Raw genomic sequence first — 57,671 nt, forward strand, 5'->3', positions numbered from 1 at the left:
CGGGTTCGTGAAGAACTTCCCGCTCGGGCTGGCGCTGGCAGTCGTGCTGTTCGTTGAGCTGTTCGTCGGCCTGATCGTGCGCGGTGCCGGTTCTGTGGCGCTGGGCAAGGCCGATGGATCGGCTGCGCAAGCCGCTGACATGTCGAACATTCAGGCCATCGGCGCGCTGCTCTACACCCGTTACCTGTTCCTGTTCGAAGCGGCGGGCCTTATCCTGCTGGTGGCCATGATCGGCGCGATTGTGTTGACGCACCGTGAGCGCAGCGGGACACGCGGCCAGAACGTCTCGAAGCAGAATGCGCGTCGTCCGGAAGAGGCGACGATCAATCTCCAGCCTGAGATCGGCAAGGGGGTCCAGATCTGATGATCGGCATCGAACATTACCTCGTCGTCAGCTCGATCCTGTTCGTGCTCGGCGTGCTCGGCATCTTCCTCAACCGGAAGAACGTGATCATCATCCTGATGGCGATCGAACTGATCCTGCTTTCGGTGAACCTCAACCTCGTCGCGTTCAGCGCATTCCTGCACGACCTTGTCGGCCAGGTCTTCGCGATGTTCGTGCTTACGGTGGCTGCGGGCGAAGCCGCGATCGGGCTTGCCATCCTCGTCATCTACTTCCGTGGCCGCGGCACGATTGCCGTCGACGATGTCAACCGGATGAAGGGCTAAGCACATGTCTTCCATCCTGATCATCGTATTCCTGCCGCTTCTGGCAGCGATCATCGCGGGCCTCGGCAACAAGAAGCTGGGCGCGGTTCCGGCCAAGGTCGTGACCACCGGCGCGCTGTTCATCTCGTGCGCGCTGTCATGGCCGATCTTCCTCTCGTTCCTTGGCGGGACTGCCGAGGCGAGCGTGACGCCGGTGCTGCACTGGGTATCGTCGGGTGACCTCGACTTCTCGTGGGCGCTGCGGGTCGACACGCTGACCGCGGTCATGCTGGTGGTCATCACCAGCGTCTCGGCGCTCGTCCACCTGTACTCATGGGGGTACATGAGCGAGGAGCCGGATCAGCCGCGCTTCTTCGCGTACCTCTCGCTGTTCACCTTCGCCATGCTCATGCTGGTGACGGCGGACAACCTCGTGCAGATGTTCTTCGGCTGGGAAGGCGTTGGCCTTGCCTCGTACCTGCTGATCGGCTTCTGGTTCCGCAAGCCCTCGGCCAATGCTGCCGCGATGAAGGCCTTCGTGGTCAACCGCGTGGGCGACCTTGGCTTCATGATGGGCATCTTCGGGACGTTCCTGGTGTTCGGCACCGTGTCGATCCCGGCGATCCTCGAAGCCGCGCCCGGCATGGCTGGATCGACCATCGGGTTCCTTGGGGCTCGCTTCGACACGATGACCGTGCTCTGCCTGCTGCTGTTCATCGGTGCGATGGGCAAGTCCGCGCAGCTCGGCCTGCACACCTGGCTGCCTGACGCGATGGAAGGCCCGACCCCGGTGTCGGCGCTGATCCATGCGGCGACGATGGTGACCGCGGGCGTGTTCATGGTCTGCCGTCTTTCGCCGATGTTCGAAGTCAGTCCGACGGCGCTGTCGTTCGTGACCTTCATCGGCGCGATGACCTGCATCTTTGCCGCGACCGTCGGCACCACGCAGACCGACATCAAGCGCGTGATCGCCTATTCGACCTGTTCGCAGCTGGGGTACATGTTCTTTGCGGCGGGCGTCTCGGCCTATGGCGCGGCGATGTTCCACCTGTTCACGCACGCCTTCTTCAAGGCGCTGCTGTTCCTCGGTGCAGGCTCGGTGATCCACGCGATGCATCATGAGCAGGACATGCGGTACTATGGTGGCCTGCGGAAGCAGATCCCGCTGACGTACTGGGCGATGATGATGGGCACGCTGGCGATTACCGGCGTCGGCATTGTCGATGTGTTCGGCTTTGCGGGCTTCTACTCGAAGGACGCGATCCTCGAGGCGGCCTATGCCAAGGGCACCGAGCTGGGGCACTTTGCCTTCTTCATCGGCATCTTCGCGGCGCTGCTGACCAGCTTCTATTCTTGGCGTCTGGTATTCCTGACGTTCTTCGGCAAGCCACGCTGGGAGCAGTCGGAGCATATCCAGCACGCAGTTCATGATGCACACGGGCATGACGATCATGCGCATGGCCACGATGACCACGCGCATGCCCATCACCATGACGAGCACAGCGACGGTACGGCGGGCTACCACCCGCACGAAAGCCCGCTGAACATGCTCGTTCCGCTCGGTGTGCTGTCGCTCGGCGCGGTGTTTGCGGGCTTCGTGTTCCATCACGCCTTCATCAGCGAGGGTACGGGCGAGTTCTGGAAGGGTTCGCTGGTGTTCGCCGAACACACGCTCCATGCGATGCATGCTGTGCCGACGTGGGTGAAGTGGGCGCCGTTCGCGGTGATGGCCACCGGCCTGTTCATTGCCTGGTATGCCTATATCAAGAACACGAAGTTCCCTGCGGCCTTCGTCGACCAGTTCGGGTTCCTCTACAAGTTCCTGCTCAACAAGTGGTACTTCGACGAACTCTACCACGCCATCTTCGTGGTTCCCGCGATGTGGCTGGGCCGGGTGTTCTGGAAGGTTGTCGACCAGGGCGTGATCGACCGTTTCGGCCCGAACGGTGCCGCATGGGTCGTGGCCCAAGGCAGCCGCGCCGCCGCCAAGCTCCAGTCGGGGTATCTCTATAGCTATGCGCTGGTCATGCTCGTCGGCCTTGTCGGCGCGATCAGCTGGGTGATCGCACAATGATGGGTTTTCCGATCCTCTCGCTGATGCTGCTGGTGCCGCTGGTGGCGGCGGTGGCTTGCCTCGTCGTGCCGCGCGAACAGGCGCGCTCCGTCGCGCTCGTCGCCACGCTGATCGACTTCGTCCTCGGCGTGGTCCTCTGGGCAAATTACGACATCGGCGGCGCGCAGTGGCAGTTCACGGAAAGCGCAGCGCTGTTTGCGGGCTTCTCGTGGAAGCTCGGCATCGATGGCATCGCGCTGCTGCTGATCGCGCTGACGGTGTTCCTGATGCCGATCTGCATCGGCGCCAGCTGGACCTCGATCGACAAGCGCCAAGGCGAATACTACGCGGCATTCCTGCTGATGGAAACGCTGATGATCGGCGTCTTCGCGGCGCAGGACCTGTTCCTGTTCTACATCATGTTCGAGGCAGGCCTGATCCCGATGTACCTGATCATCGGCGTGTGGGGCGGGGCTGAGCGCATCTACGCCAGCTACAAGTTCTTCCTCTACACGCTGCTCGGCTCGGTGCTGATGCTGATCGCGATGTTCTGGATGGTTAACGAGGCCGGCACGACCGATATCCCGACGCTGATGGCCTACAACTTCCCAGTGCAGGCGCAGACCTGGCTGTGGCTGGCCTTCTTCGCGAGCTTTGCGGTGAAGATGCCGATGTGGCCGGTCCACACCTGGCTGCCCGACGCGCACGTGCAGGCTCCCACCGGCGGTTCGGTGATCCTGGCAGGCGTGCTGCTGAAGATGGGCGGCTACGGCTTCATCCGTTTCTCGCTGCCGATGTTCCCGGAAGCCTCGGCGCAGTTTGCGCCGCTGATCTTCGGCATGTCGATGGCTGCGGTAGTGATCACATCGCTTATCGCGCTGGTGCAGCATGACATGAAGAAGCTGATCGCCTATTCGTCGGTCGCGCACATGGCGATCGTGACGATCGGCCTGTTCGCGTTCAACCGTCAGGGCCTTGAAGGCTCGATGCTGATCATGCTCAGCCATGGTCTGGTTGCGGGCGCGTTGTTCCTCAGCGTTGGCGTCATCTACGACCGCCTGCACACGCGTGAGATCGCGCGCTACGGCGGGCTGTCGATCAACATGCCGTACTACGCGCTGTTCCTGCTGCTGTTCACGATGGCCTCGATCGGCCTTCCGGGGACGAGCGGGTTCGTCGGCGAGTTTCTCTCGCTGATCGGCGTGTACCAGATCTCGAGCTGGGTGGCGCTGATCTGCACGACGGGGATTATCCTTGGTGCGGCCTACATGCTCTACCTCTACCGCCGCATTGCCTATGGCGAGCAGAAGAATGCCGATGCCGCCGCGATGCTCGATCTCGACAAGCGCGAGTGGGCGATGATGGTGCCGCTGGCAGCTGTGGTGCTGTGGATGGGCGTGTACCCCGAGAGCTTCATTGCGCCGATGCGCAAGGACATTGCCGCGCTCGATGCGCGCCTGGCGCAGGCCAAGCCCAAGGGCGATGCCCAACCTACTGCTGGAAAGCCGATGGCTGCTGCCCACACTGAACACTCTGCCGCGCACGGGGAGGCACACTGATGGACTTCGCCCGTTCGCTGGCGCTTACCGCGCCTGAAATCCTGATCTCGATCTCGGGTCTGGTCCTGTTGCTCGTTGCCGCCTGGGGTGGCGACAAGGCTTCGCGCCTGATCTCGATAGCCTCGGTTGGCGTGCTGACCGCTTGCGCTTTCCTGACCGCGCCCGCGCTGTGGGGGCAACTCATGGGCGCTGATGTCTCGGCCTTCGGTGGTCAGCATCGCGCCGATGCCTTTGCCGCCTTTGCCAAGCTGCTGATCTATGCTTCGGCCGGTGTCACGCTGATCGTTTCGCAGTCGTTCTTCGACAAGGTGCGGGCGATGCGCGCGGAGTTTCCGCTGCTGGTGCTGTTCGCTTCGCTCGGGATGGGCATGATGGTCTCCGCTGGAGACCTGCTGGCGCTTTATGTCGGCCTCGAGATGAGCAGCCTTGCCTCCTACGTGATGGCATCGATGCTGCGCACGGACGAGCGTTCGGCGGAATCGGGCCTCAAGTACTTCGTGCTGGGTTCGCTCGCGTCGGGCATCCTGCTGTTCGGCATGAGCCTGACATATGGCTTTACCGGGACGACCAGCTATGCCGGGATCAATGCCGCGCTGGCAGGCGGGCTTTCGACCGGTGCTACATTCGGTGTGATCTTCATGCTGGCGGGTCTTGCCTTCAAGATCAGCGCCGCGCCGTTCCACATGTGGACGCCAGACGTCTATGAAGGCGCGCCGACGCCGGTGACGACGTTCTTTGCTACGGCTTCGAAGGTTTCCGCGCTCGGCCTGCTGATGCGAGTCAGCTTCGAAGCATTCGGCAGCCAGCCGCACGCGTGGCAGCAGGTGGTGATCTTTGCATCGCTGCTTTCGATCGTGATCGGTGCGCTGGGCGCGATCGGGCAGAACAACATCAAGCGCCTGATGGCCTATTCGTCGATCAACAACGTCGGCTTCATCCTGATCGGCCTTGCCACGGCGACCCGTGCAGGCGCGTCGGCGATGCTCGTGTATCTCGCGGTCTACGTGGCGATGTCGGTGGCAGGTTTCGTCGCCGTGCTTCTGCTGCGCGACGAAAACGGCGAGCAGGTCGAGGCTATCTCGGACCTTGCCGGTCTTTCGAAGACGCGTCCGTGGATTGCCCTGGCCATGGCATCGGTGATGTTCAGCCTTGCGGGCATTCCGCCGCTGTTCGGCTTCTGGGGCAAGTTCGTGGTGTTCCAGGCCGCGGTGCAGGCCGACATGATCGTGCTCGCCGCCATCGGTATTGCCGCTTCCGTGATTGGTGCGTTTTACTACCTCAAGGTCGTCAAGGTCATGTACTTCGACGAGGCAGTGGACAAGGTGAAGGGCGCTGGCGAAACCTCGCACACCGTGCTGTTGGTGCTGTCGACGCTGGCGATCTCGCCGCTCGGTTACCTTGGCACCAAGTGCCTTGGCACGCTGGCCGATTACGCCACGGCCGCGCTGTTCCCGGTCGGCTGAGCACTTGATCGAAACGGTTGCCGAAATCCCCTCGACCAATGGCGCGCTACTTGCGCGCCTTGGCGGGGGAGAGGCCTTGCGCGAGGGTGACTGGCTGGTAGCCGACCGGCAGAGCGCCGGGCGCGGACGGGCCGGGCGGGTGTGGTCTGACGGCTACGGCAATTTCATGGGATCGACCGTCGTGCTGTTGCGCGGCTCCGATCCGCTCCCGCAGACGCTGGCGCTCGTCGCCGGTCTTGCCGTCCATGAGACGGTCAGCTCAATTGCGCCGGGGCTGGCTGATCTGCGGCTGAAGTGGCCAAACGATGTACTGGTTGGTGAAGCCAAGCTGGCGGGTATTCTGCTTGAGCGGCATGGCGATGCGGTCGTCGTCGGCATCGGCGTCAATCTGGCGCAGGCGCCCGTGGTCCTGGATCGGGCTACGGCATCGCTTTTGATGCTGGGCTGTGCCATTACCCGGGACGCCTTCGCCGCTGACCTTTCCGCGCGGTTCCGCGATGCGGTGGATCGCTGGCACTTTGGCGAATGGCCACTGCTGCGCCAGCAATGGATCGCGCGGGCCTTGCCCACTGGGACGCTTGTATCGGTCAAGGATAGCGAGCACGGCGTTATTGTGGGTGCGTTTGCCGGGATCGACGAGAACGGTGTGGCCCTTCTGCGCTTGGCGGATGGCGCAGTCCGTGCCATCCACGCGGGCGACATAGAAATGGTGGGTTCCCATGCTTCTGGCGGTTGACGTCGGCAATACCAACATCGTCTTCGCGCTGTTCGATGGCCGCGAGATCAAGTCGCGCTGGCGCGTGGCGACCGATCCGCGCCGGACGGCGGACGAATACGCGGTGTGGCTGCTGCAACTCATGCAGATTCAGGGCTTCGATCCCAAGGCGGTCAGGCAGATCCTGATCTCGACCGTTGTGCCGCGCGCACTGCACAACCTCACGGTACTGTCGCAGAAGTACTTCAAGCTTGAGCCGCTGATCGCGGGCCAACCGCCGGTTGAATGGGGCTTCGAGGCCGACGTCGATGAGCCGCGTTCGCTTGGGGCAGACCGTGCGGTCAATGCCATCGCCGCGCATGCCAAGTATCCCGGCGACCTGATCGTGGTCGACTTCGGCACGGCGACGACGTTCGACGTGATCGACTTCAACGGGGCCTACAAGGGCGGGATCATCGCGCCGGGGATCAACCTCTCGCTCGATGCGCTGGTCAATGCCGCGGCCAAGTTGCCACGCATTGCCATTGAAGCGCCGACGCGGACCAAGAGCGTGATCGGGCGTAATACTGAAGACCAGATGCACATCGGCGTGTTCTGGGGCTATGTGGCGATGATGGAAGGCCTGATTGCGCGGATGCGGGCTGAAATCGGGCGTCCGGCCAAGGTGGTCGCGACCGGAGGCCTTGCGGTCCTCTTCGGCGATCACACCGACATTTTCGACCATGTGGACACAGATCTCACGCTCGACGGGCTGGCGATTCTGGCAGAGCGGGCAGCAAATCAGTGAAGTCACCTAAAGAACTGCTGTTCCTCGCCCTCGGTGGTTCGGGCGAGATCGGGATGAACGTCAACCTCTATTGCTGTGACGGCAAGTGGCTGATGGTCGATCTCGGTATGACATTTGCCGATCCCTATTACCCCGGCATCGATCTCGTCTTCGCCGACCTGGACTTCATCGAGCAGCGGCTCGACGATCTGGTCGGGATCGTGCTGACCCATGCGCATGAGGACCACATCGGCGCAGTGCCATACTTTGCGCAGGACCTTGGCGTGCCGCTCTATGCCACGCCCTTCACTGCCAAGCTGGTGCACGAAAAGCTGGTCGAGGCGGGGATTGAGGACGAGGTCGAGCTCAACGTGATCGACCATCTCGACCGGTTTGAACTCGGGCCGTTCGGAATCCGCTACGTTCCGCTCGCGCACTCGATCGCCGAGGGCAACGCGCTGCTGATCGACACGCCGCACGGGAAGATCTTCCACACCGGCGACTGGAAGCTGGACGACGAGCCGCGCATCGGTACGCCGGCGACCGAGGAAGAACTCACCGCCATCGGCGACGAGGGCATTCTCGCGCTGGTCTGCGATTCGACCAACGTGTTCAATCCCAAGCCTTCGGGCTCGGAAGGCGAAGTGCGCGCCGGGCTGCTCGAGGCAGTGGGGGCGCAGAAGGGGCGGCGTGTTGTCGTCACGACCTTTGCCTCGAACGTGGCGCGGCTGCAGACGCTGGGCGAAGTGGCCGAGGCGACCGGGCGCAAGCTGTGTGTAGCGGGGCGTTCGCTCGACCGGATCATCCGCGTGGCGAAGTCCTGCGGTTACCTGAAGAACTTCCCAGACCTGGTCCATATGGACGACGCGATGGACGTGCCGCGCGGCGAACTGCTCGTGCTCGCCACGGGCGGGCAGGGCGAGCCGCGCGCGGCACTGGCGCGCATCGCCGGCGACCAGCATCCGGTGCGGCTCGAGAAGGGCGATGTAGTCCTGTTCTCCAGCCGCCAGATTCCCGGCAACGAACTCGCCATAGGCCGCATCCAGAACGCGCTGGTGGAAAAGGGCGTGCGGATCGTGACCGACAAGCAGTCGATGATCCACGTCTCGGGTCACCCCGGTCGCCCGGAACTGGTGGCGCTGTACGATTGGATCAGGCCTGAAATCCTTGTGCCGGTGCACGGCGAAATCCGCCACATGGCCGAGCAGGCACAGTTGGGGCTCGACGAGGGCATACCCAAGGCGATCCTGCAGAAGAACGGTGACCTGATCCGGCTTGCGCCTGATGGGCCGAAGAAGATTTCCGAAGAGCGCGCTGGGCGCCTTGTGCTCGACGGTGACATCATTGCGCCCGCCGATGGCGAAGGCGTGGTCGCAAGGCGCAAGCTTTCGCAGAACGGGTTGATCAGTGTCGCGCTCGCCGTGCGGCATGATGGCCAGCTGCTGTCGGACATCGACATCGGCGCAATCGGCATTCCGCTCGACGAGGACATGGAAGCCTTTGTGGTCGAGGCCAAGGTGGAAGCGGCGGACGCCGTGCGCAAGCTCAAGGGTGATCGCAAGCGCGACCGCGTTGCCGTGGCTGAAGCCGTGAGGCTTGCGGTCAGGCGGGCAGGCCAGCGCTGGTCAGGCAAGAAGCCGGTCGTCCAGGTGTTGCTGCGGGAAAGCTGAAGCCGATGAAGATTACCTCGATCATTGCCATCTACGGGCTGTTCTGGGTCATGGCGGCGTTCATCGTCTTGCCGTTCGGCGTGCGCACGCATGACGAACTGGGGCAGTCGAAGATCCTGGGGCAGGCTGACAGCGCGCCCGGCAACTTCAATCCGCGCCGGATAGCGTTCCGCGCCACGATCCTCTCGGCTCTGATGTTCGGCTTCTACTATGCCAACTACATCAATGGCTGGATCACCGTCGCCGATCTGGATCTGACCACCTACTTCGCGCACTGACCGTGGGCGAGGGGGCGGGCGGCATCGGGGCAAGGCGCGGGATCGATCGTGCGCTGGGTTGGCTGCTTGTGCTGGCGCTGGCCCTCCGCATCCCGATCTCGCTGTTCACGGTCTATCACCACGCCGACGAGGTCTGGCAGTACATCGAGCCTGCCTATGGGCTGATCACGGGCGACTGGATACGCACCTGGGACATCCGGCTCGGCATCCGTAGCTGGCTGATCCCGCTGGTCATGGTGGGCCCGGTCTGGCTGGGCAATGCGCTCGATCCTGCAGGCGAGCTGCATCTGGTGCTGCCGCGCATGGGGATGGCGCTGGCGTCGTTGGGCACGATCTGGGCGGGCTGGTCGCTTGGCGGCCGGATCAGCCGGTCTCATGCGATCGCGGCGGCCTTCGTTGCCGCAACGTGGATCGACTTTGCCTATTTCGCCCCGCGCACGTCGAGCGATACTTTCTCAGTACTGGCGATCCTTCCGGGGCTCACGCTGCTGGTGCGGTTCCGGGACAACGGGCGCTGGCGCACGGCACTGGCGGGCGGGTTCCTGCTCGGGCTCGGGTTCATCACCCGCTTTCCGCTGGGTCCTGCTCTGGCGATACCGTTCCTCTGGGCAGGGCGACTGGACATCCGCAAGGCGTGGGTGCCGCTTCTTGCGGGGGCTGCTGGAGGCTTGTTGTGCGATGTCCTTGCGAACGTGACCATGGGGCAGCCGCCGCTGCTGTGGATCTACAACAACGTGCTCGCCAACGTCGTGGCCAATCGCAGCCATGCCTATGGCGTGGAAACGGCGGACTGGTATCTGCGCGTGCTGGCGTGGGAGTGGCAGTACATTGCCATCGCGCTGCTGCCTGCCATGTGGCTGGGTGCGCGGCGTTATCCGGTGCTGGCGGCAACCGCGCTTGCGGTGATCGCCATCCACTCGGCGATCGGACACAAGGAATACCGCTTCATCCTGCTTGGCGTGTTGCTGCTGGTGCTGCTGGCGGCGATCGGGTCGGTCGATCTGGCCGAACGGATTGCCGCTTGGCGAGGCATGGCGTTCGGACGGCGGGGACTTGCCGCGCTTGCAACCCTGTGGTTGCTGGGATCGGTGCAGGTTGCCGCGACCGAGCCGTTCGTGATCAACTGGGGCGTGGGCAAACTGCCGCTCAAAGCTATGCGCACGATCCGTGCTCAACCCAATTTTTGCGGCCTTGCGACATACCGCATTCGCGATATCCCTTTCGTGTCGCGCGCTGTGCTCAATACGAAGGCGCAGGTCCTGTTCATCGATGGCCCGGCGGCGCAGGAAGTCGCCGCCAAGGTGCAGGCGCGCTACAATGTTGCCGTGGCACCGGTCGAGCACATGGGCGAACTGCCGTCGGCCTATCGCTTCGTCGGTTGCATGTCGCCCACGCAACCGCTGTTCGAGCAGCAGTATTGCGTAATGGCGCGGCAAGGGCCCTGCACGGAGAAGGCCGGAAAGCTCGATTACAATGAGGCGCTTGTCCGGATGGACAAGTAACCAATCAGACGCCTTCGAGCGCGTATCCGGCCGAGCGGACGGTTCGCACCGGATCGGCTGCGCCGGGGATGGCGACAGCCTGGCGCAGGCGTCGGATGTGCACGTCGACCGTGCGCAGTTCGATGTCGCTGCCGCTGCCCCAGACTGCATCGAGCAGTTGCCCGCGCGAGAACACGCGGCCGGGATGCTCCATGAAGTGCTTGAGCAAACGGAACTCGGTGGGCCCGACCTTCATCGGCGTACCGCGACGGGTGACGCGGTGTGCGGTGGGATCGAGGGAGAGGTCACCCACCACGATGGTCTCGCCAGCAAGTGCAGGACGGACCCGGCGGAGCACCGCGCCGACGCGGGCGATGAGTTCGCGGGGCGAGAACGGCTTGGTCACATAGTCGTCAGCGCCGATCTCGAGGCCGCGAATGCGGTCGTCCTCGTCCGAGCGGGCAGTGAGCATGATGATCGGAACGTGTGCGGTTTCCTTGTTCCGGCGCAGGCGGCGACACACCTCAATGCCGCTGGTTCCGCCGATCATCCAGTCCAGAAGGACGAGATCGGGCGCGTCCTCTGCGGCCAGCAGCAACGCTTCGTCGCCATCATCAGTGGTGCGGACATCGTAGCCTTCGCCGCGGAACCGGTACTCGACCAGTTCGGCAAGGGCAGTGTCGTCTTCAACCAGCAGCAACTTGGGAGCAGGCACGCAAACCTCCTTGACGGTGAGCTTGCCAAAGCACGTCTTATGTTACCACCGTATGACGATGACGCGAAAAGGCCTGTCAGGCAGGTGGCAGGACCTCTTCGCGCTCGGGCAGATTGGCACCGGTGGATGCGTAGTACACCATTTCCGCGATGTTCGTTGCATGATCGCCGATACGCTCGATGTTGCGTGCAACGAACAGGAGCTGGGCGGCGCTGCTGATCGTGGCCGGGTTCTCGACCATGAACGAGACGAGGTTGCGGAAGATCGAATCGTAGAAGGCATCGACCTTGGCATCACGCTGGACAATCTCGGCGGCGGCCACGGGGTCGCGCGCGGCAAAGGCGGTCAACACGTCGTGAACCATTTCGGCGGCAAGGTCGTTCATTGCCGGGATCAGCGTCAGCGGTTCGAACCGCTTGCGGCCCTCGATGATGCCGACGCGCTTTGCGATGTTCTTGGCGTAGTCACCGATGCGCTCGATCACGCCGGCGATCTTGAGCGCGGCGATGACTTCGCGAAGGTCGTCCGCCATCGGTGCGCGCAGGGCGAGCACGCGGATCGCAAGCTTGTCGACTTCGGCCTCGAGCTGGTCGATGCGCTTGTCGCGCGCGATGACACCTGCGGCAAGGTCATGGTCACCGCGCAGCAGCGCGTCCATCGCTTCCGAAACGGAAAGCTCGGCAAGTCCGCCCATCTCCGCGACCAGGCCGCGCAGCCGGGTGATGTCGTCGTCGAAAGCCTTGACGGTATGTTCGGCCACCAGTTCGTCCTTCTCGTCGCGTTGCCGTGGCTCAGCCGTAGCGGCCGGTGATATAATCCTTGGTCCGTTCTTCACGCGGATTGGTGAAGATATCGGAAGTCTTGCCGTATTCGACGATCTTGCCAAGGTGGAAGAACGCCGTACGCTGAGAAACGCGTGCAGCCTGCTGCATCGAGTGCGTGACGATGACGATGGCAAAGCGTCCGCGCAACTCGTCGATCAGTTCCTCGATACGCGCCGTGGCGATAGGGTCGAGCGCGGAGCACGGCTCGTCCATCAGGATCACTTCAGGGTCGACCGCAATGGCGCGGGCGATGCAAAGGCGCTGCTGCTGGCCGCCGGAAAGCGCGGTTCCGCTGTCGGCAAGGCGGTCCTTCACTTCGTCCCAGAGGCCTGCGCGGCGCAGCGATTGCTCGACGATCTCGTCAAGCTCGGCCTTGCTGCCGGTGAGGCCGTGGATCTTGGGACCATAGGCGATGTTGTCGTAGATCGACTTGGGGAAGGGGTTCGGCTTCTGGAACACCATGCCGACGCGGGCGCGCAACTGCACCACGTCCATGCCCGACTTGTAGATGTCCTCGCCGTCGAGCAGGATTTCGCCTTCGACGCGGGCATTGGCGATGGTGTCGTTCATGCGGTTGAGCGAGCGCAGGAACGTTGACTTGCCGCAGCCCGAGGGGCCGATGAACGCGGTGACATAGCGCTGCGGAATTTCGATGGAGACATCGTCGATCGCGCGCTTGTCGCCATAGAACACCGAGACGTTCTTCGCGCTCATCTTCGAAGGCGCGTCGAAGTAGGGCCTGTCGTCAGCCTTCACTTCAGTCTTGATCGCTTCAGCGTTCATTTTACCACCGTTTTTCGAAGCGGTTGCGCAGGTAGATCGCAAGGCCGTTCATCAGGAGAAGGAAGACGAGCAGGACCACGATGGCGGCGCTGGTGCGCTCGACGAAGCCGCGGTCGATCTCGTCGGACCACAGGAAGATCTGCACCGGCAGCACGCTCGACGGGGCGGTGAAGCCGGAAGGCGGACTGGCGACGAAGGCGCGCATGCCGATCATCAGCAGCGGAGCCGTCTCGCCCAGCGCGCGGGCCATGCCGATGATCGTACCGGTGAGGATGCCGGGCAGCGCCAGCGGCAGCACGTGGTTGAACACCACCTGCACCTTGCTGGCGCCGATCGCCAGTGCAGCGTCACGGATGGATGGCGGCACTGCCTTGATTGCATTGCGGCCCGAAATCACGATGACTGGCATCGTCATAAGCGCCAGGGTCATGCCGCCGATCAGCGGGGCCGAGCGGTAGTTCGGAAAGAGGCCAAGGAAGACCGCGAGGCCGAGCAGGCCGAAGATGATCGAGGGCACTGCCGCCAGATTGTTGATCGAGATTTCGATCCACTCGGTCCAGCGGTTCTTGGGAGCGTATTCCTCAAGGTAGAGAGCCGAGAGCACGCCGACCGGGAAAGCCAGGACCAGCGTGATGAACATCGTCAGCATCGAGCCCTTGAGCGCGCCCCAGATGCCGACAGACTGCGGGCTGGTCGCGTCCGATCGGCTGAGGAAGCCCTTGTCGAAGGTGCGGACCAGCTTGCCCTCGCTGACCAGCTTTTTTGCCACTTGCTGCATGGCGGCATCGCCTTCGCCGCGCTGGGCGCTTGCAAGGTCGTCGCTGGCGGGCAGCGAGGCGTGGTAGGTGCCATTGAGCAGCGAAGGGTCTTCGATCAGGGCAGTCGCCACTTCGCGCCAGGCGCCTTGGGCGACGAGATCGTCGGCGTCCGGACCAAGTGCGTTCTTTGCGGCGCCCTCGACGACTTTTTCCAGCCCTGCCAGTTCCAGCCCGCCCATCGGATCGGCCTGAGTCAGGCGACGGGAATCGATCTGCATCGACCCGGCCAGCGGGATGTCGAAGCGTACTTCGCTGCGCTGGAACCCGGCGACACCGGCCGAACTCATGTTGACCAGCAGGAAGGCAAGCATCAGCGCGGAGAACGCCACGGCGATAAAGCCGAGCCAGCGGAAGCGGCGGTCGGCGGCGCGGCGGCGGGCAAGACCGCCTGCCATGCGCGCGCGACGCTGCGCCTGCACTTCGGTAAGCTGCGTGGTGGAAACCGTCTCGGTCATCACAGGGCTCACTCGTAGGCTTCGCGGTAACGCTTCACCACGCGCAGGGCGATGAAGTTCAGCGTCAGGGTGACAAGGAACAGGACCATGCCCAGCGCGAACGCGGAAAGCGTGGCGGGATGGTCGAAGCTGCCTTCGCCGGTCAGCATGGCAACGATCTGGAAAGTGACCGTGGTCATGCTCTCGAACGGATTGGCGGTAAGGTTGGCCGAGGCACCGGCGGCCATGACCACGATCATCGTCTCGCCAATGGCGCGGCTGATGGCGAGCATCACGCCCGCGACGATGCCGGGCAGGGCGGCGGGGACGAGGACCTTGGTGATCGTCTCGGCCGTGGTCGCGCCCATGGCGAGGCTGCCGTCACGCATGGCCTGCGGCACGGCGGCAATCGAGTCGTCGGCCATCGAGGAGACGAACGGGATGATCATGATGCCCATGACGAGCCCGGCCGCCACGGCGCTCTCGGTCGATGCGCTGGAGATGCCGATGGCCTGAGCCGCATCGCGCACCATCGGGGCGACGGTCAGCGCGGCGAAATAGCCGTAGACCACGGTGGGCACGCCTGCGAGGATCTCGAGCAGCGGCTTCATCACCTTGCGCACACCGCTGCTGGCATACTGCGTGAGGAAGATCGCGCTCATCAGTCCTAGCGGAATGGCAACGATCATGGCGATGATCGCGCCGATGTAGATCGTGCCCCAGAACAGCGGAATCGCGCCGTAGTCCTTGCCGTTTGGCGAACCAGAACTCATCGGGTCGGGCGACCAGTGGGTGCCGAAGAGGAAATCAATCGGCGAGACCATGCCGAAGAAGCGCACGGTCTCGAACACCAGACTGGCGATGATGCCGATGGTGGTGAGGATCGCGACGAGCGATGCGATCAGCAACAGCGCCATCACCGCACGTTCGACGCGGGTGCGGGCGGTGAAATCAGGCTTGAGGCGCAGGAACGCGAACGCGCCCCCTGCAAAGCCGACGAGGATCGTCACGATCAGCCCTATGGAATCATAGAGCGTTATCGCGGCGCGATAGGGCGCGATCAGACCCTGCGCTTCCTCGTTGAACACGCCGAATGCCTTGCCTTCGGCGACGGCACGGGCTTCTGCGAGCATTGTCTCACGCTCGAACCCGAAACCGGGCAGCAGTGAGGCGGCGGGATCGGCAAGGACGTGGGAAGTGATCAGTGTCGGGCTGATGGCATTCCAAAGCACCGCAAAGAGCAGGGCAGGGACGCCGATCCACAGCGCGACGTACCAGCCGTGGAAATTGGGCAGCGAGTGCAGCCGGGTGCCCGGCGCAGCCTTGCGAAAGGCCCAGGCACGGGAGCGTGCCGCCAGCCAACCGAACAGGCTCAGCCCGAAGGCGAGCAGAAGCAGGATGGCTGGCGACATGACTCCGGTATTACCCCCAGTTTTACTTCAGCTGCGAACCGTCAAGGACCGGGAGGTCGTTAACAGCCTTCGCGCTGCCTGCAAGCACATCGTCAGGTGCGACCACCATGCCGAGCTTGGCAAGCGCGCCATCCTTGCCCCAAAGCTTTGACCATTCAGTGACAAATGCCTGGAGACCCGGAATAGCCTTGAGGTGCGCCTTCTTCACATAGATGTAGAGCGGGCGGGCTCCGGGATAGGTGAAGTCCGAGATGGTGGCGTAAGTCGGCTCGACGCCCTTCATCGTCAGGCCCTTGATGCGGCCCTTGTTCTCTTCGAGGTAGGAATAGCCGAAGATGCCGATGGCCTTCGGGTTCGCCTCGATCTTCTGGACGATCAGGTTGTCGTTTTCACCGGCATCGACATAGGCGCCATCATCGCGAACTTCGCCGCAGATCTTGTCATGCTTGTCCTTGTCGCTGTCCTTGAGAGCCTTCATCTCGGCGTTCTCGTCGCAGCCCTTGGTCAGGATCAGTTCCTTGAGCGCGTCGCGCGTGCCCGAAGTCGACGGCGGACCGTAGACGAGGATCGGTTCGGCCGGGAGCGACGGGTTGACGTCCTTCCAGGTCTTGGCGGTGTTGGGCTTGCCATAGGGGTTCTTGGCAAGCGCCTTGTAGACGTCTTCCGGGGTCAGCGCGATGCCGGGGCCGCCCTGCGCCTCGGCGAAGGCAACGCCATCGAGACCGACCTGGATCTCGACGATGTCCTTCACGCCGTTCTTGGCGCAATCCTCGAACTCGGACTTCTTCATCCGGCGCGATGCGTTTTCGATATCGGGGAACTGTGCGCCGACGCCGGCGCAGAACAGCTTCATGCCCGCGCCCGTGCCGGTCGATTCGATGATCGGCGACTTGAGCGAAGGATCAGCCTTGGCCAGCGATTCCGCGACCGCCTTGGCAAACGGATAGACGGTGGACGAACCCACCGCACGAACCTGGTCGCGGGTGCCCGCTTCCTGGCTGCCGCAACCGGCAAGAGCGAGAGCGCCGAGTGCGGCGGCGGAGAGCGAAATCGTACGAATCATCGACATGGGTTCTAGCCTTCATCCCGTTGGCAGGGACGCCAATGCGACGATTACGTGACAGGTTTATGACAACGATCTGCCGTTTGTGTCAGTCTTCAGCAACATTTGTCTGCGGAGCGAGCGGAATGCGCACGGTTACCGTGGTTCCGACGCCGAGCGTGCTGGCAATATCCAGCTTGCCACGGTGCCGTTCGACGATGTGCTTGACGATCGCAAGGCCTAGGCCGGTGCCGCCCGCGGCGCGGCTGCGGCCCGGATCGGTGCGATAGAACCGGCGGGTGAGGTAGGGGAGGTGATCGGGGTGGATGCCTTCGCCCTTGTCGGTCACCACCAGTTCGGCCTCGCCGTTGCGCGCGGTGAGCCCGACGCGGACCGGCTGCGCGGGATCGCCATATTTGAAGGCATTGTCGATCAGGTTGCGCACCAGTTGGTCGAGCTGCTGGCGGTCGCCCAGGACGATGGCTTCTGTGGCATCCGCTTCCAGTCGGCCTTCGCCCGCCGTCATCGCCGTCTCGCTGGCGATGCTGCCGACCATCTGCCCAAGGTCGATCCGATCGCGCGGCAGTTCGTGCTTCTCGGCCTCGATGCGCGAAAGCGACATGAGGTCCTCGACGAGGCTTTGCAGGCGGCGGGACTCGCGCAGGACTGTGGCGTGGAACTTCGCGGCCGTTGCTTCGTCCACTTTCGCGTCCGGATCGGCCAGCGTCTCGATGTAGCCGATGATCGAGGCGAGCGGCGTGCGCAGCTCATGGCTGGCGTTGGCGACGAAATCGGTATGTGCGCGGCTGATGTCGGCCTCGGCGGTGCGATTGACCATCTCGATCAGCGAGAAGCGTTCGTCGATGGGGACGCGGCTGACCTGCCAGATCGAGCGGGCGCCGGTCAGGCCGCGGACCAAGGCGCGGCCTTCGGGCTTTTGCAGCAGGCGGATCGCTTCGGGATGGCGCAGCGCGACGCGGGCATCCTGCCCGATGATATGGGTGCCCAGTTCCTCGCGCGCGGCAGCATTGGCAGCGGCAATGCGCTGGCCATCGAGCATGAGCACGGGAAGACCGAAGGGTTCTACCAGTTCGATCATGGCCTGACGGGATACGCTGCCGTCGTCGCGGCTGATCGTTTCCACGACCGGCTCGGGGCGCGCCAGCCATAAGGTGGCAAGCCAGACAAGCAGGATGGCCAGCGCCATCCAGAAGCCGGAGCCTCCGAGATACATCACGATCGCTGCGCATGCGGCAACGATGATGCTGGGAAGTGGCAGCGACAAACCCTTCATCGAATCACGCCGTGTGGATTGCTCGTGCCTGCGAATCGCCGAACGATGTGTCGGCTTCGTTGCAACGCGGATAGGCGAGAGCAGGCAGGTGACGCAAGCGACCGGCTCGCATTGTCACATTCGGATTCCGGCATCTCGCTGAAAAGCCTCACGCTACTGCTGGAATTGCGCTGGTGACCCCTACGGGAATCGAACCCGTGTTTCAGCCGTGAGAGAGTGACAAAAACGGACTTTTATGACTCTCTATCCGTCCGCGTGTTTCCAAAAACATCCATATTTATCATTCACTTGCATTTGGTGTCGTCCACATTTATCCTCTAGGCCACGCACAGGCTTATTTGACGTATATTTGACGGTTTTGCGGAATCCACCATGTCGCGAACGATCAACGATGCACCATTGACCACCCGCGAAGCGCGCCGCCGCTTGGACATTGGGCTCCATTGGCGCAGCCTCGATGCCGACATTCATGTGGGCTACCGAAAAGGCAAGCGCGGTGGTGTCTGGCTCGTTCGCTGGAGGAACGGTCAGGGATATCGTCAGTCTTCGATCGGAACTGCCGACGACGCGATCGATATCGGCACGCTGGATTATCGATCGGCAGTCAAAGTAGCTCTTGCGCATGTCGAGGAAGCCCGGACCGAGGCTAAGGCTGCGGCTGATGGGCCTCCTCTCACCGTTCGCTCTGCGGTTGAGACCTACATTGAGGCACGCGATGCGCGCGAGAAGCGTCGGACCGGTCGAGACATTCGATCGGATGCATCGCGTCGACTGGAGAAGTTCGTTATCGGGCGCCCGGCCCGCGGCAAGCGGGCGGGGGTGGATGCGGCCGACTTGGCTGAGATTCCGCTTCACAAGCTGACCGAAGACGATCTCCGGTCGTGGCGATTGAACTTGCCATCCGGCTTCAAACCGGCGGGGATTCAGCGACTGGTCAACGACCTCAAAGCGGCCCTTAACAGCTGCGCGGAGCGTTACTTCTCACGCCTACCGGCGGGGCTCTTGAGCACGATCAAACGGGGATTGCGTGCGGTCGGACATGAACATGACGATGGTGACGATGTTGCCATAGCGCGCGAGAACCAGATCCTTTCCGACGACCAGGTCGCCAGCTTGATGGCTGCAACGCTCGAAGTCGATCGAGAACAAGGCTGGGAAGGTGACCTATACCGCCTCATTCTGGTCATGGCTGCGACAGGCGCTCGCTTTTCACAGGTCACACGCCTGAGAGTCATGGACGTGCAGACGGTTGCCGGTCGTCTAATGATGCCACCCAGCCGGAAAGGACGAGGAGGTAAGGTGAGCCTTATCTCCGTGCCGGTTGGACGCGACGTTCTCGATGTTTTGACGCCGATCGTGCTCGGCCGGGGCAAAGGCGCGCCCCTGTTCGAGCGCTGGCGTTACACGCAACAGCCGGGCACTATTCGATGGGAAAGGTCGTCCAGAGGGCCGTGGCAGACACCGAGCGAGATCGTTCGACCGTGGGGTGATATCCGCGCAAAGGCCGGTCTACCCGATGTGATTCCGTATGCGCTTCGGCATTCGTCCATCGTCAGGGGTATCCGTGCGAACCTTCCGACACGCTTGGTGGCCGCGATCCATGATACGAGTATCGCGATGATCGAACGTCACTATGCAAGATACATAGCCGACGGTTTGGACACCCTTGCGGCGCAGGCGATTATTCCACTCGCGGCTTGAATCGGACTTCGCTTATCAGAAGTTGATCAAGTGCCAGTGCTGGAAACGCCGATCCAGTCGGCCTTGAGCCTATCAAGTCCGACTACCGTCCCGTCAACGATGACATCCGTACCTACCAAACCGTCGACTGGCTCCTCGCTCTCGATGATCCAGACCTCATCATCGTTTGTGGTCAGGATCATTCCGCGCCTGCCGCGACTGAGCGTTCCTGACACGCGTATTCGACCGGAACTCACAATTACCCCCTGCTTAGAAGCGCCAATGACGCAGCACATCGCGCACGTAGGCCGGTGTCTCGCCATTGCGTGGAATGCCGCCAGCTCGTTCAACGGCGCCAGGGCCTGCATTGTAGGCAGCGAGGGCCAGATGCACTACCCCGAACTTGTCGAGCATCTGGCGGAGATACCGCGCCGCGCCGAAGAGGTTGGCCATTGGATCGAAGCGATTTGAAACTCCAAGGTCGCGGGCGGTCCCCGGCATCAACTGGCCCAAGCCAGCAGCACCAGCTTTGCTGATCGCCAAAGGATTATATCGGGATTCCGTCCATACCAAGGCGTCGAGAAGACCACTCGGCAGCGAATATTGAGCCTCGGCAGCATAAACATGGGGAAGGTAGCTTGCCCGTCGAAAGCCTGAGCGCCCGCCAGCTTCGGGCTTTGCATAACGATAGGGAAGGTAGGTCCGGCCCTCTTCGAGAATCGGAGCCCCGGACGAAGCGGCTAGGGTCTGGCGCCAGATCCCATGCTCGACCAGCTGGAAACCGTTCGACCCCTCGGCGACGCGGAAGCCGTCGGGTCGGGTCTCAGGTGCAGCAGCAGCTTCAGCAGCCATTTCCTCCTGCGCCTGAGCCGGGACGACGAACGCCAATCCCGCCACCGCCGCTGTGATCGTTGCCCAACTCAGTCTCATATCTCGATTCCTTCTATGGCCGAATCGAGTAAGAACATATATAGAACGCATCCTGTAGGAAAACGCATTGGCAGCAGCGCAGAGCGGAGGCTGCGCGGGTGGAGGCATGTCATGATGGAGATGCCCCATGTCCCAGGTTCACGGTCGCGAAACGCTCGAAGCCCGCGCTCGTAAGATTGTCGAGGCGCTGAGCGGGACCTGGTCGCGTTCGCGCGGTATGTGTTGTTGCCCGGCCCACGCTGATCGTACTCCCTCGCTCAGCATCACACTCGGCAAGCGCGCGATCCTGGTCCATTGCTTCGCCGGCTGCACCAACGAGGAAGTCATGCAGAGCATGGCCAAGCATGGGGTGCGGATCTCGGACCTGTTCGACGGGACGGACGGCCCGGTAACATCCAAGCCGCGTCACGAAATCGCTGACCGCAACGCGCTGAGGCTGTGGCGCGAGGCCTCGCTACTCGCAGGCAGCGCGGCCGCCCGCTACCTCTCGGCAAGAGGTATCACGATCTCATCTTCCGACCTGCGCTTTCATCCGCACATGCCGCTGGGGCCGAAGGGCGCGGTGCGGTTCCTACCGGCCTTGGTGGCAGCGGTACGCAACGACGCCGGTATCCTGGCGCTGAACCGGACGTTCATCGATCCCGACAGTGACCGCCTCGCCTCATTTGAGCAGCCCAAGCGCTCACTCGGCAGTCCGGGCTCGGGAGCCGTACGTCTGGCATATCCGCGCGATGGCAGGCTCGGACTCGCCGAGGGCAACGAGTCCGCGCTTTCGGCGATGCAGATGTTCGACATTTCCTGCTGGGCGACGCTGGGCAACGAGCGGTTCGGCCTGGTCACGATCCCGGAATCGGTGCGCGAGCTGCATCTCTTCGTTGACAACGACGCCGGTGGGCTCCTCGCCGAGGAGCGCGCGCGTGAAGCCTATACCTGCAAGGGGCGCCGGATCGTCACCCGGCGGCCCGAGCGACCCGGCGACGACTGGAACGACGTGCTGATGCGCCGGATTCGCGCGGCGGCTTGAGCCAAGCAGAGAGGAGAGGGGGATTGGGGCCTTTTGAGGCCCCCAGACGGACTTGGGTCTCGTCAGGAGGTTTCCAATGTCCCATGCTTCTCCCGCTCTCGCCTTTACCATCCCCGCCGAACCGCAGGTTCTGGCCGTGGCAAGGTCGTTGGCTGCCCGGATCGGTGCCGATCAGGCTATCTCCCGCGCCGTGCTGAACGCCACAATGCGCGAGCATTTCGGCGGCAGCGATGCCGAAGGCCGCTGGTCGGTGCGAGATGCCCATGCCGCGCTCGAATTGGCCCAGGTGCTATTCTTGGCTGACGAGTCCGAGCTCGTCACCGCTGTGCCGCCTGAATTGGCCGATCGGACCTTTTCTCGCTTGGAAGCGCTGGTGCCGAGCCAGACCACTCGCAGCGACGAGCAGATCGAATGGCAACAGTTCGCAACGCCGCCCCGCATCGCCTGGCTCGCGGCCCGGGCCTGCGGGATTTCTGCTGGAGAATTGGCGCTCGAACCCTCGGCCGGGACTGGGATGCTCGGCATTTGGGCGGCTAAGGCAGGCGCGCGCCTCGCGCTCAACGAGATCTCACCGCTCCGTCGTGAATGCCTTGGAGCACTGTTCCCCGAAGCCACGGTGACTGGATACGATGGCGAGCTGATCGACGAGCTGCTCTCGCCCAATGTCGCGCCGAGCGTGGTGTTGATGAACCCTCCCTATTCGCACGGGATTGAGCGCGGCCACGACGGACGCACCGGTGCGCGGCACCTACGCTCGGCCTGGAAGCGGCTGCTCCCCGGCGGTCGCCTCGTCGCGGTGATGCCCGAATGGTTCGACCTACCGCGCTTCCTTGCTGGGATCACCGGCCCGGTGGCGCTGCGGCTCAACGCCGCAATTGAGCGCGGTTTCGTCAAGCAGGGCACCTCGATCACCACCCGGCTCTTAGTGCTCGACAAGGTCGATGGCGGCGATAGTCCGGTCATCGCCAAGCCGGTGAACTTCGCCGAGCTCTGCTTCCTGATCGGCCTTTTGCCCGATCGCACGGGGCAGGTTGCTGAGCCGATCATCGTTGTAAGACCGGCGCTCCCGCTGCGGCTCGTCGCACAGGCGAGAAAACCGGTCCCGCTCGTGGTTCGGCCCGTCGCAGCCGCACCGTCGATCCAGCCGCTGGCTTACCAGCCGCTCGATGCGCCCGCGCCGATCGCCGAGCAGGTCGGGCACTATCTGCCTTATCGACCGAGCCGTATCGCGATCACTGGCGCAGTCGAACATCCGACGCCACTGGTGGAATCGGTCGCGATGGGCTCGATCACCGCGCCGGTGCCCGAAGCGGTGCCGCAGCTGCCTACCGATCTTATCACCAAAGGCGTTCTCTCCGCCGCGCAGACAGAGACCCTGATCTATGCCGCGAGCGCCCATGCCCGCGATCTTTCGGGCAGGTTCGAGCCCGACGACAAGGGTTGCGTGCTAAAGGCGAGCGCCGAGGGCCGGACCTACCGGATGGGCTACTTCCTTGGCGACGGGACCGGGGCGGGCAAGGGCCGGCAGGTCGCCTCGGTCATCCTCGATCGCTGGGTGAGGGGCGAGCGCCGCCATATCTGGATTTCGAAGAACGAAGCGCTGCTCGAAGACGCGCGCCGCGACTGGAGCGCGCTTGGGGGCCTGCCGATCGACCTCCAGCCGCTCGGGCAATGGAAGCTCGGGGTCCCGGTCGGGATGCGCGAGGGCATCCTCTTCGTCACCTATCCGACCCTTCGCTCAGGCCGCAGCGATGCGACCCGGCTCGAGCAGATCCTCGAATGGGCGGGTGACGACTTCGACGGGGTGATCGTCTTCGACGAAGCCCACGCCATGGCCAACGCCGCGGGCGGTGAAGGCTCACGCGGCAGGGTCAAGGGATCGGAGCAAGGCGTTGCCGGGGTTCGGCTTCAGAACCTGCTGCCGCGCGCCCGCGTGCTCTATGCCTCGGCAACCGGGGCGTCAGACGTCAACAATCTCGCCTATGCGACCCGGCTCGGCCTCTGGGGACCGGAAACCGCCTTCGCCAACCGCGAGGCCTTCGTCGCCGACATCCGCGATGGCGGCATTGCCGCAATGGAACTGGTCGCCCGCGATCTCAAATCGCTAGGGCTCTACACCGCGCGAGCGCTGTCGTTCGCCGGGGTCGAATACGAGATCCTCGAACATTGCCTCTCCGTCGACCAGATCGCGGTCTACGACGCCTATGCCGAAGCCTGGGCGATCATCCATGCTAACCTGCGCGATGCTCTGGAGGCGACCCGGATTGTCGATGCCGACAGCGGAGACACCTTGAACTCCGGGGCCAAGGCGGCGGCGCTCTCGATCTTCGAGGGCACCAAGCAGCGGTTCTTTGCGCAATTGCTGCTCTCGATGAAGTTGCCGAGCCTGCTACCGGCAATCGATACGACACTTGCCGAAGGCAATGCCGTGGTGGTGCAGCTCGTCTCGACTGCGGAGGCGATGCTCGATCGCCGCCTTGCCGACCTTACCGATGCCGAACGTGAAGCGCTTGAGATCGACCTTTCTCCCCGCGAATACGTGATCGACTACCTCACCAAGAGCTTTCCGGTGCGGTTGATGGCGGTATTCAAGGACGAGAACGGCAATCCGCGCTCCGAGCCGATGGTCGACGATGGTGGCGCCCCGGTGCTGTGCCGCTCGGCGCTCGACGCGCGCGACCGAATGATCGAGCAACTCTGCGCGTTGCCGCCGATCGCCACCGCGCTTGATGCGATCATCGAGCGGTTCGGGACCGACCAGGTAGCCGAGGTCACCGGGCGAACCCGTCGGCTGATCGTCGGACGCGATGGGCGCCAGCAGCTTCAATCCCGTAGCCCTCGTGCCAATGTCGCCGAGACACAGGCGTTCATGGACGGCTCGAAGAAGGTTCTGGTCTTCTCTGACGCCGGCGGTACGGGCCGCAGCTATCATGCCGACCTTGCGGCGAAGAACCAGGCGCGCCGCGTCCATTTCCTGCTTGAGCCGGGCTGGCGCGCCGATGCCGCCATCCAGGGACTCGGGCGGACCAACCGCACCAACCAGGCCTCGGCGCCGTTGTTCCGTCCCGTCACCACCGATGTGCGCGGCGAGCGGCGGTTTATCTCGACCATCGCGCGACGACTCGACAGCCTCGGCGCGCTAACCCGCGGTCAACGCCAGACCGGGGGGCAGAACCTGTTCGATCCCGCCGACAATCTCGAAAGCTCCTATGCCAAGGAGGCGCTTCACCGATGGTTCGGCTTGCTGTTCACCGGCAAGCTCGACGCCGTGAGCCTTGCGCGGTTCGAGGAACTGACCGGGCTCAGGATCGAAGGCCCCGACGGATCGATGGTCGACGACCTGCCGACGATCCAGCGCTGGCTCAACCGCATACTCGCGCTGCCGATCGCCCTGCAGAACGGCATCTTCGACGAGTTCCTTGGACTCGTCGAAGCGCGGATCGATGCCGCCCGGCAGGCGGGCACGCTCGAACTCGGGGTCGAGACCATCGCGGTCGAGCACTTCGAGGTGCTCTCCGACACCCTGCTGCGCACCGATGCGCTCTCGGGCGCGACCACGCACCTCCTCGAACTCGAGATCGCCCGCGCGCTGAAGCCCTTGGGCCTCGCGCGGCTTGAGGAGCTCTACGGTCTCTCGGGCGAGCGCCAGCAGTTGCTGCGCAATGCCCGCTCGGGCCGGATTGGGCTATTGGTTCCGGCACGCAGCCTGCTTGCCGACGACGGCACGCGGGTTGCCCGCTTCGAACTGGTCCGGCCCTTGAAGCACGGCCACCTAACCGCCGAGCAGCTTGAGGATAGCAACTGGGCGCCAGTCGATTTCGCCGAGTTTCGTCGCCTCTGGCAAGCTGAGGTCGGTGAAGCCGCCGCGAGCCACAAGCGCGAACGACTGCATCTCGCGACTGGGCTGCTGCTGCCGGTCTGGGACAAGCTCCCTTCCGACTACGTTCGGGTCAGTCGGATCTCCGCTCGCGACGGGCGCTCGCTACTGGGTCGCGAAGTGCCACTCTACTGCGTTCCCGAACTCTGCCAGGCCCTGGGTCTGGAGGACGAACACGCGTTCTCGGCCGAGCAGATCGTCGACGCTGTGCTCACCGGTGGCCGGCCGATGCAGGTCAAGGGCCGCGAGGCGCTCACCCTCAAGCGCAGCCTGGTCAACGGGACGCAGCGGCTCGAGCTTGCTGGTTGGTCGGCGGCGCGGCTTGACTGGTACAAGGCGCAAGGCTGTTTTACCGAGATCATCCGCTATCAGACGCGGCTGTTCGTGCCGACGACAGCCGCTGCGGGTATCCTCGCGGGGTTTGGCCAGTAGCTGCAATGCATATTGCCAAATGGCAACCAATGGAATATATAGTGCCATATGGAGAACCGCCATGCTGGCTTTGCAACCCGTTGATACCGCCCCTCAGGCGTTTCGGCCTGATCCTGTCACGCAGGAGGAGGCCGCCGCGATGTTCCGCGCGGCACTGAACCTGTTTGGCAAGTGGGAACTTACCGACGAACAGGCGGCGACGCTGCTTGACATGCCAGTGCGCTCCTATCGTCGCTGGAAGGCTGAAGGGCCCGGCCGGGTCTCGCGCGATGGCGCGGCTCGCCTCTCCAACTTGATGGGCATTCACAAGGCGCTACGGATCGTCTTTTCGGAAGCCCAGCGCGGTTATGCCTGGATCAAGGCAGACAATAGCGCATTTGCCGGATCGAGCGCACTTGATGTCATGCTCGGCGGCGAACTCACCGACATCATGCGCGTGCGCCGCTACCTCGACGCCGAGCGCGGTGGCTGGTGACGGCTGCAGAGCAAGGCCCTGTCTCCCATGTTAAGTGGAAAGGCGCTGTTAGGATCCTCCGCAGCGCCTTTCCGCCGATTGACCTGTTCGAAGACATAGCCGACCCCGCTGACTGGCCGCTGCTAATCTCGGCAGAGCAAAAGACCAATCCACGCATCATGGCGACGATCGGTAATCTCGATCTCGTGCCAGTTGACCGCCGGGTGGGCGGCAACGGCGCGTCCTATCTGATGGCGCCGTTCACCCACGTCAGCATGGACCGGCCAAGCCGCTTCACGGATGGCAGCTACGGCGTCCTCTATGTCGGAAATGTCTTTGAAACGGCGCTGTTCGAAACGATCCACCACCATGCCCGGTTCATGGCCCGGACCGCCGAAGCACCTGGTTGGACCTCTCAGTTCCGGGAGATTGTCATGTCGGTCAGTGCCGACCTGCACGACCTGAGAGGGACCGAGCTCGCCAATCCCGCACTTGATCCCGACAGCTATGTGGCATCCCAGAGGCTTGCGGCGGCCCTTAAGGCGGGTGGGGCCAATGGAGTGGTCTATCCGAGCATCCGGCATCCCGGAGGGGAATGCGTCGGACTATTCTACCCTGACTGCGCGTCCGAACCCGTCCAGGGCCGCCATCTCGACTATCATTGGGATGGGACGCGCGTCGATCTGGTGCGCGATGCGGGGACGGGCGCGGTCTTTCGTGTGGTTCATACCGCCTGAACCGAAACCATTTTGGCCCGGTTGAAGGAGAGGGAGCTGCTCGGCTGCTTCGCGCCCAATCTTGGTCATTGGAGACCGTGCTTCAATCGCTCGAAAGCGGGTTCGATGACGCGTCAGCGATCGATCCAAGGGCGGAGAGATCGAGTGACCCAAATGCCAGGACGGCATCGAGATGGCGCATGACCTGCTCGAAATCGGAGCCCAGCACCGGCGGGCGATCCCCGACCTTTTCAGCAAACGCGCGGTGCAGAAGGACCCGCGAGCGAGCGCTTGGGGTTCGGTAGGCGAACGCGACTTTCTCAGGTGAGTCAAGACCGCGCCGGATCGCGTAGGCCAAGATTTCAAGCACCGCTGGATTTGCGGCGACCTTTTCCTTGGCCGTGAGCGTCTGGCGGATAACCTCTGCGGCCGCAGCGGCGACCATGTAGAGCTGTCGGTTGGCGATCCGATTGATCAGGTCGCGGGTGCGCTTGCAGACCCCAATCTTGGCCGCTGGAACGCCAAGGGATGCCTCGATGCGATAGAAGGGCTCGCCTTTAAGCCACGCAGCCAGCGCGGTCTTGAGCAGCTCCATCTCCGCAGCCGTGCTGTCGCCGCCGGTCTTCTTGCCGCGCGTCACGGCCTTGACCGTTTCGACAGCTGATCCGAACAGCAAGGCATAGCTAGCCCGGTCGGCGATCATGAAGTCGATCAGCCATTCCATCCAACCGCACACGGTAGAGGGCAATGCGTCGATTTCAGCTTCAACTTTTGCCGCAATCGCCGCGAGTGGCTCGACCGAAAGCCCAGTGAAGGCGGCGATCTGCATCACCGGTGCCGACGTCTCTTCGTTGGCGGTATCGAGCGCGGTCTTCAACGCACCGAGCTTTTCGTCGAAGGCGTCCTCCTCCTTGGCTTGCCGTGCTTGGTAGCCGGCGAAGGAACGGCTGATCATCTCAACCGCCTTGTCGACGGCGGTGTCTTCCGCTTCGCCCGCGCGAAGTCGGCTCAGGAGGTAGCGCACACCCGCACCAGAGAGTTCGCCGGCCTGAATGCGGTCAAGCAATGGGGTCAGCGGATCGTCGATCTTCACGCATTGATCGTTCTCTGGCAGCACCGCCTTCAGCATCTTGAAGGCTTCGCTTTCGGGGACCGAGTTGGCGTCGAATTGCACCACGGGTTCCGGGATTAGCAGCACTGTGCCGTTCGCCAGATGGCCAGCCCGTCCCGCACGACCGGCCGCGTTCAATATCTCATGACCTTCGAGCGGTTTGCGGCCTTCTTCATTGTGGCGCATCGTGCCCGCCAGGATGGCGACTTGCGCCGGAAGGTTCATGCCTTGCGCCAGCGTCGGGGTCGCGATGATGACGTTAACGCCTCCCGCCTTCTTGAATACCGATTCCGCGAGCCGCCGCTCGAGCGGGATCATGTCTCCGTTGTGCGGGATTGCGGGCGCGGTTGGGTCGAACAGCGAGCAGCTTGCGGCGCCGAGTTCCGCCACCGCGTCCACCCAGAGACCATTTTCGGTCTCGGTGAGATCGGGTGGAGAGGGCAGCTTGCCGCGAAGGCGCTTCGCCGTGGTCGGCGCGTGGTCGGCTTGCTGGACGAACATGATTGTCTTCAGTCCAGCGGCGGCAGCGCTTTTGGCCAGCGCCGCTCCCACATCATTCGCGTTTGGGCTCGCGCCGCCAGTCCCATGCCCGAGTATGACGGGCACATCAGAAAGCCGCACGAGCCGCGTGTCGGTCGCGACGGTCTTTACCCAGGCATGATGCAGCCCGAACAATGCATAGGCGTCGGCATTGAGGGGTGGTGCCTTATAGGCCGCCTTGAGCCGTTTCTTGCGCCGCACGACCACGTTCGCGGCATCGACTTGCGCCTTCGGATAGATCACCACGCCGCGTGCCTGCCGGCTCGGCTTCCAGGGGTCATGAAAGCCGATGCAGGGACGCCCGGTTATCGTCTCAAGCCAATCCGCCACCTCTCCGGCATTTTTCAGCATCGCCGAGAGCAACAGGAGATCGGCGTTCGGCGCGCGTTTGATGGCGTGGAGCAGGCACAGCATCGCGTCGACGCTCCGGGACCCGCCGCCATCGGGACTCAACAGATGGCATTCATCGAAGACCAGCAGGCCAAGATCGCTCATGTCGGTCTCGGTGAAGCTTAGCAGCGCCAGGCATCGCTCGGGCGTCATCACTTCGATCGATTCGAGCTCCGGTCCGCGGATTAGCGCTGTGAGGTCGCCATCGGCCGACACGACGCTGTCGATCAGACTCTCCGGAAAGCTCTCGGCCAGATCATCACGAAGCTGGTCGACCAGAGCCAAGGTGGGGACGAGGAAGATGACCTTCTTGCCGGCAGACAGGGTCGAGGCGATCTTCAACTCTGAAAGCGTAGTCTTGCCAGCGCCGGTCGGCAGCACCAGCACCGCTGACTTGCCGACATCCAGAAAGTGCGTGGCCACGGCGGATCGGTGGTTCGGCCAAAGCACCGGCTTGCTCGATGCGCGGTGGCGAACCCATAGCTTCCACGAATTCTCTTCCGCACCCAGGGGCGGTGGGATTCGAGTCACGCCAGCGTCCTCAAGCCCGTCCGCGGCGTGGATGAGCAAGCGGGCCAGATGGCGCGGCCCCGCATAGCTGGAGGTGATGTTCAGTCCGGTGTCCGGCAGATCGAGCGAGCGGGTTGCGAGTTCGACCACCCGGGCGAAGGCTTGCTGGGGCGTGTCGAACGGCCGGTAGGCGAGCTCGACAAGGGGCCGATCGAGCAAGCGTGCGACCATCTGCACCAAGCCGCTCCAGCACAATCCATACAGGGCCTGCGTCGCTCGTTCGTCAAAGGGCGCATCGGCCCCAGGTCGTAATCCGGTCAAACGGCCGGCTCGTTCGAGGATCGCTTCAAATCGCTCCAAGGCTAAGTCTTCGACGCTTTCGACCAGAGCGCCGCGATGGATGTCTTCGAGACGGGGGCCGGCGAGGTCACGAGCGGCTTCCCGCGCATCGGGGCTCTGCTCGGCGATCAGGAAGAGGAGCGGTGCCGATACGCGTGGATCGATGGCTCGCGTGGTCAGGAGTTGATCGCGGTCCTCGAGATCCGGACGGATTCTGCCCAGCAGCTGATAGGCGGTCGCTGCGACGAAAGCGGCGGCCCGGCGTTCGTGATCTTCCGCGCCGCTGTCGACGAGCGCTTCGTAAATGGTCGCGATCCGCTCGATGCGTTCGAGCTGAGCGAGATAGTCGGGCTGCTCGGCGAGCGATGCCGCGCGCAGTCTGAGGCCGGCCAGCTCGGCGTAGATTCCGGTCAGTTCTTGCGGCAGCATCGCCGGATCGACGCCCGCAAGAGCGGGCGCGCTCCGGATCAAGGCTGCGGTTTGCGCGTCAAACATCGAACGTCACGATCCTCGCCCAGACACGATCGGCGAAATCGGCAAACCAGGCCCGAACGTCGTCGAGCGGGAGCGTGTTACCGCCGCGCACGTCCAACGACACCTGAAGCGAGTCATAGTCCTTGAACAACGCGACGCATTTGGCCGCCGGAAACTGCGACGGCGAGACGGTCAGAGACGCTTCAAACGCCAGTGGGCGGGTCTGTATAAGCGTGTCATATGCCGTCTTGAGTTCAATTCCGTTGAATCCGTAGCTTTCCAGCAAGGCCAGAACTGCTTGGGCCAACTGATTGTCGCGCTCGCCCGAAATGTACTGGCGGAACGACTTCAGCACCTGACTCTGGAATTTTTGCCGAGCGTGGATCGTGCATTTGTATTCGTAGACCGTCGCTTTTGTGAGCGTCTTCGACGCTTGATCGACCGTAACTTTGACGCCATCGGTGCCTTGGTTGGTCGCCTTGAGATGCGAATTGTCGATCTTCTCGTCGCCCGTCTTGCCCTTGCGGGCAGCGACCCAGCAGATGATCTCGAACAAGAGACCATCGCGATGTTCGATGCCCTTGTCTGTTGTCGGATGCAGGTCCTTGTCGAGCGTCTCTTTCAGCTTTGCCGTGATCTTCGGTGGCACCAATTGCGTGCCTTCGAGGATCAGCGCGGCGTGGAAGGCTTGGCCGACCAACACCAGCGCGACCAGCTGTGCAAGATCGTCGGGGACATCGACGATCCACTGTGCTCCCTCGCATTGGGGGGGCGCTGACATAGGATTTAGGGTGATCGGCACGCTTATCCCAGACTTTCAAGGAACTTTCGGTAATCCTCGATGCCATGCTCTCGCATCGCCTGGATCGCTGCGACGCGGGTTTTTCGATCCAAATCGGTGTCTTCGACGAAGAGCGTGCTCCTTAGCGCGGTGATATGGGCTGCATCCAGCCCGTGATGTTCGGCGCCAGCAATGACAGTCGCGAGGTACCAATCGAAAGGCTGTAGCGCTGGGTCCAGCGAGGTGCCGAGATAGGTGCTGGTCGGAATGGTGGCTCCTTCGACGGCGAAAGCATCGGCGCGCCGGTAGCCAAAACCCACCCCCTCGTGCTGGTCCAAGTGCTCTCGCTCGGCCAGATCAATCTCGAAAATGACGCCGGGAATGGCGGAATTTGGGGCGGAAACCAGTGTCGCCTTGCCCGAACCGTCCTTACTCGCCTTGGAGAATTCGAGGCTCCATGCGCGCGCAACGCCCAGCCCCACGGCCTTTGCCGATGGACAACGGCCAAGCAGCCGTGCTGGCAACATGTTGGAGCCATACGCGAAGTAGAGAAACGTCATCGGCCAAGATTTCATTGAAGAGCACCCTCACGCATATCTGATTAGCCGAGCGGCGGGGAATGACCAATCAGAATAACGTGAGGCCTCGAGCATCCCAAAAAATAGTCTGGAGTATCGAGCGACCTTTTGTCGCGGATCTTGGTGAAACGAAGCGAAAAGCGGCGCCGTCTAATTTCCCTCCGGTCCAATAGCAACTTATCGGACATAGATTGACCTAAGCAGACTGTCCGCAGCCGGCCCAGCTGCAGACATGAGAGGGGAGGAGGCTTTGCCCTGATTGAGCCAGTTGGGCGTCGATGGTCGATGCGCTGGGCTCGCAATCAGGAGTATGTGCCATGATCAAGACGATCCCGCTGAACAAGCTGGTTCCCTCGCCGCGCAATGTCCGCCGCCATAACGACCCGGCGGCCGACGCCGAGCTTAAGGCCAGCATTGCTGCCCGCGGGCTGCTGCAGAATCTCATCGTGCGCCCGGGCGCCAAGGGCAAGTTCGAGGTCGAGGCCGGCGAGCGCCGCCGTAAGGCGATGCTGGCGCTGGCGGACGCCAAGGTCCTGCCCAAGGACCACGAAGTGACCTGCCTCGTGCTCGAAGACACCGCCGAAGGCGCCATCGAGACCAGCCTCGCGGAGAACTTCCATCGCCTGGCGATGAATCCGGCCGACGAGGCCCAGGCCTTCGCATCGCTGATTGAGGCGGGCGCCTCGATCGAGGATGTGGCGCGCCGCTTCGGCCTGACAGTCCGTTTCGTCGAAGGTCGCCTGCGACTCGCCAAGCTCGTGCCGGTCGTGTTCGAGGCGCTGGCTTCGGGCGAAATCACGCTCGATCTCGCCAAGGCATACGGCGCCACTTCGGACCAGGCGATCCAGGCCCGGGTCTTCGAACAGGTCTCGACCGGCTACTATGCCCCCAACCCGGACTCGATCCGCCGCATGGTGCTCTCGGGCACGGTCCGTGGCAGCGACCCCCGTGCCCGGCTCGTTGGACGCGATGCCTATATCGCTGCCGGTGGCCTGATCGAGCGCGAGCTGTTCGATGACGAGGACAGCGAAGCCTGGGCCGATGTCGCGTTGCTAGAGACCCTCGCCGCGGCGAAGATGGAGGAACAGGCCAAGGTCCTTGCCGAAGAGCAGGGCCTCGCGTGGGTCAAACCGACGCTCGATCCCTACGCCAGTCATGACCTCGTCGAGGGCCTGGTACGGCTTCCGGCCGAACCTGCGCCACTGACCGAAGCCGAACTCGCCCGGCTCGATGAACTCGACACTTCCTATGACGAGCATGCCGCGATCCTTGAAGATGAGGACAGCGCCGAGGAAGCCGTGGCCGCGGCCGAAGCGGCAATCGAGGCGATCGAACGCGAGTGTCAGGATATCCGCGCTCGTCGGCCGGTGATCGCGCCCGAGCTTAAATCTGAGGCAGGGATGATCCTCGTACTGTCGCGCGATGGCACGCCGGTGCTCCAGCCGGTGTTCTACGGCGAACGAGAGGTCGACGGCGGAAACGAAGACGCGGTCGAGATCGTGTCGGGCGAAGCCGGGGAGGGCAAGCGCCGCGCAGCGCTGTCGAAGCGCCTTGTCGATGAACTCGCGATGCAGCGCCGCGACGTCCTTGCGCTCCATGTCGCGTCCGATCCCGGTCTCGCGCTTGACCTGATGGTCTTCACGCTCGCCGACGCCGATACGCTCGACTACCGGGCGCGTTCGGCAACGACACTGCGGGGCGGCACACCTGCCGGCCCGATCATCGGGTTTGAGGCAAAGGATGCCGCGGCAAGCGCCTCGCTCGCCGAGTTCAAGTCAGGCCTCGACGAGAACTGGCGTGGCGGCGCGGAAGTGTCGGAGCGGTTCGATCGCTTCCGGGCGCTTTCCGATGAAGCCCGTGCCGCTTGGCTCGGTCACGTCGTCGGCCGCACTCTGGAAGCAAGTCTCAACATGGTCGGCGAGCGCAGGATCGACTTCCACGATCATCTGGCCACGCTCATCGGCATCGACATGGCTGCTTGGTGGCGCCCGACCGCGGCGAACTACTTCGACCGGGTGTCGAAGGCGGTGATCCTCGACGCGCTGGCTGCGGTTGGTGGTCCGGACCTGTCGAGCCGGTTCGCCTCGGTCAAGAAGGGTGATCTCGCGATGAGCGCCGAGCGCGTCTTCGGTGGGACCTACATCACCGAAGTCGAGGTCCGCGAACGCGCGCTCGCTTGGGTGCCCGAGGTCATGCGCTTTGCTGGCGCCGCGCCCGTCGAGGTCGAAGCGGACGATGCGCAGATCCCCGAGTTCACCGGCGAAGCCGTCGCGAGCGCCGAAGGCGCCAACGACGACAATCAGCCCCCCCGCGAGCTGGCTGCCTGACCTCCTCCTGACAGGCAGGCCACTCGCCCCTCCGAAGCGGTCCCTTGGCTTTGCCCAAGGGGCCGCTTCCTTTTTGGGAAGAGAGCGGAGGGAGCTCGATGCTGGGCGGAACTGACCGGCGAACCTGCCGGCAGGCCACATCAGGAGAGCCCTCATGGCCTATCGCAAATCCTCGCCCGGCGGATTGTCTCCCGCGACCCGCATCACCCAGGAGATCATCGCGCGGCTTGAAGCCGGGACCAAGCCGTGGGTGCAGCCCTGGCGCGGCGTGCCCGTGTCGCGGCCCTTGCGCGCTTGCGGCATTCCCTATCGCGGCATGAACGTATTCTGGCTGTGGATGGTCGCCGACATGTGCGGCTACGCCTCGCCTTACTGGATGACCTACAACCAGGCCAAAACCCTCGGCGCCCAGGTCCGCAAGGGTGAGAAGTCGACCATCGCCATTTTCTACAAGAGCTACACCAAGGAGGTCGAGGCGCCCGATACCGGCGAGAAGAGCGACGAGGCGCGCCGGGTTCTGAAGGCCTATCCGGTGTTCAACGGTGCGCCGTAACGGCGGAAATTAAGGAGTGCTATCATGGATAGTTGATCTTGCTGGCTATAGATCATGCCCACTGGACTAACCTCGGCCAGAAATGGCTGCGATCCCGAAAGGGACGGGGAACAATAGCATGTTCAGAAAAGGTCCCGAAACGCCAAAGCCATTTGAGGCGCGAGGGATCAGGGCAAGACGTGTATGGTGAAAGCTATACTGCCTGAACCCCAGTTTGCAGCGGCTGATAACGTGGCGATGTCGCAGAATGGTTGACGCGGCATATCGGAGAGACGGAGGAAAGGGCGTTGAGTTCCTCCACAGCGAGCGGGACTTCCGCGAGCGCGCCAGCCTCTCTGACGCACCCTCTATAGGGAGGGGTAAGTGAACGAACGGGGCACCTAACCACGTCGTATCTCCAATTTCCGTAATTACGGGATGCCCTGAAGCAGGCGCTGGGAAGACCAGCGACCTGTATGGGCACGGAGCCGCCATATTACTCAAATGCCCGGTGTAATGGCCGGGACAGCCGCCGAGCAATCGGCGGACGGTCGGCAGTATAAGCTCGGGGTGACCCGGGCGAAAGCCTAACCGACCGGGGGAAGGGCGGCAGCGACTGCGATCAGACGACCTCAAAAGGAGGTGTGCTAATGCTGCCAGATACCATTGAGAGGGCCGTCAGATCACTCCCGACCGTCATCAGGTCGGGTCGGAAGGTCAATGGCCTCTATCGCCTGCTGAAAAGCCCGCTCTGTAGATTTCCGCTGAGAAGTGACCCGGTAAGGGCATAAATTTCCATTGAGAATTGACCCATGTTTGAACCCGCCCCTGGCTGACCAGTCAGGGGTATCGGGAGTGATCGACATGGATTTATTGAGTGTAATTCGCCGGTGGCGCCTTCGTGATAAGATCCCGCTTCGTGAGATTGAGCGGCGCACCGGTTTGTCGCGCAACACGATCCGCAAGTATCTGCGCGCGGATACGGTGGTGCCGCAGTTCAAGGTACCTGACCGGTCGAGCAAGCTGGACCCGTTTGCTGAGAAGCTGACGGGTTGGTTACAAATCGAGGCTGGCAAATCGCGCAAGCAGAAGCGCACGGCGAAGCAGATGCATGCTGATCTGGCCGTATTGGGCTACGAAGGGTCCTATAATCGTGTCGCTGCCTATGTGCGGGATTGGAAGGCAGGCCGTCTCTTGGCACAGCAGGCCAGTGGCCGCGGAACATACGTGCCTTTGGTTTTCCAGCCAGGTGAGGCGTTCCAGTTCGACTGGAGCGAAGATTGGGCAATTCTTGGTGGCGAGCGTGTCAAGCTGCAGGCGGCCCATACCAAACTATCACACAGCAAGGCGTTCATCGTGCGGGCCTATCCGTTACAGACGCATGAGATGCTGTTTGATGCACTGACGCAGGCATTCCGCGTGCTGGGTGGTGTGCCGCAGCGCGGGATCTTCGATAACATGCGAACTGCGGTCGATAAGATCGGCAAGGGCAAAGCCCGACAGGTCAACGCGCGCTTCACCGCAATGGCCAGCCACTACTTGTTCGAGCCTGCATTCTGCAATCCGGCCTCGGGGTGGGAGAAGGGCCAAGTCGAGAAGAACGTGCAAGATGCACGGCGGCGGCTGTGGCAGAAGTTGCCGAGCTTCCCGGATATCCATGCGCTCAATGCCTGGCTCGAGGAACAATGCATCGCGCAATGGGGTGAGATCCAACATGGCAACTTGCCCGGCACCGTAGCCGATGTACACGCCGCTGAGGTTGGTAGTCTGATGCCGCTGGGGCGGACCTTCGATGGTTTTGTCGAACACACCAAGCGGGTGTCCCCGATCTGCCTCATCAGCTTTGAACGCAATCGGTACAGCGTCCCGGCATCCTTTGCCAACCGCCCGGTCAGCATCAGGATCTACCCCGAGCGGATCGTGGTGGCGGCCGAGGGGCAGATCCTTTGCGAACATGCCAGAATCATTGACCGATCCCACCACACTGGCGGGCGGACAATTTATGACTGGCGGCATTATCTGGCAGTAGTCCAGCGCAAGCCGGGAGCACTGCGCAATGGCGCGCCATTCTTGCAGCTCCCAGAGGCCTTCAAGCAGCTGCAAAGCCAGCTCCTACGTCGTCCCGGCGGAGACAAGGAGATGGCGGAGATATTGGCGTTGGTGCTGCAACATGACGAACAGGCAGTGCTTTGCGCTGTCGAACTGGCGCTGGATGCGGGCGTCGCCACCAAGACCCACGTCCTCAATATCCTGCACCGCCTGATCGATGGTAAGGCTCCACCGGCAGCGCCGATTGACGCACCGCAGGCTTTGCGCCTTGCGCAAGAGCCGTTGGCCAATGTCGGACGTTATGATGCCCTGCGTGAGGGAGGGCTGCGTCATGCGTCATGACCCCGCCAGTGCCGCCGTTGTCGTCATGCTCAAGGCGCTGAAGTTGTATGGCATGGCCCAAGCAGTGGGGGACCTTATCGAGCAAGGCGCCCCAGCCTTCAGTGCCGCAGTGCCGATGGTCTCCCAGTTGCTCAAAGCCGAGATGGCCGAACGTGAGGTCCGCTCGATTGCTTATCAGATCAAGGCCGCCCGGTTCCCAGCTTACAAAGACCTGGCCGGGTTCGACTTCGCATCCAGCGAGGCCAACGAGGCCCTGGTTCGGCAACTCCATGGTGGCGAGTTCATCGACGGCGCTGACAACGTAGTACTGATTGGCGGGCCCGGAACCGGCAAATCGCACATCGCCACTGCGCTGGGAGTTCAAGCCGTCGAACATCACCGCAGAAAAGTGCGCTTCTTTGCCACGGTCGATCTGGTCAATGCGCTCGAACAGGAAAAAGCAGCCAACAAGGCGGGGCAGATTGCCGAACGTCTGCTCAAGCTCGATCTCATCATCCTTGATGAACTGGGCTATCTGCCGTTCAGCCCATCAGGCGGAGCTTTGCTGTTCCACCTGCTCAGCAAATTGTACGAACGCACCAGCGTCGTGATCACCACTAACCTCAGCTTCAGCGAATGGGCCGAGGTATTCAGCGATGCCAAGATGACCACAGCCCTGCTGGATCGGCTAACCCATCATTGCCACATCATCGAAACTGGCAATGACAGCTTCCGGTTCAGGGCCAGCTCTGCCTCACCAAAACCACGAAAGGAAAAATCACCAGCTTGACCCAAAACCCGCTCTGCGGGACATACCATCACCCGGGTCAATTCTCGATGGAAATACCGGGTCACTTCTCAGCGGAAATCTACATTCGCGGTCAAGAAACTGGTATTGACGAAAACTGCCGCTGCGTTCGAGCGCACCGGTCACGCGGAACGCGGCATCACCGCCAACAATCACCCGGCCGACGTCGAATTCGCCGCGCTTGGTGTCCCAGCTTCCCGCCGACAGCGTGAACGAGGCGACGTTCTCGCCAGGTTTGCGCGTGACGCGGTTGATAAGGCCACCTGACGAGCCGCGGCCGTAAAGTACCGCTGCGGGGCCTTTGACTACCTCGATTCGCTCGACGTTGGAGAGATCTCGGAAGTAGAGCGCATCGTCACGGAAGCCGTCGACGAACTGGTCGGAAATGGCGCTGAAGCCGCGGATCGTCACCTGGTCGCGCTGGCCGTCACCGTGGCTCATTCCGACGCCTGGCACATTCTTTAGCGCGTCCTGGATCGACAGCGCGCGCTGATCGCGCAGTACTTCTTCCGGTACTACGTTCACTGCCTGGGGAATGTCGCGCAGCTCTGCCGGGATTTTGGCGACGCCCGTATCCTTCGGGGCGTAGCCGTCCTTCAAGCCGGTGACGATGATCGTGTGCTGGTCCGCGTCCGCTCCCGCAGCGTCAGCCTCGGCGGCATTCGCTGGGACACCAAGGGCATTAAAAAGGGCGGCCATGGCCGACATGGTCGCAAGTTCGATTCTCATTGATGATTCCTCCTGTCGGCGCTACCGCTACTGCTAATGCGAACGCGTCGCAATAGCATTTCTTAGGCAAGGGGGATTCGAGCACATGCAGCGGCCATGGCGAGCTAGTCAGCGCATCAAGCGACTGGTGGTACTCGCACACCTGTGGTTGGGCCTGACGGTTGGCGCGGTCTGGGCCTTACAGGGACTTACAGGAGCACTGCTCGTATTTCATCGCGATCTCGACCGATCCGCGTTAAGCACCACATTCGGCCGGTCACGCTCGCTCGATGATCTGGTGGTGCAGGCGGGCAGGGCACTTGATGAACGCCCCGAGTCCATCGGCCTGTACTACCCTGACGAATCGGTACTCGGGGTCACATTCAACGACCGCGAGACTGGCAAACGGACGGTGCTACTGGACGCAGCTTCAGGCAGGGTCCTCGGCGTTCGTGAGCGTACGCCGGTCGGCCCAGACGGTCGGAATTTCTGGCGCTGGGTCTACAATGTCCACCACTCGTTTCTGCTGGGCGAGCGCGGCGAATGGCTGCTGGGCACATCAGGCCTGCTGCTGCTGACGATGGCAGGCAGCGGGGTCTGGCTGGGATGGCCACGCCGTGGCCAGTGGCGCGCCGCATTCTCGGCAGGACGCTGGCGCACGCGGGTCCAGAAGCTCTTCGGCTTGCATCGCGCTATCGGGTTGGTCGCCGCTATTGCGCTCGCGCTCTTGGCAGTCAGCGGGGCAATGATGGACTTCAGTAAGCCGCTGCGCGCCTGGGCGCAGCGCCATGCCGGTTATCAGCCCCCTTTCCGGCCAAAACCGGTTCCGTTGCTGGAAAAGACCATCGGTGCGGACCGGGCGCTGGCGCTGGCAATCAATGCACTTCCAGATTCGTCACTGACTTCGGTGAGCCTGCCGACCCCCAAATCCCCGGTCTATCAAGTGCGCCTGCGGCGTCCCGGGGAGTGGCGAACCTGGTCTGGCAGCAGTTTTGTAGTGATCGAAGCGGGAAGCGGCAGGATACTTTCCACCTACGATGCGGCAAACGGGCCTTTGGCCAACAGGATACTGGACAGCGCCTTTCCTGTGCACAGCGGGGAGGCCGCCGGGCTTCCCGGACGCATACTGGTAGCTCTCGCAGGCCTGTCTCTGCCCCTCCTCTATGCCACTGGACTCTGGGCTTGGCTTCGCCGGCGTCGCATCAACAAATCGATCAAGGCCTGCGAGGCATCTAATCCGATCAACACTGGATTTGCGGCTTAGGACTGTTCTATTGTCAGGTGGGCAATCTCGTGAACATCGGTCAGCCGCGACTGAACCTCATCTCGTTCGTCGCCGCGCACCGAAACTATCGCCACGTGCGTCCGGGGCCGACCGCCAGACGTGCAGATCCGTCATCCGGGCTTCACTGGATGTTCGGCTGGCTCGCGGATTTCGCCCTCGATGTCGACCCGGTGGGCGTCTAGCAGAACATAAGCTGTTTCCCGCAGCGATAATTAGGATCAGATTGCGATCCACAGCTGCCCTACTTCTCGCGCGAATTGCCGCGCCGATACCGTAGGACTAGCGCCGGCAGAAATAGCAAGCTCATGATGGTCGAGGTGATTAGGCCGCCGAGAATGACCAGCGCCATCGGTCCCTGGACTTCGCGGCCCGCCTGGCCGCTCTCCAGCGCTAGGGGCAGCAGACCAAGCGCGGTGACGAGCGCGGTCATGAGGATCGGCGTCACGCGCTCCTCGGTCGCGCGAAGAACTGCTAAAATCCCGAACTCCATCCCTTCCTCTTCGACCAACTGGTCGACGTGCGATACCAGTAGGATGGCATTGCGCGCGGCAATGCCAAACAGGGTGACGAACCCCACCAGCGCACCGAGTGAGAGTACGCCGCCGCTCATGCCGATCGCGGCTACGCCGCCGACCAGAGCAAACGGCGTCCCCGCCAGAATGAGAAGTGCCGGTCGCCATCCGCCAAAAGCCAGAATGAGCAGAGCAACGATGCCGATTCCCGCGATCGCGACATTGAACGCAATCTGCCGAGTTGCGGCCTTCTGTCCCTCGGCAACCCCCGAGAATGACAGCGACACGCCGGGCGGCAGCTTGACCTTGGCGGCAATTGCGGCGCGGGCGTCCCGGGCGAAGCCGGCGGCATCCTTGCGAGTCGGATTGGCAGTGACGACTTGGCGGCGCTGTCCACCCTCGCGGGCAATCGTGCTACGTCCCTCTTCAAGCGTGATCGAGGCGATGTCCGACAAGCGCACGGTCGAACCGTCTCCCGACCTGACGAGCAGGCGCGCGACGCTCTCCGGGTCCTGGCGCAGTTCGGGCGGCAAGACGAGCGCGACGTCAGTAACGCGGTCGGCCTCGGCAACCTCGCCCGCGACATGGCCCTGGAAGGCGATCTCGATCGCGTCGTTGGCATCCGCTGGGGTGACACCATAGGCAGCCATGCGGCGCGGATCGAGGGCGATTGCCAGTACTGGCGTTCCGGGCGGCGACTTGACCTTGACGTCGGCCGCGCCCGAGACACTAGAAATTGCCCGGGCAATGTCGCTGGCCGCATGGTCGAGTGCGTCGAGATCGGGGCCATAAATGCTTACGGCGAACTGCGCAGTCTCGCCACTGAGCGATTCGCCGATCCGGTCGCCAAGGAAGGTCAGGGTCGCCGATTGCAGCGCGGGGTACTTGGCCAGCGTCGTCCGGATGGCATCGACAGCACGAACCTCGCTGCCCGCCCCGCCGGGCTTTAGCTCGACATGGACCTCGGTCTGGTTCGGTGGGAACGGGTCTTCGCCCGCTTCGGCGCGACCGATCTGCTGTTCGACTGTAGCGATTTCCGGAATGGCGAGCAGGTCTTTCGACAGGTGCGCGCCAGTCTCGCGCATCCAGCCTATCGAGGCACCTACTGGCCCATTGACCTTGAGCACGTAGTGCCCCTCGCGAAAGGCAGGGAGCAGTTCGCCGCCGAACGCCATCAGTCCGGCAATCCCGATCAGGCTGGTGACCAGCGTCGCCACCACAACGCCATGCGGCTTACCGCAGATCGCCTCCAGGCGACGGCGGTGCCAATCCTTGGCGCGAACGAGGAACGTAGGTTCGGGATGCGGCTCGGTCTTGCCGAGCAAGAGCAGCGCCAGCGCCGGAGTGATCGTTACAGCAACTGCCAGCGAGGCGAGGACCGCGAGCAGGAACGACAGCGCAAGCGGCGCGAAGAAAGCGCCCTGCAAGCCGGTAAGGAAAAGGATCGGGGCGATCGTCAGCGCGAGCAGGTAGGTCGCATAGACGACCGGCGCGCGCACTTCGACCGTAGCGTCAGAAATGATCCCCCGACGTCCAGCCGGCGATGCCCCGCGCAGGCGGCGGACGATGTTCTCTACGCCGACCACCGCGTCATCGACCACCACGCCGAGCGCAACGGTTAGGCCGCCCAGAGTCATGGTATTGATCGTCTGGCCCATCGCATAGAGCACAATCAGCGCGGCGAGCAGCGACAGCGGGATCGAAACGAAGGCGATCAGCGCGACCCTTAGGTTGCGCAGAAAGGCGAACAGTACCAGCCCGATCATGGCCGCGCCAATCAGGAGATCGATCGACATTCCGTGGAGCGCGGTCTCAATGAAGTTCGCCGGGCGGTGCAACGCCGGGTAGACCCGAATGCCCTGTGCCGCGAACACGGGTTTCATGTCGGCAAGGGTTGCCTCGACCGCGCGGGTCGCTTCGAGCGTGTTGGCGCCGTATTGGCTCGACAGAGAAACGAGGACGCCGGGCCGCCCCATCACAAGCGCATCGCCGAACTGCGGTCCGGCGGCGAGTGTTACGTCGGCAAGGTCGCGCAAAGCGATCGAACCGCCGCTGCCGGCCGGGATCAGCGCGGAGCCCAGCGTTGACGCGTCGATCATGCCGTTTGTCGGGCGAACGAGAATGCGCTGATTGGCTGTCTCAGTGAAGCCGCCGCCGCGTACCGCGGTCAGCGCAGCGATGGCGTTTGAGACTTCAGCAAGTGAGACTTGGCGGGCAGCAAGCTCGGCCGGACGAAGTCGCACCTCGAAGCGCGATCCCGCCGAACCATAGACTGTGGCCCCGGCGACGCCTCGTGTCGCCAGAAGGCGCGGGCGCACGGTCCAGTCGGCGAATGCGCGCAACTGACGTGGATCGAGTTTGTCGCTGACCAAGCCGATCTTGATGAGGTCCATGGTCGAGGAGGTGAGGGGCGAAAGCCTTGGCGCTGCCACCCCTGTGGGTAGCGAGCCGGTCGTGCCTGCCAGCGCCTCAGCGATCACCTGTCGCGCGCGCAGCGGATCCGAGCCTTCGCTGAAGATGACGCGGATCACCGAGAGCCCTTGCGCCGAATCCGAGCGCACCGCTTCAACGCCATTGGCACCGTTTATGGCGTTTTCGAGCGGCCGAGTGACCAGCGCCTCGACTTGTTCCGCCACGAGTCCAGGGGCCTCGGTTTGTACCGTGACCTGCGCGGGAACGAACTCTGGAAAAACATCGTAGCTGGCCCGCTCGACTACTACGACGCCGAAGACCAGCAGGAGAAGCCCCGCGCATACCACCATCCAAGGGTAGAGCAGGCACCAGCGAACCAGACGATCGAGCATGGCTCAGTCCTCCTCGGCCGATTGGCCCTGGCCGGAACCGCCAAGGTCGATCGCAAGCAGGCCTGCACCGCCGCGCACGGCGATGTGGTCGCCGAGACCAAGCCCGTCGCGGATCAGCCAGCCATCGGGCACGCTCACTGGGTCGCTGAGGGCGACGCGGAAAAAGCCCTTCGCGGTCTGGCGGTAGACCCACATCTGGCCCTGAAAGCGAACGATGGCATCGCGCGGGACCAGCAACCCGGTGCGGGCCGGGCCGGCGGCGATTCTTGCGGTCAGGACCCGCCCGGTTAGCGACTGGCGGGCGATCGGCCCACGCAGCACCGCCAGCACGCCAGCGCTCTGTAGCCTCGCATCGGCAGCGCCCGCCGGTCCCAGCACCCGAACCATACTGGTTGCGGGGCCTGCCGCGACACTGACTGTGGTGCCTGGAGCGAGATTGGCACTGGGAATGTCAATACGAACTAGCGCTGCCTCTCCGTGTGCGATTGCGCCGGCAAGCAGTCGAACCTGCGTGATGCCAAGGCGCAGGAGCCCCGGCCCGAACTCGATCCCGATGCGTTGCTGCGCGAGACGCACGCGAGCCATATCTCCTTGCGCCTGGGCGCGTGCCGCTTCGACCGATCGGCGCGACGCGCTGACATCTTGACGATAAAGGGCTTCGAGGCGCCTCGCTTCCGCGGTGGAAGTTGCTGCTGCTGCCTCAGCAGTATCGATCTCGGCAATGATTGCCGCGAGCGGCGCGGCATCGAGACCCTTGGCGAAGCCGTCAAGCGTCGCAGCATCGCTCGACGAGGTCAGCGGAGCGACGACTATCCCAAGGCGGCGCTGTGTGTCGGCATCGATTGCAATCACGCCAACCGACTCGCCTGCGCCGGCCTCCCGCTTTACCCGTTCATCGGTGGCGGGGCCGGAGCCCGTAGCCTGGCCGAGCAGGCCGGCGGCATAGAGCGCCAAAGCGAGTGCACCGGCGCCGCCCAGCGCCCAGGCCGGGCCTTGCAAACGGTTCATCGTGAATTTCCTTCAATCCGGGTTTCAGGCCCGCTCAAGGGGCGGCGCAAAGCGTCTTCGAGTGCGGCATTCGCCCCCAGCACGCGGGTAATAGCGTCGATTTCGGCCAGCTGGGCGATCAGCAGCCCGGCCTGCGCGGCCGCCCAGTCGGTCCGATCAATCGCCCCCGCCGCGATCTCTCGATCGGCCTGCACGGCGAGCCGCTGCGCGATCGGCAAGTCGAGCTTGCGGAAATCGGCCAGCGCGCGCCGCGCCGCGGTGATCTCCGCATAAGCCGCATCGACGCTGCCCTCGGCGGAGGCATAGGCCGCCTCGAGCGCGGCCCCGGCCTCGCTGCGCCGCGCTTCGGCAGCGCGGATATTGCGCCGGTTGAGATCGAGTGGTGGCAGCACCAGCCCGACATTGAACGGCAGTTTGACCAGCCCCCGCTCCCAAGTGAAGCCAGGCCCCACGCTGATCGCCGGATATTGCTTGGCTACCTCCCCGCGAAGGTCGGCTTCGGCCTGGTCGTAGGCGACAATCGTCTTGAGCAGGTCAGCACGCGCCAGCAGGGCTCGACTGCGTTGCTGTGCAGTTGGCAGCAAGACGTGGACGTCCACTCCAAACGCGCCGCCTTCGGGCAGGCTTGCGGGCAGATTGGCCGCAGCAAGGCCTAATGCCTTGGCCACCTGCATCTTGCCAGCTTCGCGCATGGCTGTGGCGGCCGCATCGCGGCGGCGGGCATCTGCAAGGTCGCTGCGGGCGCGCTCCAACTCTGCGCGCGTGGCTTCGCCTGCATTTACCCGGCGATCCATCGCCTGCATCCGGCGTTCCTGCAGCGCAATGAGGTTGCTTGCCAACGTCAATTGACCCATCGCGGTCGAGACTTCGTCGAGCGCGCGCACCAGTCCCATCCGGGCGGTCCAGATCGCTTCGGCCAGTTCGTAGCGCGCTACATTGACTGCAAGGTCTGCACTGGCGATCCGCGCCGTGCGTCGACCACCGGTATCGAGTGGAATCTCCAGCGCCGCCCCAAACAGCCAGGGCGACGGGTCCGACGAGGCCTTGGCATATTCGGTCGACAGCGTGAGCGTCGGCCCTGCCGGAGCTCGCGCGGCCACGGCGGCGGCTTCGACGCTGTGAAGATGGGCGCGGGCCGCGGCGACATCCGGATTGTTCTCGACCAGCATCGCGAAGAGCAGGAGCCGATCTGGCTGAGCGGGATCGCAGGGTGCCGACGGCGCCAGTCGCTGGCAGGTCTGCACTGCCGCCGTCCACGACGCGCTACGCGCCGCGAACCGGTCGGCGATCTCGCCCAGCGGCTTCGGGGCAGGCGCATAGCTCACGCAGCTGGCCAGGCCGATTATCAGCAGGACGCCGGTTATCTGGCGGGTGAGAACGCTGCGCGCATGCGCTCTATTGAACTTCGTCGGCGCGGCACCAGAGCTGCCGCGCACCGCGAACGAGGGTGCCATTGCGTGAATTCCTCAGGTTGAAACAACACCGGTGACGGCGTCGTTCAGCCCCGAGGAGGTCGAAACAGCTCTGACAGAATCTGATTGGGCGGAAGGATGAAATCCGCGATGGCCCAGGCGCCTGCTTCGGCCACAAACGCCATTGCCTCTGCTTTCGCACAGCAAGGCAATCCAACGATGACCTGCTGTTGTGCTGTCGTCGCATGGTTGCGGTCTGGCGCGTGATCGAGCGTGTCGTCGAGGACATCGAATGCCGCACCCAGCCGCACAATCATGCTGTGGTTGCCCGCCTCGTAGGCCTCCGCAGCCACATGCCCCACCGAGTCAAGCGGTTGGTAAGACAGCAGCGTGATCGCCGCCAATGCGAGAAGCCACGACCCTAATCGGTCGAATACGCTTGGACGGCGAGGATGGCTGCGCGCACGGAACACGAAATAAGCATAGAGTGAACGCTTCGCGATGGAAATCCATTTGCGAGAGAGGGCGATGTACATATCGCGAGCAAGCATCGGGATGCGAATCCTCTCAGGCAGCTCTCGCTGGCTATCAGCAAATGAAAGAGGTGAACTAGATGGCACAGCCAAACGCCAACATCGCAATTCCGCGGACGGTTATGGCGCTGGGCTTCGTCAGCCTGTTCATGGACCTGTCGTCCGAGATCATCCACGCGCTGTTGCCGATATTCTTGACCACGACACTTGGAGCAAGCGTCGTGGTCGTTGGCGTGATCGACGGAATTGCGGAGGCAACGGCCTCGATTTCCAAGATCTTCTCAGGGTATGTCTCGGACCGGATTGGCCGACGTAAGCCGCTTATCCTGCTGGGCTATGGCATGGCGGCACTCACGAAGCCGCTTTTCGCAATCGCCCAGAGCGCCGGCGTGGTCCTGGGTGCCCGATTTGCTGACCGGATCGGGAAAGGGGTGCGCGGGGCTGCGCGCGATGCCCTTGTCGCCGATGTGACCCCGGAAGCAATCCGTGGACGGGCCTTCGGATTGCGCCAATCGATGGACACCATCGGAGCGTTTCTGGGGCCACTTCTATCTATCGGACTGATGGTGCTGTTCCGGAACGACATGCGCGCGGTGTTTTGGGTAGCGGTGATTCCAGCGGTGATTTCCGCAATGATCGTATTGATCTGGGTTCGGGAGCCTGTGAGTCATAGTGCGCATGTCGCCCGTCCACCGTTGCTTCTGCGCGAAATAGAGGAACTTGAGCAGAGTTTTTGGGGTGTGGTCGGAATCGGCGTAGTCTTTACCCTCGCACGGTTCAGCGAGGCATTTCTGATCCTCAAGGCCAGAGAGAGCGGCCTTCCCATTGCACTTGCGCCGCTCGTGCTAGTGGCCATGAACATTGTCTACTCATTGGGCGCCTATCCCGCTGGAATTCTGTCCGACAAGGTTTCCGCGAAGGTTCTGCTGAATTGGGGGCTTCTATGCCTTATCATAGCGGACTTGATGCTAGCGTTCGGATGGGGCCTTGTGCCTATTTTTGCCGGTATTGCCTTCTGGGGAGCCCACATGGCCCTCACACAGGGACTGCTAGCAAAGCTGGTTGCCGACCGTTCGCCCGAGCGGTTACGCGGCACAGCATTCGGCTTGTTCAACCTGGTCACCGGCGCCGCGATGCTTATCGCGAGCGTGCTCGCCGGTGTGCTGTGGGATTCGGTCGGCTCTTCCGGCACATTCATCGCGGGTGCCGTTTTTGGCCTGTTAGCATTGGGTCTTTCATTGACCCTCTAGCCGAGCCAAAGCGGCATAGCGCTTGTATTGGTCCGGAACGGACCGGCCAGCCGTGCTGGCCATCCAGTGAACCGCGAGAGCACCAAACGGCGAGCAAAAATGGATTGCTCGTGGGCGATCGATCCGCCGACCTCGCACTTGGAAAATCACCGTGCGAGGGACCGATTTCCAATGTGATTGCGAGCGAGATACCGCTCGCATCCGTATGGATATATTTGACGTATATTTGACGAAAGAGAGGATTCTGCCCTTAAGTCATTGAATTTTCTGGTGACCCCTACGGGAATCGAACCCGTGTTTCAGCCGTGAGAGGGCCGCGTCCTGACCGCTAGACGAAGGGGCCAATCCGCGTGAAGGGCCAAGCTGTGCACTGCCGGCTTCATCCGGTTCGGGAAGAAGCAAGTGGTGACCCCTACGGGAATCGAACCCGTGTTTCAGCCGTGAAAGGGCCGCGTCCTAACCGCTAGACGAAGGGGCCACTGGGCTTGCGCCGCTGGGCAGGTCCGCGCCTCTAAGGGGATGATCGCGGGGCGTCAAGCGGCGAATTGCAGAAATTTCTCAGTCGGCGAAAGCGGCGTCCTCGACGTGGAGTTCGGCGGCGGGACGGCTACCCCAGTCGTCGATCCTGGCACGCCCTGCGAGCCAGAACTGCCGCCCGCGCGCACCATGGAGCAGGACTTGCCCCATCTCGGTCTGCGCCGCCCGGAAAGCAATGGCCTTGAACGAGCGGCCATCGCTGCCCGCTGCAATCATCCGCACGTGATCCGTACCGACAAGGTCGCACTTCACCAGGCGCACGGGGCCGACCGCGACGCGAGGTCCTGGCCAGCCGATGCCGAAGGGGCCCGCCGATTCCAGCGTCTCGACCAGGGCAGGCGTAAGGCCTCCGGGTGCCAGTGACAGATCAAGCAACAGCGATTGCGAGGAGCGGGCGCCCACGACCTCGCGAGCGAGGCGTTCGTCCAGCCAGTCAGCAAGCCGATTGAGGTTCGCTGCATCAATCGTCAGCCCGCAGGCCATGGCGTGGCCACCGCCTGCAACCAGCAAGCCTGCCTCGCGCGCGGCGATTATTGCTGCGCCCAGATCGACCCCGGCGATGGAGCGGCCGGACCCCTTGCCTTGACCCGCCTCGTCGGCACCAAGCGCAATGACCAGCGATGGCTTGCCGGTCTTTTCCTTGATGCGACCCGCCACGATGCCGATCACGCCGGGATGCCAGCCGTGCCCGGCCAGCACCATCACTGCCCGGTTGTGCTGCGCGGCAATCTGCGCTTCGGCTTCTTCCTGTACCACCTGCTCGATGGCGCGGCGCTCTTCGTTGAGGCGGGAGAGCTGTGCGGAGATATCGCGGGCCTCGTCCGGGTCCTGCGTGGTCAGCAGGCGCACGCCGAGTGTCGCTTCGCCGACGCGGCCGCCCGCGTTTATCCGGGGCCCGAGCGCAAAGCCGAGATCGCTACATGTCGGCGCACGGCTGAGGCGGCTGGCATCAATGAGGGCAGAGAGACCGATGTTCTCGCGCCGCGCCATGATCTTCAGGCCTTGCGCAACCAGCGCCCGGTTCAAGCCCTTCAATTGCGCCACGTCGGCCACCGTTCCCAGCGCGACCAGATCGAGCAGGCGCATCAGATCTGGTGCCTTGCGTGTCTCGAAGTAACCACGCCCGCGCAAGTCACGCACCGTCGCCACGGCCAGCAGAAAGGCAACGCCGACTGCGGCCAGATGTCCATGGGCGGCCGCTTCGTCGCATTCGTCGAGGCGGTTCGGGTTGACCAGCGCAGCGGCGCGGGGAAGCTCGGGCGAGCACTTGTGGTGATCGACTACGATCACATCGACCCCGACTTCGGCTGCCGCCGCCAGCGCCTCGTGCGCCATCGCGCCGCAGTCGACCGTGACGATCAGGTTTGACCCTTCCTGCGCCAGCTTGACCAGCGCCTCGCCCGAGGGGCCATAGCCTTCGAGCAGGCGGTCGGGGATGTAATGGCCCGCGCTCACGCCAAGATCGCGCAGCAGCAGGATCAGCAGTGCCGCGCTGGTTGCGCCGTCGACGTCATAGTCGCCGTAGATCGTGATTCGTTCGCCCGAGAGCACGGCGTCGGCCAGGCGACGGGCGGCTGTGTCCATGTCGCGGAAAAGCGAAGGATCGGGAAGAAAATCGCGCAAGGTCGGACGACGGTGGCGTTCGATATCGTCCGGGCCGACCCCGCGCGAGAGCAGGAGCTGGGTGACGATCGCATCATCCACTCCGCTGCCACCCTGGCCTGAGCCTGAAAGGCCAAGGTCCATGTTCCCGCCGCGCCAGCGCCAGGCCTGTCCTGAAAGGGATTGCGTAATAGCCGTGACCGGAATCATCGCTTTGCGCTATACCATGGCGCAGGCTGCGGAAAGGGCAGGCGGGTGTGCTCTTGCTCACCGCGCTAGAATTGTCCCCCGCGCATAGGGTCGCATCGGTTCTGTAATCCTTGAGGAGGATGCTGAAATGCGCGCGAACATGGGACGTTACCTCATCGGTGGTCTGGTCATGGCCGGGGCGGGCGCGGGTGTTCTCGCCCAGCAGGCCAGCGCGCCAATCGCCCGATATGAGATGCGAGCCGAGACGATGTCGGGGTTCGGTGCGGGTGGTCAGGGTGGCATAGGCGCTGCCATGGCGATGGCGATGGGGGGCACGCCCAAGGCGCAGCACATGCTCTGGCTCGATCTTGGCACATCGCGCGCAGCCGCTGACGGCAAGCCCAAGGCGGAACATTTCATGCCGGCAGGAGCCAAGCTCGGAAAGTCCGTGCTGCTGAAAACACCCGTGAAGACGCCTGTGGAACCTGGCACGACGGATTTCCAGCGGCCCAAGGGGCGGATGCTGATCTTCTGGGGCTGCGGCGAACATGCGCCAAAGGGGCAGCCGGTGGTGATCGACTTCAGCAAGCTCGCCGCGGGGCAGGTGCCGCCCGGACTCTTTACCACTGCGGTGCCGGTGGATCGTTGGGTTTCTCCATCGTCGAGCCGCACCTATGGCACCTGGCCGAGCGACGACGGCAAGTCGGCCAAGCCCGATTCGTCGCTGGTCGGTGCCCACCGCGTGGTGGCCAATTACTCCCCGGACATTGCCTTCAGTCTGGCAAAAGACTTCATGGGTCCCCTGAATGCCTCGAACAGTTCGCAGCCAAGCGGCGCGACGCTCCTGCGCTGGGGGGCTGTGCCCGATGCGACGGGTTACTACGCGATGATCATCGGCGGAAAGCAGGCGCCCACGGGGCAGGACATGATGGACATCGTCTGGTGGTCGTCCAGTGCATCGCGCCAGTTCGGCGGTGGGCTTTCTGACTGGCTCGCCCCGGCGACCGTAGCGAAGCTGGTCACTGACAAGACCGTGATGTCCCCGCAGACGACAACTTGCACCATTCCGGCAGAGGTCAAGGCGGCTGCGCCCGACTATATGTTCGGCACGCTCCACGCCTATGGCCCGGAAGAGTCGTTCGCCTATCCGCCACGCCCTGCCGATCCCAAGGTGAAGTGGGTGCCCGAATGGACTGCGCGTATTCGCCATCGCTCCACGACTGGCTTCCTCGTCGGTGTCGAAGGCTTCGGCGGGGCTGCGAGCGCAGAGACCCAGGCGCCCAAGCCGCAGTGCAAGCCCAAGAAGAAGGGGCTGGGTGGTCTGCTTGGCGGAGCCGTCGGCGGCGCGCTGGGACTTCCGGGCGGCGGCGGGGACGGCTGCTGAGCGCATGGCGAACGGGCTTCTGATCGTCTGGCACAGCCGCACGGGCGCAGCTGAAGCGATGGCTTCGGCCGCGGCCGATGGGGCGAGAGCGGAGTGTGGTCCGGAAGCCTGCAAGCTGATCTGTGCGGAGCAGGCGTCCGTGCAGGACCTTCTCGGGGCAGCGGGATATCTGTTCTGTTGCCCCGAAAACCTCGGCAGCATGACCGGGGAAATGAAGGCATTCTTTGACCGGACCTACTATCCCGTTCTCGGGCAGATTGAAGGTCGGCCCTATGCAACGATGATCGCAGCGGGCTCGGACGGCACCGGAGCGGAACGGCAGATTGACCGCATCGTGACGGGATGGCGGCTGCGCCGTGTCGCCGAGCCGATGATTGCCTGCACACATGCGCAGACGCCCGATGCGATACTTGCGCCAAAGCAGCTATCAGCAGACACGCTGCAGAATTGTCACAATCTGGGACAAGCAATTGTAACAGGCCTCGCGATAGGGGTTTTCTAAGCAAACACCGACTATAGTCCGGAACGGGACAATCGTGGCGCGGTGGTGACTCGACGCTTCCCGAACGCTGTGCAACGCTGAGTCATTGCTGAAAGGTGGGCGAGTGGACGCTAGTGACCGGTCTGCAGATTGTGCGCCTGTCGCCGCGTTGCTGCATGGTGCTGAAAGCTTGCCTGCTCTTTCCGATCTTCTGTCGGGCCCTGAGCGGGGTTTGCGCTATTTCGTTTCCCACGCCCCCGAAGCCAGCGAAGGCTGGGCAGAAGTGCTCAGCAACGGGCTGACGTTCGACCTTCGCGGCCTGCGCGATGGTCCGGCCCAGCCAGCGCCGGACATTGCAAGTGCCCTCGGCCTGCCACTGCCGGTTCCCGCTGAATCCAGTTGGCTTACCGTTGCTCCAGGACCCCATCTTGCCGGAGCGGAGCGCCTGCTTCCGGTGATTCGCGTCGTCTCCATGCTGCTGATGGAGCTCGCGAAGGTCGGTCCGGCAAGGGGAGTCGCCTGGTTTCCCGCCCGTTTGGTCATTAAATCGGACTTGTTCGAGCGCGCTGTGCGTCCTTGGCTCGAAGGCGGCGCGTTCCCCGCGCCAGCCTTTGTCGCAATGCATCGCGGTGCCGATGGCTCGCTGCGGACCGAGGGACTCAATTTCCTGATAGGGCAGGAATTTCTTCTCGGCCCGGGCGAATCTGGCGATGTGCGTCAACTTCCGTTTGTCGCACTACGCCTCGTCGACTGGCTGGTCGCTAACGGGCCAGTGATCGAATCGGCAAAGGCAGTTCTTGCCGGAACGGGGGCAGTCTCGCTTGAGGCTGAAGGAGGCGAACGTATCCTTGCCCGGTGCGACTGAAACTGGACCATTTCCGAACTGATAGGGGGTGCCTGCCATTCGGCAGCGTCAACGTGCCCGGCCAATCGGGCTACCAGCCGGACCAGCAGCGCCACCACCTGATACCGAGACAGGTACTGCACTTTGCGCCACTGGGGCGAATGATCGGTTCACTGGGAGCGGACCGTCTCGGCATTCATGACTTCCGCCGCAACGGCCAGTTGCTCCCTGCATCCGAAAGTGCCGCCTTGCGCGCAGGGCTTCCGCTCCATCGCGGGCCGCACCGAGCCTATAATGAACTGGTCATCGAGCGGATCGGACAGATCGAGGCTGACTGGTCCCGTGATCGCGAGCAGGGTCGCGGGGCTGACTATGTGGCGCTGATGCGCTTCGATCTGTTGCAGCGCGCGCTGCGCCGCAGGCTGCTTGATCCGAGGAATTGGTCGCGAGCGCCATTGAATGCTCGCGACCCTGCTCTCGATTTCGGTCATCTCGACGAAATGGTCGACCTGTTCTGGTCAGACACAGCCTCTGTTGGCCTCGCCGTACACGCTACTTGAGAAACGGCGCGGAATTGGCCGAAAGCGCCGAGGCAGCTTCGCGGTACTGCGCTTCGAGACGGTCGACACGCGCCGCGACGGGTTCGACGGCCGTGACCGCGCCGATGCCTTGGCCTGAGCCCCAGATATCTTTCCACGCCTTGACTTCGGTGTTTCCGCCCGAGCCGAAGTTCATCTTGCTCGGATCGCTTTCGGGAAGATTGTCGGGATCGAGGCCCGAATTGACGATCGAGGAGCGCAGGTAGTTGCCGTGGACGCCAGTGAACAAGTTGGAATAGACGATGTCGCCTGCACGGCTGTCGACGATGGCTTGCTTGTAGGCCTGCTCGGCCCGGGCTTCCTCAGTCGCGATCCAGGCTGATCCGATATAGGCGAAGTCTGCACCCAGAGCTTGCGCGGCAAGGATCGAACGGCCGTGAGCGATTGCGCCCGACAGTGCAACGAGGCCATCGAACCATTCGCGGATTTCCTGCATCAGCGCGAAAGGCGACTGCGCGCCTGCGTGGCCACCGGCTCCTGCTGCGACCGGAATAAGGCCGTCGGCGCCCTTCTCGATGGCCTTGCGAGCGAAACGGTCGTCGATCACGTCGTGCAGCACGATTCCGCCCCAGCTGTGCGCCGCGTTATAGACGTCTTCGCGCGCGCCGAGTGAGGTGATCAGCATCGGCACCTGCCACTTGGCGCACATCGCCATGTCTTCATCGAGGCGGTTGTTGGTCTTGTGGACGATCTGGTTGACTGCGAACGGTGCGGCTGGACGGTCCGGGTTGGCCCGGTTGTATGCGGCCAGTTCTTCGCTGATCTGATGAAGCCACTCGTCGAGCTGGCTGATCGGACGGGCATTGAGCGAGGGGAATGAGCCGACGATCCCCGCCTTGCACTGCGCGATGACCAGTTCAGGGCAGGAGATGATGAACAGCGGCGAGGCGATAACGGGCAGGCGCAGGTTGGCGAACAGGGCGGGAAGTGGCATCCGGTTCCGATCCTTCTCGAATGGCGGTTAATCGACCAGTTAAACGGGCGCTATGCCAAGCCGTCGCGCTTGTCAAAGGGGATCAGGCAAGCATGTCCTCGATGCCGTAGAACCGCGCAGCGGTGCCTGCGAAGAGCGCGCGCTTCTCAGTCTCGGATGCGCCATGGGCGAGGCGCTTGAATGTGTTCCACAAGACGTTGTAGCTCGCACCCCACTTGTCGACGGGGTAGTTGCTTTCGAACATCGCGCGCTCAGGCCCGAAGGCCTCGATGCAGGTTTCAATGTAGGGCCGCCACATCGCGGCAAGCGTTTCCGAGGATAGGCCTGCCATCGGTCCCTGCTCGGGCAATCCGCAGAACGACATGGCAAGGCCGCCCAGCTTGATCGTGACGTTGGGGCACTGGGCGAGGGCGTGAATGTTCTCCCGCCACACATCAAAGCGTTCGTGCAGCTTGCCGTGATAGCTGGCGGTCCCAAGCGGCGTACCGCAGTGATCAAGGCAGATCGGCTGGTCCGGAAAGGCACGGGCAAGATCGAGCGCGTCGGACAGTTGCGGCTCCAGCAGCCATGCGTCGAAAGTCAGTCCCAGTTCTCCGAGGTGGCGGAAGCCCTGCCGGAATGCGTCGGAGCGGTAGAGTTCGGGCGGCGCATGGAACGGAGGGCCGAGCACGTCGGGATTTGCGTCCCACGCCCCCTGATGGCGGATGCCCCGGAAGCGCCCGTTGCCCGCCTGTGCAAGCGCTTCCAGCACCGGGCGCGCTCCTTCGCCAAGGGTCAGGTCGGCGTGGCCGATGATTGCGGCGCAGGGGTGGAAGTCGCCATAGAGGCCGCTGGCACCCTGCGCTGCCACGCCGTTGACGAACTCGACTTCGCCGACCGGTTTCATCGCCGTGTCGGCCCCTGCGCGGTAGAAGGCGCCGCATTCCATGTAGACCGTGGCAACGACGTTGTGGCCACCACGGGCATCGGCCAGCAACTGGTCGAACGTGTAATAGGCCGAGTGGGACAGCGTCTCGATGAAGGGATGGCGCGGCTGCGGGAAGGCCGCGATCAGCGGGCGCAAGTCCCACAGGTGGTGGTGCGGATCGATGATCGGCAGATCAGGTTCGAGAATCGCTTCTTGCGCCATGTGTCCTGTCCCGTTGCGTGCCTCTGGCGGGCATCGGGTGGACTATGGCGGATCGCCGGAGCGCGACAAGGGGGCATTTAACTGGCCGATTGAACAGGTGGCCCCGAAGAGCCACCTGCATAGCGGTCAGCCGACGGCGTTCGCAGCGCTGAGAACCGCGCGCACGCTTGCCGTGGCCACGTCCTCGTCGATGCCCACGCCCCAGATGGTGCGACCATCGGCGGTCTTGCACTCGACATAGGCTGCGGCGCGGGCATTGCTGCCGGCACCCATCGCGTGCTCCGAATAGTCGGTGATGTCGATCTCGACGCCGAAACCGTCCTTGAGCGTGGCGACGACCGAAGAGATCAGGCCATTGCCCCGCCCGGATACCGACTGAACCTTGCCGTCGACCTCGATCTTGCCAGCGAAAATGCGCGTACCGTCAGGTCCGCGCGCTTCCTCGTAATCGACAAGCTGGAAGTGCTGCGGCGCATCAAGGCGATAGGCCTTGCGGAACACGCCCCAGATGTCGGCAGCCTGCAGTTCGCGGCCCAGCTCGTCGGCCAGTTCCTGCACGTGGCGCGAGAAGTGCGCCTGCATCTTCTTGGGCAGCTTGAGGCCCTGATCCTGCTCGAGCACCCAGGCGAAGCCGCCCTTGCCGGACTGCGAGTTGACGCGGATCACCGCTTCATAGCTGCGGCCGAGGTCCGCCGGGTCGATCGGCAGGTAGGGGATCGCCCAAAGCTCGTCGTTGCGTGTTTCCTGTGCGGCGAAGCCCTTCTTGATCGCGTCCTGATGGCTGCCCGAAAACGCGGTGAAGACCAGCTCGCCGCCATAGGGATGGCGCGGGTGGACCGGCAACTGGTTGCAGTATTCGACGGTCTGGATGACCTCGTCGATGTCAGAGAAGTCCAGCTCCGGATCGACGCCCTGCGTGTAGAGGTTGAGGCCCACGGTCACCAGGCAGCAATTGCCGGTGCGCTCGCCATTTCCGAACAGGCAACCCTCGACGCGGTCAGCACCTGCCATCAGGCCCAGTTCCGCCGCAGCAACGCCGGTGCCGCGGTCATTGTGGGTGTGGAGCGAGATCACCGCGCGATCGCGGTTCGGCAGGTTGCGGCAGAAATACTCGATCTGGTCGGCGTAGATGTTGGGCGTCGCCGCCTCGACTGTTGCCGGAAGGTTGAGGATGATCGGCTTTTCGACGGTGGGCTGGAGAATCTCCATCACCGCCTCGCAGCATTCGATGCTGAAATCGACTTCGGCGGTCGAGAAGGTCTCGGGGCTGTATTCGAAGTGCCAGTCGGTCTGCGGGAAGCGGGCGGCCTGATCGCGCAGGAACTTTGCGCCATCCTGCGCGATCTTGCGCACGTCGGCCTTGTCCATGCCGAACACGACCTGACGCCACAGCGGCGAAACCGCGTTGTAGACGTGGACGATGGCTTGCTTCGCGCCGGCAAGGCTCTCGAAGCTGGTCTTGATCAGATCTTCGCGCGACTGGGTGAGAACCTGCACGAACACATCGTCGGGAATGCGACCGTCATCGACGAGGCCACGGATGAAATCATATTCGGTGGCACCGGCGGACGGGAAGCCGACCTCGATTTCCTTGAGGCCCACCTTGAGCAGCAGGTCGAAGAAGCGGCTCTTTTTCTCCGCGTCCATCGGATCGATCAGCGACTGGTTGCCATCGCGCATGTCGGTGGAGAGCCAGCGCGGGGCCTTGGTGATCGTGCGGCTGGGCCACTGGCGATCAGGCAGGATAATCTGCGGGAACGGGCGGTACTTGGCCGAAGGATTCTTGAGCATGGTCATGGGAGTGCACTCGAATTGTCTGGATTTTGCCGGTTTTGCTTTTCATCCCCTGGGCGCCGTGCGCGCCGGGATGGACCGACGCGTCAGCTCACGCCCAAGGGCGGATAAGTCGCAGGGTAAGGTCCAGTCGAGTGGTCATGCGACAAGCCTATGGTGAATCACGTCGCGCTTGTCCAGAATGAATGCGAATAGAATGGGAGAGATAGGGCATGAACGTTGCGCCTTTCATCGTCGACATACCACAAAACGACATCGCAGACCTGCATCGGCGCATCGACATGACCCGCTGGGCGGAAAAGGAAACGGTCGACGACTGGTCGCAGGGTGCACCACTTGCGGCACTTCAGGACTTCGTGGCGCACTGGCGCAATGGCTATGACTGGTACGCCTGCCAGGCCATGCTCAACCAATGGGGCATGTTCGAGACCGAGATCGATGGTGTCATGATCCGGTTCCTGCATGTCCGCTCGCCCCACGCGGACGCGCGCCCGCTTCTGATGACGCACGGCTGGCCCGGCTCTATCCTCGAGTTCCGCCGTTGCATCGCGCCGCTTACCCGGCCCGAGGAACATGGGGGCAGTGCGTCGGACGCCTTCCATCTCGTGATCCCATGCCTTCCGGGCTACGGATTCTCGGGCAAGCCGAAGGTCAAGGGCTGGGGCGTGCAGAAGATTGCGCAGGCCTGGGGCGAACTGATGGCGCGGCTGGGCTACGATCACTGGTTGGCGCAGGGCGGTGACTGGGGTTCGATCGTGACGACGATGATCGGTGCGATGAAAGTGCCTGGCTGCAAGGGCATTCATCTCAACATGCCGATGGCAGCTCCCTCGCCCGA

47 protein-coding genes, 2 tRNA genes and 1 pseudogene (2 of these 50 only partly in view) are annotated in these 57,671 nt (G+C 63.3%); 27 read left to right on the forward strand and 23 right to left on the reverse strand.

The genetic code is table 11. From position 1 onward, the window contains the following. The 10 genes in view from ACZ1JX_RS04350 to ACZ1JX_RS04395 are tightly spaced (at most 53 nt apart) and all read left to right on the forward strand, a layout consistent with a single transcriptional unit that may run on beyond the window. Window positions 1-364 carry the 3' portion of an NADH-quinone oxidoreductase subunit J gene (locus ACZ1JX_RS04350; protein ID WP_465125565.1) on the forward strand. The gene continues 254 nt to the left of window position 1, outside the view, so 364 of the gene's 618 nt are visible here — the last part of the coding sequence; the start codon falls outside the window, past its left edge; its stop codon occupies window positions 362-364. Further along, on the forward strand, window positions 364-669 hold the full coding sequence (gene nuoK / locus ACZ1JX_RS04355) for an NADH-quinone oxidoreductase subunit NuoK (protein ID WP_011445933.1): 306 nt from the start codon (window positions 364-366) through the stop codon (window positions 667-669). The genes ACZ1JX_RS04350 and nuoK overlap by 1 nt, the downstream gene beginning before the upstream one ends. A 4-nt stretch (window positions 670-673) precedes the next feature. Beyond that, complete coding sequence (gene nuoL / locus ACZ1JX_RS04360; protein WP_465125566.1) at window positions 674-2,722, forward strand: NADH-quinone oxidoreductase subunit L; 2,049 nt, start codon at window positions 674-676, stop codon at window positions 2,720-2,722. Further along, window positions 2,719-4,260 carry an NADH-quinone oxidoreductase subunit M gene (locus ACZ1JX_RS04365; protein ID WP_465125567.1) on the forward strand — a complete coding sequence of 514 codons (1,542 nt, stop codon included), beginning with the start codon at window positions 2,719-2,721 and terminating at the stop codon, window positions 4,258-4,260. The genes nuoL and ACZ1JX_RS04365 overlap by 4 nt, the downstream gene beginning before the upstream one ends. After that, window positions 4,260-5,723 (forward strand): NADH-quinone oxidoreductase subunit NuoN, encoded by a 1,464-nt coding sequence (gene nuoN / locus ACZ1JX_RS04370; RefSeq protein ID WP_465125568.1) that lies wholly within the window; start codon window positions 4,260-4,262, stop codon window positions 5,721-5,723. Before ACZ1JX_RS04365 ends, nuoN begins: the two co-directional genes overlap by 1 nt. A 4-nt stretch (window positions 5,724-5,727) precedes the next feature. Next, window positions 5,728-6,459, forward strand: a complete 732-nt coding sequence (locus tag ACZ1JX_RS04375) for a biotin--[acetyl-CoA-carboxylase] ligase (protein ID WP_465125569.1) — start codon at window positions 5,728-5,730, stop codon at window positions 6,457-6,459. Beyond that, on the forward strand, window positions 6,443-7,225 hold the full coding sequence (locus ACZ1JX_RS04380) for a type III pantothenate kinase (protein WP_465125570.1): 783 nt from the start codon (window positions 6,443-6,445) through the stop codon (window positions 7,223-7,225). The genes ACZ1JX_RS04375 and ACZ1JX_RS04380 overlap by 17 nt, the downstream gene beginning before the upstream one ends. Window positions 7,226-7,278: 53 nt before the next feature. Continuing rightward, complete coding sequence (locus tag ACZ1JX_RS04385; RefSeq protein WP_465126351.1) at window positions 7,279-8,874, forward strand: ribonuclease J; 1,596 nt, start codon at window positions 7,279-7,281, stop codon at window positions 8,872-8,874. A gap of 5 nt (window positions 8,875-8,879) precedes the next feature. Further along, window positions 8,880-9,152, forward strand: coding sequence for a DUF1467 family protein (locus ACZ1JX_RS04390; RefSeq protein ID WP_465125571.1), 273 nt, complete (start codon window positions 8,880-8,882; stop codon window positions 9,150-9,152). Window positions 9,153-9,154: 2 nt separating this feature from the next. Continuing rightward, the gene (locus ACZ1JX_RS04395) at window positions 9,155-10,654 is read left to right on the forward strand and encodes a glycosyltransferase family 39 protein (protein WP_465125572.1); all 1,500 of its coding nucleotides are present in this window, start codon (window positions 9,155-9,157) and stop codon (window positions 10,652-10,654) included. A 4-nt stretch (window positions 10,655-10,658) separates the two neighbouring features. Here ACZ1JX_RS04395 and phoB read toward each other — a convergent pair whose 3' ends face one another. The 7 genes from phoB to ACZ1JX_RS04430 all read right to left on the reverse strand — a co-directional run bounded on the left by phoB (window position 10,659) and on the right by ACZ1JX_RS04430 (window position 17,895). Beyond that, on the reverse strand, window positions 10,659-11,348 hold the full coding sequence (phoB, locus tag ACZ1JX_RS04400) for a phosphate regulon transcriptional regulator PhoB (RefSeq protein WP_144901307.1): 690 nt from the start codon (window positions 11,346-11,348) through the stop codon (window positions 10,659-10,661). 76 nt (window positions 11,349-11,424) lie between these two features. Continuing rightward, window positions 11,425-12,111 (reverse strand): phosphate signaling complex protein PhoU, encoded by a 687-nt coding sequence (gene phoU / locus ACZ1JX_RS04405; protein ID WP_144903028.1) that lies wholly within the window; start codon window positions 12,109-12,111, stop codon window positions 11,425-11,427. Between the two features lie 28 nt (window positions 12,112-12,139). Further along, window positions 12,140-12,955 (reverse strand): phosphate ABC transporter ATP-binding protein PstB, encoded by an 816-nt coding sequence (gene pstB / locus ACZ1JX_RS04410; protein ID WP_465125573.1) that lies wholly within the window; start codon window positions 12,953-12,955, stop codon window positions 12,140-12,142. A gap of 1 nt (window position 12,956) precedes the next feature. Beyond that, on the reverse strand, window positions 12,957-14,228 hold the full coding sequence (gene pstA / locus ACZ1JX_RS04415; protein WP_465125574.1) for a phosphate ABC transporter permease PstA: 1,272 nt from the start codon (window positions 14,226-14,228) through the stop codon (window positions 12,957-12,959). An 8-nt stretch (window positions 14,229-14,236) separates the two neighbouring features. Continuing rightward, window positions 14,237-15,619, reverse strand: coding sequence for a phosphate ABC transporter permease subunit PstC (pstC, locus tag ACZ1JX_RS04420; protein ID WP_465125575.1), 1,383 nt, complete (start codon window positions 15,617-15,619; stop codon window positions 14,237-14,239). A 22-nt stretch (window positions 15,620-15,641) separates the two neighbouring features. Continuing rightward, entirely contained in the window at window positions 15,642-16,682 is a 1,041-nt protein-coding gene (locus ACZ1JX_RS04425) for a substrate-binding domain-containing protein (RefSeq protein WP_465126352.1), read from the reverse strand. Window positions 16,683-16,770: 88 nt separating this feature from the next. Next, on the reverse strand, window positions 16,771-17,895 hold the full coding sequence (locus tag ACZ1JX_RS04430; RefSeq protein ID WP_465126353.1) for a sensor histidine kinase: 1,125 nt from the start codon (window positions 17,893-17,895) through the stop codon (window positions 16,771-16,773). A gap of 432 nt (window positions 17,896-18,327) precedes the next feature. Here ACZ1JX_RS04430 and ACZ1JX_RS04435 point away from each other — a divergent pair, with 432 nt between their 5' ends. Then, window positions 18,328-19,656 carry a tyrosine-type recombinase/integrase gene (locus tag ACZ1JX_RS04435; RefSeq protein WP_465125576.1) on the forward strand — a complete coding sequence of 443 codons (1,329 nt, stop codon included), beginning with the start codon at window positions 18,328-18,330 and terminating at the stop codon, window positions 19,654-19,656. Window positions 19,657-19,682: 26 nt separating this feature from the next. Here ACZ1JX_RS04435 and ACZ1JX_RS04440 read toward each other — a convergent pair whose 3' ends face one another. Together ACZ1JX_RS04440 and ACZ1JX_RS04445 are read right to left on the reverse strand one after the other, a co-directional pair. Next, the gene (locus ACZ1JX_RS04440; protein WP_465125577.1) at window positions 19,683-20,003 is read right to left on the reverse strand and encodes a DUF5818 domain-containing protein; all 321 of its coding nucleotides are present in this window, start codon (window positions 20,001-20,003) and stop codon (window positions 19,683-19,685) included. Further along, window positions 19,906-20,565 (reverse strand): lytic transglycosylase domain-containing protein, encoded by a 660-nt coding sequence (locus ACZ1JX_RS04445; RefSeq protein ID WP_465125578.1) that lies wholly within the window; start codon window positions 20,563-20,565, stop codon window positions 19,906-19,908. Before ACZ1JX_RS04445 ends, ACZ1JX_RS04440 begins: the two co-directional genes overlap by 98 nt. Before the next feature lie 127 nt (window positions 20,566-20,692). Between ACZ1JX_RS04445 and ACZ1JX_RS04450 the strand changes: the two genes are divergently transcribed. The 4 genes from ACZ1JX_RS04450 (at window position 20,693) to ACZ1JX_RS04465 (ending at window position 27,089) form a co-directional block, all read left to right on the forward strand. Further along, the gene (locus tag ACZ1JX_RS04450) at window positions 20,693-21,589 is read left to right on the forward strand and encodes a DUF7146 domain-containing protein (protein ID WP_465125579.1); all 897 of its coding nucleotides are present in this window, start codon (window positions 20,693-20,695) and stop codon (window positions 21,587-21,589) included. 76 nt (window positions 21,590-21,665) lie between these two features. Then, a complete protein-coding gene (locus ACZ1JX_RS04455) occupies window positions 21,666-25,898 on the forward strand; it encodes a strawberry notch-like NTP hydrolase domain-containing protein (protein WP_465125580.1) in 4,233 nt (1,410 codons plus the stop codon). A gap of 61 nt (window positions 25,899-25,959) precedes the next feature. Beyond that, on the forward strand, window positions 25,960-26,373 hold the full coding sequence (locus tag ACZ1JX_RS04460; RefSeq protein WP_465125581.1) for an MbcA/ParS/Xre antitoxin family protein: 414 nt from the start codon (window positions 25,960-25,962) through the stop codon (window positions 26,371-26,373). Between the two features lie 158 nt (window positions 26,374-26,531). After that, a complete protein-coding gene (locus ACZ1JX_RS04465; protein WP_333606018.1) occupies window positions 26,532-27,089 on the forward strand; it encodes an RES family NAD+ phosphorylase in 558 nt (185 codons plus the stop codon). A gap of 82 nt (window positions 27,090-27,171) precedes the next feature. On the opposite strand, the gene ACZ1JX_RS04470 is transcribed toward ACZ1JX_RS04465, so the two are convergent. The 3 genes from ACZ1JX_RS04470 to ACZ1JX_RS04480 are packed head-to-tail and all read right to left on the reverse strand — an operon-like array spanning window position 27,172 to window position 31,773. Further along, on the reverse strand, window positions 27,172-30,453 hold the full coding sequence (locus ACZ1JX_RS04470; RefSeq protein WP_465125582.1) for a DEAD/DEAH box helicase: 3,282 nt from the start codon (window positions 30,451-30,453) through the stop codon (window positions 27,172-27,174). Next, complete coding sequence (locus ACZ1JX_RS04475; protein ID WP_465125583.1) at window positions 30,446-31,234, reverse strand: hypothetical protein; 789 nt, start codon at window positions 31,232-31,234, stop codon at window positions 30,446-30,448. Before ACZ1JX_RS04475 ends, ACZ1JX_RS04470 begins: the two co-directional genes overlap by 8 nt. Before the next feature lie 2 nt (window positions 31,235-31,236). After that, complete coding sequence (locus ACZ1JX_RS04480; protein WP_465125584.1) at window positions 31,237-31,773, reverse strand: gamma-glutamylcyclotransferase family protein; 537 nt, start codon at window positions 31,771-31,773, stop codon at window positions 31,237-31,239. Window positions 31,774-32,108: 335 nt separating this feature from the next. Here ACZ1JX_RS04480 and ACZ1JX_RS04485 point away from each other — a divergent pair, with 335 nt between their 5' ends. The 4 genes and pseudogenes from ACZ1JX_RS04485 to istB all read left to right on the forward strand — a co-directional run bounded on the left by ACZ1JX_RS04485 (window position 32,109) and on the right by istB (window position 37,810). Next, window positions 32,109-34,118, forward strand: a complete 2,010-nt coding sequence (locus ACZ1JX_RS04485) for a ParB/RepB/Spo0J family partition protein (RefSeq protein WP_465125585.1) — start codon at window positions 32,109-32,111, stop codon at window positions 34,116-34,118. 154 nt (window positions 34,119-34,272) lie between these two features. Then, window positions 34,273-34,659 (forward strand): annotated as a pseudogene (locus ACZ1JX_RS04490) (ArdC-like ssDNA-binding domain-containing protein); the annotation flags it as partial. An 855-nt stretch (window positions 34,660-35,514) separates the two neighbouring features. Next, window positions 35,515-37,041: an IS21 family transposase gene (gene istA / locus ACZ1JX_RS04495; RefSeq protein ID WP_277788710.1), complete on the forward strand. Its 1,527-nt coding sequence runs from the start codon at window positions 35,515-35,517 to the stop codon at window positions 37,039-37,041. After that, window positions 37,031-37,810, forward strand: a complete 780-nt coding sequence (istB, locus tag ACZ1JX_RS04500) for an IS21-like element helper ATPase IstB (RefSeq protein WP_086740912.1) — start codon at window positions 37,031-37,033, stop codon at window positions 37,808-37,810. Before istA ends, istB begins: the two co-directional genes overlap by 11 nt. Here the strand turns inward: istB and ACZ1JX_RS04505 are convergent. Beyond that, a complete protein-coding gene (locus ACZ1JX_RS04505; protein WP_465125586.1) occupies window positions 37,799-38,536 on the reverse strand; it encodes a TonB-dependent receptor in 738 nt (245 codons plus the stop codon). The genes istB and ACZ1JX_RS04505 overlap by 12 nt on opposite strands. A gap of 169 nt (window positions 38,537-38,705) precedes the next feature. On the opposite strand from ACZ1JX_RS04505, the gene ACZ1JX_RS04510 reads away from it, so the two are divergent. Both ACZ1JX_RS04510 and ACZ1JX_RS04515 read left to right on the forward strand, forming a co-directional pair. Beyond that, entirely contained in the window at window positions 38,706-39,800 is a 1,095-nt protein-coding gene (locus tag ACZ1JX_RS04510) for a PepSY-associated TM helix domain-containing protein (protein WP_465125587.1), read from the forward strand. A 17-nt stretch (window positions 39,801-39,817) separates the two neighbouring features. Further along, window positions 39,818-40,003, forward strand: a complete 186-nt coding sequence (locus tag ACZ1JX_RS04515; RefSeq protein WP_465125588.1) for a hypothetical protein — start codon at window positions 39,818-39,820, stop codon at window positions 40,001-40,003. A gap of 59 nt (window positions 40,004-40,062) precedes the next feature. On the opposite strand, the gene ACZ1JX_RS04520 is transcribed toward ACZ1JX_RS04515, so the two are convergent. The 4 genes from ACZ1JX_RS04520 to ACZ1JX_RS04535 are packed head-to-tail and all read right to left on the reverse strand — an operon-like array spanning window position 40,063 to window position 46,108. Next, complete coding sequence (locus ACZ1JX_RS04520; protein WP_465125589.1) at window positions 40,063-43,137, reverse strand: efflux RND transporter permease subunit; 3,075 nt, start codon at window positions 43,135-43,137, stop codon at window positions 40,063-40,065. 3 nt (window positions 43,138-43,140) lie between these two features. After that, a complete protein-coding gene (locus ACZ1JX_RS04525) occupies window positions 43,141-44,145 on the reverse strand; it encodes an efflux RND transporter periplasmic adaptor subunit (protein WP_465125590.1) in 1,005 nt (334 codons plus the stop codon). Then, on the reverse strand, window positions 44,142-45,599 hold the full coding sequence (locus ACZ1JX_RS04530) for a TolC family protein (RefSeq protein WP_465125591.1): 1,458 nt from the start codon (window positions 45,597-45,599) through the stop codon (window positions 44,142-44,144). Before ACZ1JX_RS04530 ends, ACZ1JX_RS04525 begins: the two co-directional genes overlap by 4 nt. A gap of 44 nt (window positions 45,600-45,643) precedes the next feature. Further along, window positions 45,644-46,108 (reverse strand): hypothetical protein, encoded by a 465-nt coding sequence (locus ACZ1JX_RS04535; RefSeq protein WP_465125592.1) that lies wholly within the window; start codon window positions 46,106-46,108, stop codon window positions 45,644-45,646. A gap of 62 nt (window positions 46,109-46,170) precedes the next feature. Between ACZ1JX_RS04535 and ACZ1JX_RS04540 the strand changes: the two genes are divergently transcribed. Continuing rightward, the gene (locus ACZ1JX_RS04540; protein WP_465125593.1) at window positions 46,171-47,340 is read left to right on the forward strand and encodes an MFS transporter; all 1,170 of its coding nucleotides are present in this window, start codon (window positions 46,171-46,173) and stop codon (window positions 47,338-47,340) included. Window positions 47,341-47,608: 268 nt separating this feature from the next. On the opposite strand, the gene ACZ1JX_RS04545 is transcribed toward ACZ1JX_RS04540, so the two are convergent. The 3 genes from ACZ1JX_RS04545 to recJ all read right to left on the reverse strand — a co-directional run bounded on the left by ACZ1JX_RS04545 (window position 47,609) and on the right by recJ (window position 49,689). Further along, window positions 47,609-47,683: transfer RNA gene (locus tag ACZ1JX_RS04545), tRNA-Glu, on the reverse strand. Between the two features lie 60 nt (window positions 47,684-47,743). Next, a tRNA-Glu gene (locus ACZ1JX_RS04550) sits at window positions 47,744-47,818 on the reverse strand. Window positions 47,819-47,898: 80 nt separating this feature from the next. After that, window positions 47,899-49,689, reverse strand: a complete 1,791-nt coding sequence (gene recJ / locus ACZ1JX_RS04555; protein WP_465125594.1) for a single-stranded-DNA-specific exonuclease RecJ — start codon at window positions 49,687-49,689, stop codon at window positions 47,899-47,901. 127 nt (window positions 49,690-49,816) lie between these two features. Between recJ and ACZ1JX_RS04560 the strand changes: the two genes are divergently transcribed. The 4 genes from ACZ1JX_RS04560 (at window position 49,817) to ACZ1JX_RS04575 (ending at window position 52,937) form a co-directional block, all read left to right on the forward strand. Next, window positions 49,817-51,052 (forward strand): hypothetical protein, encoded by a 1,236-nt coding sequence (locus ACZ1JX_RS04560; protein ID WP_465125595.1) that lies wholly within the window; start codon window positions 49,817-49,819, stop codon window positions 51,050-51,052. A gap of 58 nt (window positions 51,053-51,110) precedes the next feature. Further along, the gene (locus ACZ1JX_RS04565; RefSeq protein ID WP_465126354.1) at window positions 51,111-51,554 is read left to right on the forward strand and encodes a flavodoxin family protein; all 444 of its coding nucleotides are present in this window, start codon (window positions 51,111-51,113) and stop codon (window positions 51,552-51,554) included. Between the two features lie 103 nt (window positions 51,555-51,657). After that, a complete protein-coding gene (locus ACZ1JX_RS04570) occupies window positions 51,658-52,398 on the forward strand; it encodes a hypothetical protein (protein ID WP_465125596.1) in 741 nt (246 codons plus the stop codon). A gap of 53 nt (window positions 52,399-52,451) precedes the next feature. Then, the gene (locus tag ACZ1JX_RS04575) at window positions 52,452-52,937 is read left to right on the forward strand and encodes an AHH domain-containing protein (protein ID WP_465125597.1); all 486 of its coding nucleotides are present in this window, start codon (window positions 52,452-52,454) and stop codon (window positions 52,935-52,937) included. Here the strand turns inward: ACZ1JX_RS04575 and ACZ1JX_RS04580 are convergent. From ACZ1JX_RS04580 to leuA, 3 genes are all read right to left on the reverse strand, one after another. Beyond that, complete coding sequence (locus ACZ1JX_RS04580) at window positions 52,930-53,910, reverse strand: NAD(P)H-dependent flavin oxidoreductase (RefSeq protein WP_465125598.1); 981 nt, start codon at window positions 53,908-53,910, stop codon at window positions 52,930-52,932. The genes ACZ1JX_RS04575 and ACZ1JX_RS04580 overlap by 8 nt on opposite strands. A gap of 82 nt (window positions 53,911-53,992) precedes the next feature. Next, window positions 53,993-55,039, reverse strand: a complete 1,047-nt coding sequence (locus ACZ1JX_RS04585; RefSeq protein ID WP_465125599.1) for an amidohydrolase family protein — start codon at window positions 55,037-55,039, stop codon at window positions 53,993-53,995. 126 nt (window positions 55,040-55,165) lie between these two features. Further along, a complete protein-coding gene (gene leuA, locus ACZ1JX_RS04590; RefSeq protein WP_465125600.1) occupies window positions 55,166-56,836 on the reverse strand; it encodes a 2-isopropylmalate synthase in 1,671 nt (556 codons plus the stop codon). Between the two features lie 209 nt (window positions 56,837-57,045). Here leuA and ACZ1JX_RS04595 point away from each other — a divergent pair, with 209 nt between their 5' ends. Next, window positions 57,046-57,671: the 5' portion of an epoxide hydrolase family protein gene (locus tag ACZ1JX_RS04595; protein WP_465125601.1), read on the forward strand. 508 nt of this gene lie beyond the right edge of the window; the window shows 626 of its 1,134 coding nt (coding positions 1-626); it begins with the start codon at window positions 57,046-57,048; its stop codon lies off the right edge, out of view.

The sequence above is a fragment of the Novosphingobium sp. BL-A-41-Hi4A-0G genome (assembly GCF_055521735.1).

Coding starts and splice junctions, on each gene's coding strand:
- nuoK (WP_011445933.1), top strand. CDS start 364: ATGATCGGCATCGAACATTACCTCGTCGTCAGCTCGATCCTGTTCGTG.
- nuoL (WP_465125566.1), top strand. CDS start 674: ATGTCTTCCATCCTGATCATCGTATTCCTGCCGCTTCTGGCAGCGATC.
- ACZ1JX_RS04365 (WP_465125567.1), top strand. CDS start 2,719: ATGATGGGTTTTCCGATCCTCTCGCTGATGCTGCTGGTGCCGCTGGTG.
- nuoN (WP_465125568.1), top strand. CDS start 4,260: ATGGACTTCGCCCGTTCGCTGGCGCTTACCGCGCCTGAAATCCTGATC.
- ACZ1JX_RS04380 (WP_465125570.1), top strand. CDS start 6,443: ATGCTTCTGGCGGTTGACGTCGGCAATACCAACATCGTCTTCGCGCTG.
- ACZ1JX_RS04385 (WP_465126351.1), top strand. CDS start 7,279: ATGAACGTCAACCTCTATTGCTGTGACGGCAAGTGGCTGATGGTCGAT.
- ACZ1JX_RS04390 (WP_465125571.1), top strand. CDS start 8,880: ATGAAGATTACCTCGATCATTGCCATCTACGGGCTGTTCTGGGTCATG.
- pstB (WP_465125573.1), bottom strand. CDS start 12,955: ATGAACGCTGAAGCGATCAAGACTGAAGTGAAGGCTGACGACAGGCCC.
- pstA (WP_465125574.1), bottom strand. CDS start 14,228: ATGACCGAGACGGTTTCCACCACGCAGCTTACCGAAGTGCAGGCGCAG.
- pstC (WP_465125575.1), bottom strand. CDS start 15,619: ATGTCGCCAGCCATCCTGCTTCTGCTCGCCTTCGGGCTGAGCCTGTTC.
- ACZ1JX_RS04425 (WP_465126352.1), bottom strand. CDS start 16,682: ATGATTCGTACGATTTCGCTCTCCGCCGCCGCACTCGGCGCTCTCGCT.
- ACZ1JX_RS04430 (WP_465126353.1), bottom strand. CDS start 17,895: ATGTATCTCGGAGGCTCCGGCTTCTGGATGGCGCTGGCCATCCTGCTT.
- ACZ1JX_RS04435 (WP_465125576.1), top strand. CDS start 18,328: ATGTCGCGAACGATCAACGATGCACCATTGACCACCCGCGAAGCGCGC.
- ACZ1JX_RS04440 (WP_465125577.1), bottom strand. CDS start 20,003: ATGCAGGCCCTGGCGCCGTTGAACGAGCTGGCGGCATTCCACGCAATG.
- ACZ1JX_RS04445 (WP_465125578.1), bottom strand. CDS start 20,565: ATGAGACTGAGTTGGGCAACGATCACAGCGGCGGTGGCGGGATTGGCG.
- ACZ1JX_RS04450 (WP_465125579.1), top strand. CDS start 20,693: ATGTCCCAGGTTCACGGTCGCGAAACGCTCGAAGCCCGCGCTCGTAAG.
- ACZ1JX_RS04455 (WP_465125580.1), top strand. CDS start 21,666: ATGTCCCATGCTTCTCCCGCTCTCGCCTTTACCATCCCCGCCGAACCG.
- ACZ1JX_RS04460 (WP_465125581.1), top strand. CDS start 25,960: ATGCTGGCTTTGCAACCCGTTGATACCGCCCCTCAGGCGTTTCGGCCT.
- ACZ1JX_RS04465 (WP_333606018.1), top strand. CDS start 26,532: ATGGCGACGATCGGTAATCTCGATCTCGTGCCAGTTGACCGCCGGGTG.
- ACZ1JX_RS04470 (WP_465125582.1), bottom strand. CDS start 30,453: ATGTTTGACGCGCAAACCGCAGCCTTGATCCGGAGCGCGCCCGCTCTT.
- ACZ1JX_RS04480 (WP_465125584.1), bottom strand. CDS start 31,773: ATGACGTTTCTCTACTTCGCGTATGGCTCCAACATGTTGCCAGCACGG.
- ACZ1JX_RS04485 (WP_465125585.1), top strand. CDS start 32,109: ATGATCAAGACGATCCCGCTGAACAAGCTGGTTCCCTCGCCGCGCAAT.
- istA (WP_277788710.1), top strand. CDS start 35,515: ATGGATTTATTGAGTGTAATTCGCCGGTGGCGCCTTCGTGATAAGATC.
- istB (WP_086740912.1), top strand. CDS start 37,031: ATGCGTCATGACCCCGCCAGTGCCGCCGTTGTCGTCATGCTCAAGGCG.
- ACZ1JX_RS04505 (WP_465125586.1), bottom strand. CDS start 38,536: ATGTCGGCCATGGCCGCCCTTTTTAATGCCCTTGGTGTCCCAGCGAAT.
- ACZ1JX_RS04520 (WP_465125589.1), bottom strand. CDS start 43,137: ATGCTCGATCGTCTGGTTCGCTGGTGCCTGCTCTACCCTTGGATGGTG.
- ACZ1JX_RS04525 (WP_465125590.1), bottom strand. CDS start 44,145: ATGAACCGTTTGCAAGGCCCGGCCTGGGCGCTGGGCGGCGCCGGTGCA.
- ACZ1JX_RS04530 (WP_465125591.1), bottom strand. CDS start 45,599: ATGGCACCCTCGTTCGCGGTGCGCGGCAGCTCTGGTGCCGCGCCGACG.
- ACZ1JX_RS04535 (WP_465125592.1), bottom strand. CDS start 46,108: ATGCTTGCTCGCGATATGTACATCGCCCTCTCTCGCAAATGGATTTCC.
- ACZ1JX_RS04540 (WP_465125593.1), top strand. CDS start 46,171: ATGGCACAGCCAAACGCCAACATCGCAATTCCGCGGACGGTTATGGCG.
- recJ (WP_465125594.1), bottom strand. CDS start 49,689: ATGATTCCGGTCACGGCTATTACGCAATCCCTTTCAGGACAGGCCTGG.
- ACZ1JX_RS04560 (WP_465125595.1), top strand. CDS start 49,817: ATGCGCGCGAACATGGGACGTTACCTCATCGGTGGTCTGGTCATGGCC.
- ACZ1JX_RS04565 (WP_465126354.1), top strand. CDS start 51,111: ATGGCTTCGGCCGCGGCCGATGGGGCGAGAGCGGAGTGTGGTCCGGAA.
- ACZ1JX_RS04580 (WP_465125598.1), bottom strand. CDS start 53,910: ATGCCACTTCCCGCCCTGTTCGCCAACCTGCGCCTGCCCGTTATCGCC.
- ACZ1JX_RS04585 (WP_465125599.1), bottom strand. CDS start 55,039: ATGGCGCAAGAAGCGATTCTCGAACCTGATCTGCCGATCATCGATCCG.
- leuA (WP_465125600.1), bottom strand. CDS start 56,836: ATGACCATGCTCAAGAATCCTTCGGCCAAGTACCGCCCGTTCCCGCAG.